Here is a 57290-nt window from a genome sequence, read left to right as displayed (position 1 = left end):
CTTAACATAATATTCACGCTGCGGACATACGTCCTTGGTCCGGCATTCGCCGGACACTCGACATGCGTCGAGTCGTGAATACAGGAACGTTAGCTGAAATCACTGCAAAACCAATATTTTGAAGGAGTTATTACATGGAGATAAACCAAGAAATAATAAAAATATTATCTAACATTCAGTGGTTTAATAAATGTGGAATGAGAGATTATCAGAGTAAAACTGTAATATATACTAATTCTTGGGTTGAAGCATCTGAACATTATAGTTCTCAAGAATGGGAAGAAACAACGTTGAAGGCTAGAAATCAATTAACTTTGTATTTATATAATCATTTTTTAAAAGAGTATTTAGATTGGAATACCTTAGTCAAAGAAGCAAAGATAATTATCAATAAGATGTTAAGTGAGCAGCTGAATAGAACTCAAAATGAGTTTCAATTAGATGATGTATTTAGTGAATGTGTGAGATGGGACATTTTAAATATAATTATGGAATACAGTTATTTAAGTAAGCTAGGGAAGAGTCATGATAAATTTTATTCGGATCAAATATTATACATATATTCTCTCGGTCATCTACCTTGTGGATGGAAAGGAAAATGGCCTTCAGGTAAGTTAGTGATTTTTTAAATATTGTTGAGGATTTATCAAGAAGGCAGTGACATCAGCTAACATAATATTCACGCTGCGGACATTCGTCCTTGATCCGGCATTCGCCGGATACTCGACGTGTGTCGAGTCGTGAATACAGGGACGTTAAAGGAAATCAGCGCGAAAATAAAAACAATAAGGAAACCTAAGTAATAATTATATACTATCACTTTAATAAGGAGAGTTTTTATGAACATGAACGATAATCACTGGGAACTATATGTATATGGGAATGCAGGGCTTTCATATATTGATTTGTATCCGCACTTTGATTTTTATCACGGTGATGTAGAAAAGGCTGATTTTAATGTTCGTTTTTCATCTAAACATGTGGCTTGTCTGGACTATTCAGAAAAAAACAGAGCTGCTGTAAGACTTAATACTTTGTTGAGATATATTAGTGGTTTACGATTATTGAGAAATTTAGAGTATATACATCCCGATTCTCGGTTGAATTACGTTTCAAGTGACCAAATAATTCAAGTTGAATCTTCCCCAGAGATAGGTTTGGAGTTGCTTTTGGATGAACTATTAAATCCATTTGATATAAACGGTTTTGATGGTTTCATTCCAAGAGACTCTGAAGTGGAACCAAATGCAGATTTAGACTTCATTCAAATCCTGATCGATGAACCACTTGCAAGAGAAAATATACTATTGTTCACCTTAGCCTACGAGAACAAATTAAACTTACTGGTTAATACCTATAAGATATATGAGAATGTAAAGGCTGATCTTCAAATTCAAACTAACAATGGGAAAGTAACTATTAGGGGAGAAAATATGTATTCTCAAGAACTAATTGATTCTTTTACTCATATCTATAAACTTGCTCAGTTTATTAATTCAAAAACTGCATCAGGATTGCTTTCAAGACATGGCACAGGCAATACGCCTGCACCTGATAAAATGCCTACAATTAATGAAGTATTTGAACATTTGAGGGATCTTGTTTATAACTGGATGAATTATCGATGCTCCCTGAGATTCGGTAGAACCTATATTTTAAAAGAACGAAGAGCGAAAAAGGAAGGCATTTTAACAGATAAAGATTTTTATAATTTAGAAAAATTAGCTGGAGTTACAAAAGATGAGTTTGGTGACCGAGAATAAGGACGTGTAAGTATTGCAAAGAAGGCGCTGACATCCAATAACACAATATCTATGCTGGGGGCATTCGCCCCTTGGTTGTCAGGAGCAGTTCATAGGTGTAAATTCAGACAACACAGAATCTAGCCTAAGATAAGAGCTATCTAAGGCTAGGTCGCGTCATAGATACACAGACGTTAGACGAAATTCAATATATTCAGGAGGTATAGCCATGCAAGAAACAATTGATTATGTAGAATTTACTGTAACTTTACCTATTTGTTTGCACCTTAATGAAACGGAGTTTTTCATAAAGTATAAAAGAGACACATCTATAAAAATTGTGAATAAAATTATTCATAGTGAAGAGTCGACTCCTCTAGGCACTGGAACGAATGTGGAAGTTCTTTCAGATTCTTTTAGTCATTTTAGATTTACACAATTGATAATAACTATACCAAATTTTGATACAGCTCTTTCAGAAGACTCTGAATTATTTACTGTATTTGAGAAGCCATTTTTTATGGCAGTCAACAAATTTATTGACTCCTGCAGGATAGCATTGAAAAGATACGGAATCAAAAATTATTACTCTTATAGTGAGTTCCATCAAGCAGTATATATTAAAACTCCCAAAAGTACGCTCGTAATGAATTTGATGCCTGGACAAGGAATAACCATGAGCCAACCATTTAGAACATTGGAAGAACATAATCAAGTTCAAACATTACTCTCTGACGGCGCGCCATTATTTAAAGTTTTTTTGGCTGAAGCAAGGAAAGAGTTATATCATTTTAATCTTTTGCACGCACATTTAAATGCAGTTATTGCTTTAGAAATAAAAGTTTCAGAGACTATCAGAAGGATTGGTGAAATTAAAGGGATTGAAACCTCTTCAATTTCTCAATTTATTAAAGATGTTGGACTTACAGGTAATATCAAAACGACTTTAAAACTTATTTCTCCAGATTCTACTGTTTATCCACAGGACGAAGTTTTTGAAAGATGTAAGAGTGCAATAACTTTTAGAAATAAAATAATGCATGAAGGGAAGCGAGATTTAAGCTTAGGGGAGGTAGAAAAATCTTTAGAGAATATCGAAATAATGGTAGATTTTTGCGGTGAAGTATTGAACATCGCCTAACATAATATTCACGCTGCGGGCATACGCCCTGGGTCCGGCAGTCGCCGGACACCCGACATGCGTCGGGTCGTGAATACAGGAACGTTATCCGAAACCATCCTTAAGCATTAAATACATGAGAGAATATGAATAACAATAAAAGGAGCTATGAAAATGATATGGGAATCAAGCTATTGGAAAGAGGATCTTTTAAAACTTTCGGAAAAGATTAATAGAGTTTATTTATCAACAGCGTACGACGAAGATATAGCAGTGGAATTTGAGAAGGACATAATGATCGCAATGTATTCAGTTAGAAAACTGGTAGAAGCAAAAAAAATATCTCCTAGCACTGAACTGATGGGAATAAAAATTAAAAAATTTGAAAACAAAAAAGAAGTAACAAGATTAAATTGGCATAGAATTAAAGAGCTATATGATTTAGAGAAACCAACAAATGAAAACGTGAAAATGAACTACTTATATAACCAGATCATACACAGCTACATTTTTCTTATTTCACTGAATGATGAAGAATTTATAGAAGGGTTTTATTTCAATTCTGATAAGACAAAGGATCAAAAACTATTTTACATGGATTTAAAGACGTTAAAGGAGTACATAAATGTAGTAGGAAATGATTATCCCATAGAAGAAAGGTATGAATACAATAAAATAATTGAAGATTATGCTGATATGGCGAGGAAATCGAAGAATACAGATGGCATCGGATAACATAATATTCACGCTGCGGACATGCGTCCTTGGTCCGGCGTTCGCCGGACACTCGACATGCGTCGAGTCGTGAATACAGGAACGTTATCAGGAATAATCTAGTGGAGGAAATTTAAATGAGATTAAAAATGAGTTTACTTGAGAACGCTTACGACTTTTTAGACTCTTCACTGCGTTATTATAGTTATGCTGAAGATAATTTTAAAACATGGAAAATTGCTTTTATAAATATCGTACAATCACTTGAATTGATGACTAAAGAAAAACTTAGACGCTCAAACAAGTTTCTTATTTATGAGAATATAGATAATCCGAAGAATACCATTTCATTTTCAATGGCATTGGATAGAATGATTAATGTTCTGGAATTGCCTCTTGATAAGAAGGATATTCAAAAAGTCAAAAAAGCTATAGCGCTCAGAAACCAAATGATGCATTTTGAAATAGATTTACCTGTACAAGAGTTAAAGGCGAAATACTCAATATTATTTGAATTTGCAACTTCCTTCCATTACAGATTTCTTGAAGGTGAATTACATGATTTTATCGATGAGGATCTATGGGAAATCGAAGCTGAATTAATGACTTACTTTAAGCAGAAGTTTTTGATCTATAATTCTGAAGAAGTACATCATTTATTTCCTAAAGACTTTATTGAAGCGAAGTATATCAAGGAATATTTAATAAAAGGCGAAGCCTACCCTAGAGTTAAATATGGTGAAGAAAAATATAAAGATGGGATAAGACATACAAGAGAGAGTTGTGCAGAATGTATGGTGAAACAAGGAGAATTTCATGTGCCTGGATGTGATTGGGAGCAGTGCCCAAGATGTTTCGGTCAAGCAATTTTCTGCCCATGCATTTCTGAGGAACAAGAAATTCTCTAGCAGTCATGAAGTGCGATTACATCTGATAACATAATATTCACGCTGCGGACATTCGTCCTTGATCCGGCATTCGCCGGACACCCGACATGCGTCGGGTCGTGAATACAGGAACGTTATCGGAAAATGCCTAACATGATTATTGGAGGAAGATTCATGGAAATGGAAGGCAAAAATAAGTTACCTCAGCACATTCAAAACCTAATCAGAAGTGATGATAAGGTTACTTTTGTTTGGGAGAATATCGCTCAAACATTTTATATTCAGAGTGTAGATCGACGTAATAAATATCTAAAGATACAATTAGCCGGTTTAGCAGAATCACTAAAAGAACAATCAGATAAATTAAAATGGTGTAAGAATAAGCTTCCGGTACCAGAAGTTATTGATCATGGAATATCAGGGGAGTATGAATATTTAATAACTCTGGAATTGTCTGGACTTGATGCTTCTAGTGAAACTGTAAAGAACAATCCAACTGAAATCGTTGAAATAGTAGCTCATGGGCTTCGCACAATTCATGAAATATCGATTGAAGATTGTCCATTTGATAAGTCAATGAAGCAACTAATGAAGATAATCAAAACGAAATATCAGCGAGGATTACTTAATAGCAGCTTGGATGAATCGAATGTGCATGGATTAATAGAGGAGTTGGAGGTTTACTTTAGTGATGGCCAAGAGGATCTCGTATTTACGCATGGTGACTTTAGCATGCCAAATGTAATAATTAATAATAAGAGGATTGAGGGATACTTGGATCTAGGGAATTGTGGAGTAGCGGATCGCTATTATGATTTAGCAGTAGCAGAGAACAGCATCATAAGGAATTATGGAATAACGTATATTGAGTTATTTCATAATAGTTATGGATTGAACAAGGTCGATAGACAAAGGATAGAGAATTATAAGTTGATAGAAAAGTTAGTGTGGGCATGATCGAGGATGAGGCAACATCTGATAACAACATATTCAAGCTGCGGCTACGCATTGGTCACAATGACGCGTTTGGCAGAGTAAGTTGACTCATGTGACAACTTGCTGCGCAAGTTCTTGAATATAGGAACGTTATACAAAACCTCTAAACCAAACAAAACAAAAAGATACAACACATTTGAAAGTTGAGGATGAGATTTATGGAGGATCGAGTAGGAGCTTTTTAAAGCCTTGGTTGGAGGGGGGGAATCTTAACAGACCAGTGAATTTGCTGTGACTGTGAGGATGGATGGGAAGCTGAGAGTTGGTCTTAGTATTGACACCGAAAGTTTATATCGGTGTTTTTTTATTTTTAATTCGATTGCCGCATTAAAGCAATCATAGTTTATCTTAGAATTTGGATTAGATGAAAATATTAATATTAGTATTCAACATCGGGTATAGATATTTGCATTAAAACTGACTGCTCACGTCCAGCATTAACAAGACATGACACAGTTTAGACCCATCAGAGAGGTGGATGTATGAGCCGGTTGCTTGACTTATTGGAAGAGGAACGGCGCAAGCTTAATCAGCTTGGTGAGGCATCCTTGAAGCAAGCGATTCCGTTGTGGGAGAACCCTGAGGTTCAGGAACAGAGCCGAAAGGTGGATGAACTGTTGGCACGAGTTAGTAAGATGAAGGCAAGATATAGCCGAGTTGTACGATGATGTGAGGTACATATAGGGGAGGAGAAGCAATGAATTTTCCACCGTGGATGCAACGAGCGATTCAAGCAAGGCTGGATGAGGTGACTGCCCGGATTGAACATGATCCTGAACTGAGTCGAGTACGTGGGGGAACAGACGAAGCATTTGAAGTTTTGTTTGCAGGTAAAGATGTCGAGCAAACACCTGAATATACCGAGTGGGAGAATCGTTATATTGTCAGCAAAGGCATAGAAAATGAGAGGTTGTATATGCAGGGACTACGAGATGGCATTCAGCTCACAGTATCCTTGTTAGGTCAGTCGATACCAGAGGAGACCGATACTGAAGCTTGATCCACTAAGGCGAACCCATAAGTCAGGGGAAGCTGCCTAAATCTTAACTTATAAACCGGAGCCGAAGCGTGAATCTATCGCTTCGGTTCCGGTTTTAATGCTCTACTTTTCCAAATTCTAAATTAAGGAAAGGAGGGCTTTGAGTATGTGTTAAGCTTAAACAAACAAAGGCAGAAGTGAGGTATGGTTATATGAAAAAAAAATCTAAATACTTAATCCTGCTTTTTATGTTTATTTTGATTGTGTTTATTCTGCTTTTTTTGAATACGGACAAAAATGAAGCCAATGAGCCAGTGGTTAATGGCAATATCATTCACGTCAAAAACTTTGATCTGGATGCCAAATCAACGAATTTAAAGACTATGACAGAAGGGTCGATATTTGTTGAGGGTGAGAAGGAGCATATTGATCATATCAAGATAGTAGCACATGTAGAGATTGACCCCACTGACTGGGGTGGTGTTGCATTTTATATCCCTGATCAATGGAGTGTCTCCAGCATCAACAGCAGTTATCCTGAACATCAATCGAAGTTAAAGCCTGCTGAGTATGTATCCACCTGGATGAATTCTTCGGATGACTCTTCATGGCGCACAATGGTTGAAGTTGGGAGAGAACGAAATTACATAGCAAATGGCGGAGGTACTGGAACGATTGTGATCGAATTAAGTCCCGATAAAAAGGGGATGTCCACCTCTGAGTCATTGAACATTGGTATTGAGGTTGGATCAGAAGAGAAAGATGGAAAGAGAGTTATGGGCACAGATTCTGTTGAAGTTCCTGTATTTTAAAGTGCTAGGTTACCTAGATATAGAAAAACAAGCCGAAGCGATGGCAATGCACGCTTCGGCTTGTTTTTTATACTTTTATTTTGACCCGTGTTACTTTTTCAATCCTTACTTCCCACTTACCGACTTAAACCATTCATTCACTTCTTGCGTGATCTGATCTCCGCCATTGGATTTCCAGTTGGCGACGAATTGGTCAAAGGCATCAATTGGCAGATTGCCATAGATGATTTTGTTGAAGGTTTCCATCTCGGACTGGCGGAGCAGGTTCCATTTGGATACCATGGTTGGTGTTGCAGCGCCAGTGAAGTAGTTTTGTTTACGGACATCGATCTGGGACATAACGACTTTACCTGCATACCAGTTTTCCGGTTTACGGAATTCGGCCATTTGTTTCTCGTAAGGTGTTTCAGGCTTCTCGCCGTTGGCCAGCTTCACGAGTGTTTTCATGTACAGATCCGGGATACGTGCTGGGCCGGTCAGGAAAGGGAATTCGTTGGAGAAGTCTTTGATCTTCTCTTTGTCACTGGTCGGTTGTCCGTCAATGATATCCCAGTCGTAACCTTTTGCGAAGCCGTATTCATACTCACTGCCCGCAGCCGGGTTAGCCAGGTTATCGAGCAAGTAGTTGTAGTACAGGAAGATGGCTTCTGGATGCTTGGCATCCTTGTTAATCATGATACTTGCGTTGACACCAGAGTTCTGCCACTTCGTACCGATCTTGCCGTCTGGGCCAGCAGGAACAGGGTAAGCTTTATATTTTGAGCCAGGTACGTTCTTCAGCAGGTCGGGTGCAGGCCAGTCCGGTACCCAGTTTGCGCCAGGCAGAATGCCCGCTTTGCCAGCTGTCCAGCTTTCAGCGGATTTGCCTTCGTCCCACAGAGCGGAGTCAGCGTGGATATAACCTTTATCCATCCATTCAGCCAGCTTGGCAAGGGCTTGTTTGGCACCCGGGTTAACGGAGCCGTACTCAAGGTTGCCGTTTGCGTCTTTGTTCCATTGCTCCTCGATTGTGCCGTATGCACCGAACAACCAGTCGAGCTGACCCATCCAGGTGTTGGTGTTATTTTTCAGCGAGATTGCCAGCGGGAATACTTTGTCTGGAGACAGACCGTCCGGGTTCTCGTTTTTGAATTTATCCATGATGTTCTCAAGGTCTGCAATAGTTTTCGGAGCTTCTAGGTTCAGCTTCTCCATCCAGTCCTCGCGGAGCCAGAGCAGTGTATCGTCGTTATCGGTGTACTCCATGATCGGCATATTGTATTTCTTGCCGTCCTTGGTGAACGGATACCACAGTTCAGGATGTGCTGCTGCGTGATCTTTCAGGGTCTGACTCGCGTACTTGTCGAACAACTCATCGATGGCGATGAATTGACCGGAGTCGATCAGCTGATTGGTCAGTACCGCATTGGTGGGTACGGTAACGAAATCAGGCAGTTTCTCGCCAGAGGCGATTGCCAGTTGCAGCTTTTGTCTGTATTGATCGTCATTGGCTGGATACCAGGTATCTTTATGTTTCATACCCAGCGTTTCGAGCATCCAGCGATCGTGCACGTTATTTTCTTTGGTATCTCCTTGCACGTATTTCTTCGGCATCAATACCGAACTGAACTCGATGGGTGGGTCATATTTTCCTTTGGCAAAAGCAGCTTCTGCTTCAGCTGAGCCGACTGTTCCCGGCGTATTATCGCTACCATTGTCACTGGCTGTCTCGCCACTGCCGCACGCAGTGATCGTGATGAGCGCGATAACCATGAGCAGTGACCACCATGTTTTTTTGAATTTGATCATTGTTCAATCCCCCTACGGTGTATGATCTTTACAGTGTAACTGTACCAATTTGTGCGGGAGTGCATCTATATGAGTTTTTTAGTTTTGATAGGACTCTATTAGTGAATGTTCAAATGAAGTTCAAAAAATTCGGTTTTCAGTACCGAGAAGATGGGATAAAGCTAGAAATGGAGTAGCGGAGCGTAGGAAAACTACGTGAGCAACTACAATGTTTCCAAAGGAAACATACTTCGTAAGCCTCCCGCTTATTTCGGCTGAATTCCATATTCGATGCTGATGATGCCGTGAGGCATCCTTCGTAATCAAAAGTGGATTTTTTGAACAACCTCTAAGATGTTATTTGTGCTGGTCTCTGTATTCTTGCGGCGTAACGCCGAATTGACGCTTGAACACTTTGATAAAATAAGCCGGGTCCATGTAGCCAATCTCCATGCTGATTTCATACACTTTTTTGGTGGTCGTGACCAGCTTGTGACAGGCCCGATCCATGCGCAGGCGCGAGATATAATCACTGATGCCTTCACCCGTTTCGATCTTATAGATCTTGGACAAATGCGTCGGGTGCAGATTGACATGGTCGGCCAGTACACGCAAAGACACATCCAGATGCAGGTTCTTATCTGTAAAATCCTGAATCTTCTTCACATACTCGGAACGGATGTCCTTGATCTCGTTGGACGTGCCTTCCTTGAGTTTGCCAAGCACACTGAGCGACCATTTCCGCAATTTGCTGATGGTGGCGAAAACTTCCCCACTTTGCAAATCCTCGACATCATTGCCCATTAAAGTGGTCAGAGTCAGCTTGTTCCGGTGGGCAATATTGGTGAACGAAGCCGTAATAAGAAAACCTGCCTCCATGCAGTGCTCCCAGGATTCCGACCATTTCTCATCCAGTTCCGCGCAGACCGCGAGGATTTTCTCTTCGGCGGCATCCCACTGTCCGCTCTCTAGCAAACTAATGAAGGTGGGCGGGGTATACAGCACGTCCAAGGGACCTTGGGCCGCAGGCGTTTCGACATCGCTGACACGCATGACGAATTCGCGTTCGTCTCCTACGATCTGCCGGAAATAGGCGGAAGCCTGACGGAAGCGATCGTAAAGCTGATCCGGGAAGGTGAACCACTCGGTGATAACGATGGAGAGGGAGCCTTTCAGAAACTGTTTTACTTTGGATTGAAGCTGAATGGACAGCTTCTCCAGAATGGTTTCTTTGCCAATATCGCCTTTCCGATCTTTCAACTGAAGCAAAAACACCAGATAACCGTGCTCCTCCTTCACGCCCCACACTTCCATAAACTCACCTATAATCTCTTCCGCCATGTTGATGATCGCATATTCGATCAGGGTCTGATCATTGCTGTCATAGTGTCCGAATTCTTCTTCCAAACGAACCAGCATTAATGCGGCATCCCCAGTGTGAAAGGGGAGATTGTAATTGGCCAGCTTCCGCTCCCATTCGGCAGCGGCGATTCGTTGTCCCTGCAAAGCCCCCAGGAGCAGTCGTCCCCGCAAATGGGGGAGATTCTCTCGCAAGGTGAACTGCGTTCGTGTCAGTGAACTGACAAGTTCCCATTCGTTGTTCAATTGATCGATGGCTTTCTGAACAGCACCCATTAATTCATCGTCTGTCGGGGGCTTGAGCAGATAGTCTACGGCCTCGAACTGGATGGCTTTTTTGGCGTAATCAAATTCGGAATATCCGGATAACAGAATACATTTTATTTTTTTGTCCCGGATGCGGATGCGTTCAATTAGTTCAATACCTGTCATTTCGGGCATCTGGATGTCCGAGATCACGATATCGATGGGGTGGGTGTCGATCATTTGTAGTGCTTCGTGTGCCGAGTATGCTTTATGCACATGTTCAATCCCCAGCGTGTGCCAGGGCTTGGTCATGGACAGGTTATCGACCCAGTGTGCTTCATCGTCTACGATCATCATGTGCATGTTTGTATTGTCTCCTTGGTGGTTGAACGCAGACATCTGTACACTTGCCACTCCGATGACAGAATAACCTTTCGATCGCTGTTATCCCCAGATTTATTGAATGAGCTTTATAATGTGTAAATCTGGTGATAAAGGCGAACGCTTTGCTTCTTCAGGTTTTTTCTGTCCTCTGCGTTATTGTGTACATGATCTTGTTCAAAATAAAATAGTCAACTTATCGTTAGTAGCGCATCAATTCGTATCGGTATTACCTTTATCGGAATCTGTGTTCTCTTTTGGTATCTCCCAGATAATCTCGGTTCGGAATCCGCCTAGTGGGGATGGGCCGAATAGGAGGTAGGAATGACTACCGAACAGGTGCGTGATTCGTTGGTGCGTATTCCAAAGGCCGCAGCCCATTTCTTCTTGTAGTGGTTCCTGCATTTTCAGGTTCAATGCTTCGTACTGTTCCGGGCTTAAGCCAGGACCATCGTCGTCGATGTATATTCTGCCAAAACCATTCAAACGCTCCCCGGTAATTCGGATTTCGCCGGAAGAATAGGACTTCGCCACGCCGTGTATGACGGAATTCTCGACCATCGGTTGAAGCATTAATCGTGGCACCGACTGGGCAAGCATGTCCTCAGGGATATCAATGTGATACTCAATTCGACCATTACGCAGCTTCTGGATATCCAGATAGTTGATCAACAGTTTAATCTCTTCTTGTAGCGACGACGTCTCCCGTTCCATACGGGTGGTGTAGCGATAATACGCACTAAGGTTATGCGCCATGGAGACCACGGCTTGCTCGTCCTTCATCTGGGCCATGTTGATGATATACCCGAGACAATTATATAAGAAATGCGGATTGATCTGCGCTTGTAATTGCTTCAGCGTAGCTTCCCTGGCTCTAATTTTCTCATGGAATACATTCTCGATCAGATCTTGAATCTGATGGGACATATCGTTGAATCGGCGGAACAGGAATGAGAACTCATTCTGGTTTTTGCTATGCAGTCGGACAGAATAATCCCCTTGCTCGACGCGGCGTAAGCCTTTGATCAGCTGTTTGATCGGATATTGCACATTCCGGTACAGCAGGATCGACGCAGAGATGCCCACCACCAGCAGCAAAATCATACAGGTGTAGAACAGATTCTGACTCAGCGAGATGGGTTTCAAAATCTGATACAGCGGGATCACGTCCACCAGATGCCAATCCAGATAAGTGGACTTCACCGAGCTAACCAGATATTTTTTCCCGTTCAGCTTCACGACATCTTGGGTGGTATCTTCTGGAGAGTGTGTATCCAGATACTGAATGAGTTCTGCGGATAATTGCTTGTCCGCGCTGCGATTGAGAATGGGTGAATTTCCTTTGTGATACAAGAAAGGATCGCCTTGTCCGCCCGCTTTATACGTATCCAGCATATTCTGAATGTTCTCATAGCTGAAGCTGGCTTCAATCACCAGATTACTTCCCGTGAGCATCCCCGGCTGTGCCAAGGAATCGGTATAAAACCAATAGAAGGAATTTAGTTCGTCCTGTGATGCGGCTCCCTGATCCCCATAGGTCCATCGTCCACTCATATTTTTTTTCAAATACGCCTCATCATATCCTGTCGTTTGGTTGTAGTTGGCTATGACATCCTTATTCTGCTGTGAATACACCGCATATCGGGTGGGCCATATATCCGTAACGCCGGTTTGCAGCGTCATCTTCTCTTGTATCACATAACGGGTCTGCATCCGGTCATATCGATCATCCCACATGTTAAGGCCGTTGAATGCTCTGACATTGGGGTCTCGGGAGAGAATCAGGCTGAAATCCATCATCTGATTGATGCGGGAGTCGATCTGACTGGACAGAAACGTGAGCTGTTTGGTGTTGGAGATCTGCAGTTCTTTGCTGACGACATCATAGGTGACGTTATTCGAGTAGGTGTACATGATCAGAATGGGGATGAACAAGACCACAATTAACAAGTTTATTTTGGCAAAAAGGCTGAATCGGGATCTGGTTTTACCTTGAAAAGGCATTAAGCGCTTCCATATATGCATGAAAAGTCTCCTTCTAATTCGTGTGTAAACAACCTCTTCTGATGATATCCCTAACAAAACACTATCAAGCCTAACAATGTTATATAGTCAGACCTCAGAATGGCTTGATACTATTTATATCAGAGAACCCGATCACACACAAAAACTTTTTTTGGGAACAGGAGAAGCGCTATGGAGGCTAAATTGGAGGGTAAGCGGATCCCGCAGGCAAACGTTGGGAACAAGCTGGATAAAAAGAGAAAAAAACGCTACAAACAGCCATGGATTCTGCACTTCATGGTGTTACCGGCGGCTATTATGGTCTTTATATTTTCATACATTCCGATGTCCGGGATTTTGATGGCATTTCAAGATTATAAACCTGCACTGGGATTTTTCAATTCCGAATGGGTAGGACTGAAGCACTTCAGGTATATGTGGGAAAATGATTATTTCCTGCAAATAACGTGGAACACGCTATTTTTTGCCTGTACGAAGATCGTCATGAATCTGATCATTCCGTTTATCTTTGCCTTATTGCTTAACGAGGTACGTAAGATGGCGCTGAAAAGAACGATTCAAACGCTCGTGTATCTTCCACACTTTCTGTCCTGGGTTACGTTGTCAGGTATTCTGATCGACATTCTGGCCCAGACGGGTATTGTCAATCAGTTCCTGGTATCCGTATTTGGCATCAAGCCGATCTTCTTCCTGGGGGATGGCAGCTGGTTCCGATTCACGATTATTGCGAGTGATGTCTGGAAAGAGTTTGGTTTCAACACAATTATCTTCCTCGCGGCACTGTCTGGCATTAACCCTGCACTTTATGAAGCAGCTGAAGTGGATGGAGCAGGACGCTGGAAGCAAACGATGTATATTACCATCCCGGCACTGATTCCCATTGGGATTGTAATCGCAACACTGGCACTGGGTAATGTGCTTAACGCCAACTTTGACCAGATCTTTAACTTGTATAGTCCGTTGATCTACCAACAAGGAGATATTATCGATACGTTTGTGTATAGAGAAGGTCTGCTAAGTGGGCAGTTCAGTTTCGCTACCGCCGTGAATCTGTTCAAATCGGTCATCAGCCTGATCCTGATTGTGATCTCGTACCGACTGGCTTACCGATTCGCCGGATATCGAATTTTCTAGAAAGGATGACAAACGAATGTACCATAAAACGATACCTTACCGCATATTCAGCATATTCAACAATGTGTTACTGACCATCCTTTCACTGCTCTGCTTGCTGCCTTTGTATCACTTGCTCATGGTATCACTTAGCGCATCTGCGCCTGCAAATGCTGGTCTCGTAACGTTCTGGCCGATTGGATTTACACTGGAGGCGTATGCGAAGACATTTGCCAATACAAACTTCCTCTCCTCCTTATGGGTGTCTGTGGAGCGGACGGTACTCGGTACTGGACTTGCGTTAATTGTTAATACGCTTGCAGCCTATGCGCTTTCCAAAGAGACGCGTGTGTTCCGCGCACGTAACATCTATCTGTGGTATTTTGTCATCACGATGCTGTTCAGCGGTGGCCTCATTCCGGGGTACATCCTGATTCTGAAGCTAGGACTGATGAACACATTGCTGGCCTTGATTCTGCCAGGATTGGTTGCGGTGTTTAACATCATTCTGCTGCTGAACTTCTTCCGTACCGTTCCGAAGGATTTGGAGGAAGCTGCATTTATCGATGGCGCAGGGCACTTGCAGACGTTTATCAAAATCTACCTGCCTGTCTCCGTACCTGTTATTGCAACGGTTTCTCTCTTCATGATGGTTGGGCATTGGAACGCATATTTTGACGGGATCATCTACATCCGTGATGCGGAGAAGCTGCCACTCGCGACATTCATGCAGACGATCATCGTGCAGGCCGATATGTCGAAGCTTGATCCAGAAGCGGTGAAGAACCTCTCCCAACGGACGATTCGGGCTTCGCAGATCTTTATCAGCGCACTGCCAATCCTGCTTGTGTACCCGTTCCTGCAACGTTATTTTGTAACGGGGATTGTTGTTGGAGCTGTTAAGGAGTAGTTGGATGTAGGGAATGAATAGGATTGTAAAATGGAGTCACTGAACTGGGGAAGGCCAGGGAGGTGGCTTCTTTTTTGTGTATGGAAAAAGAACGTTGCACATATGTAGTGTATTACCTTTATTTGAATAAAATGGTACGATGAGTTGATAAAAGAGTGATCCTCAATATTTGTCTCTTAAAGTGTGTACATCCCACAGAACGAATCAAATACCAGTTTCAAATGGGCGATTTTTACTCCTGCTTTTATTTAACTAGTGCAGTGAGATAGAGAAGAAAATAGTAATGATAATAAGTGCAGGAGGGAATTCAAAATGGAATTTAGAAGAATAACTTGGGATAATTTTATCGAATGTATTGAACTTAAAGTCACTCCAGACCAACAAAGATTCATATCCTCGAACCAACATGCACTTGCTGAAGCGTACGTTGCCTCAGATGAGGGGCAGATTATAATTACTTTTGCAGTCTATAAGGAAGACAATATGATAGGTTTTATTTCGATGTACTATGATGACGGGGATGGCAACTTTGATTATAGCAGTTATGGCATCTTCAAGATGATGATTGACCAGCGATACCAAGGTAAGGGATATGGTAAAGAAATGGTAGTAAAAGCAATTGAGTATGCGAGGACTTTTCCACGAGGAAAAGCCAAAGTTGTAGAACTCACCTACAAACCTGAAAATGTAGTTGCGAAGAAAATTTATGACTCTCTTGGTTTTATTCAAACCGGTGAAATATTGGCATGTGGCGAAGTACAGGCGGTTTTAAGTTTGTAATTGTCCGTTACAGCTCCAATCCTGCTCTTGCTTCATGAAATTTACACCTCGATTTGGGCTATTCAAATCAACTATTCCCGAATCGAGCTATTTCAAATTTAGAGAGGATGAAAACGATGATGGATCAAATCTTGAAACAAGCGATAGTCAGGGGAGAAACTTCGCTAGGCATTGAATTTGGATCCACACGAATCAAAGCTGTACTTATTGATCACCATTTTAATACCATCTGTTCCAGCAGTTATGAGTGGGAAAATCAATTGATTGGCGGTTACTGGACTTACCCTATGGATGAAATGATTCATGGGTTGCAACAAACCTATCATCAATTAAAGCAAGAGATTGAAACAAATTATGGTGTAACGATACAAAAAATTGGCTCGATCGGATGTTCTGCTATGATGCAGGGTTACATTGCACTTGATCAGACAGGGGAGTTATTGGTTCCGTTTCGTACATGGCGCAATGCCACAACGGGTAAGGCTGCATCAGAGCTAAACGAGAAATTTCAGTTTAAAATTCCAGAGCGCTGGAGCATCGCACATTTGTATCAAGCGATTTTGAACGGAGAAGAGCACGTAGCTAACATCAATTATATTACGACACTATCAGGTTACATACATCGGCTGTTAACTGGCAGTAAAGCTATAGGTATAGGGGATGCCTCAGGCATGTTCCCAATTGATGAATCCACCCTGGGATATCATGAAGAAATGTTGAAAAAGTTTGACGATTTAATTACCGACAAAGGCTACCCGTGGAATCTTAAAGATATTTTACCTAAAGTGTATACTGCCGGTGAACATGCCGGATATCTTAGTGAAGCTGGTGCTCGATTGTTAGATCCATCAGGTAACTTGGAATCCAATATACCACTGTGCCCTCCGGAAGGGGATGCTGGAACAGGGATGGTCGCTACAAATAGTGTCCAAAAACGTACGGGTAACATCTCCGTAGGTACATCGATTTTTGCCATGATTGTATTAGATAAAAACCTATCTAGGGTATACCCTGAGATTGATATCGTCACTACACCTGATGGCAATCCTGTGGCTATGGTTCTTGCGAATAACTGCTCCAGCGATATTAATGCCTGGGTCGACTTGTTCCGTAAGTTTTATGAGGCGATGGGACAGAAGCCCGATATGAACCAGTTATTCAGTGTGTTGTTCAATGAAGCACTGAAAGCTGACGCTGATGGCGGTGGCTTACTGAGCTATGGCTACTATTCAGGCGAGAACATTACAGGAATTGCAAAAGGTCGTCCGTTGTTCGTACGTTCTCCAGAGAGCCGCTTCAATCTGGCAAACTTCATGAGAGTCCATCTGTTTGCTGCGTTTGCTGCACTTAGGCTCGGGCTGGATATTCTTACACAGAAGGAGCACGTAACGATTGAGCACATTTGGGCGCATGGCGGATTGTTCAAAACCCCACTAGTCGCTCAAAAAATGTGCGCATCCGCACTGAATATTCCCGTGTCGGTCATGTCTACCGCTGGTGAAGGTGGCGCATGGGGAATAGCTATTTTGGCTTCCTACATGGTTAATAAGCAGCAACACGAGGGTTTGGCGGAGTACCTTACTACTAAGGTGTTTATTGATGCAGAAGGACAAGAGATTTCTCCAAATAGCGCGGATGTGAATGGATTTGCCTTGTTCATGGAGCGTTACACAGAAGGATTGGCCATTGAGCAGTCAGCGGTAGATCATTTCGTGGAAAATGGGAAGAAAGCCTAAGATGTAACTATATTTCTTGAACAGAGGAAATTGGAACGAAGCCCGTTGCCTACACTATGCTGCCCTGCTATAATTTCGATATATCTATCGTATTGGGGGTTATGACGTGGCAATATGGATGATGCCGGATTGCTCGTTCGCTAGAAAGCCTTATGCAAAGCCTGAATAGGGGCGGACTTTGTGTAGGGCGCGACAAAATGAGATTGTTTGCCCTGGAATCAACATCAACATAATGTTACATCCCGCAGGCTTTGCACCTTACTTTATTTTCTTAATAAATATAAGGGGCTGAAAGCCATGCAAACACCATTTATTCAGAATCATCAATTTAATTATATTCAAAAACAAGCTGATTTCCTGCTGAAAACGCTACGCTCAGTTGTGGATCCAAAAGTATTGGAAACCGTCCGTTATACGGTCGGCACCAATGCGGTGAGCATCTTCGATGAACTCACTATGGAGCAGAAGCAACTGCTGGAGCAGTTATCCACGTATGAGACGACACATGAATTGCAGACGTATCTGAACCAGCTCGAATCATATCTGATTCCATATCCACAAGTATCCGCGAAGCAGATTCAGAAGCTGTATCCGAAGGCGAAGAAGCTCAAATTGCCTGATCTCGAATCCATCGACTACGCACGTACAACCTACCTGAGATGGACCGACATTGCGACCAATCGCTTGTTCATCGTATACCCGCACGAGGGCAAATTCCTTGGTATTGAGGGACGGCTTACAGCTACGAACAAGAAAGGGTACTGCATGTTCTGTCATCGCCATCAGGAGCTCGGATTCTTCAACGTGAAGACCAAGAGCCATACGCCGGATAATATTTCTTCCGTTGCCCAGTATGTATGCATGGATAACACAGCTTGCAACCATAGCATCACTGATATCACCATGCTGGAGAAGTTTCTTCTCTCGACAGTAAAATAATGCAAGACACACAGACAGGGTCGCTCTTCGGAGCGACCTTTTTTGCCGTGTTCAAGCGTAGTGATTCACCATTGAACGTACCACAAAACTTCAGAATTCATATTCGGGTCATACCTTTTTTCTCATACGATCATGGAGTCGGAATATCGTTGGCATAGTTCAGTCCCAAGTGATGTGCATGGTTCAGCAGTGCCTCATAATGCTCAGGCTTGGATTCCAACGTTTCATATAAAAACTCAACCCTCGATTGGGACACGCCGCAGTAATCGGCAATACCCACATTGAGCAAATTGGCGATCGATTGACCATAGTTGCGCTTCTGCATCTGTTCTTCCGTCACACCCGAAAGAGAGATCCACAATATCTGCTGATGAGGAAGTTTGTTCGCGCCGTAGGCAAACCCGTTGTTCATGACACGATCCACATAACCTTTCAACATGGCTGGCAGATGCCACCACCAGAGAGGAAACACAAAAGCCGCAGCATCGTGTTTCTTCAACCGCTCCATCTCCGTCTCAACCTCAGGCGAGAATACCTGATTTTCTTGGGTATAGTCTGGTTCGTCTATCTCACGAAGAATCGGGTCGAATCCAATCCCATGCAAATCCAATATCTCATAACTGTGACCAGCCTCGGTAAGCCCCTGTGCAAAACGTTGAGCTACCTGAAAGGTCAAGGAATCTTTACGCGGGTGGGATACTACAACGAGTACGTTCATCTTATCTTTCACTACCTTTCTGGATTGCAGTCTTGTAGCCATAAATCAGTGGCTGATGCTATTATAAACAGGTATGAAAACATCTGGAAGTACGCACTTTGATGTTCTATAGGAAGAATGAAGTGCTATAGGAACATTAAAGTACCCTAAATGGATGCCTCGAAATAGGCTCAAATAATAGAAAAAAGAGCAATAAAAAGATTATGATTCACCTTGATATAGCCTGATTATGGAGGGGTTCAAAAATGACGGAACATGAAGACACAAACGCTACAAAGAAATATAAAGTTGGCGTGGAAGCGGCCTTGGAAGTGATGGGCGGAAAGTGGAAGCCTTTAATTATTTATCATTTGATGACAGGACGGAAACGCACGTCGGAGCTTCGAAGATTGATACCTGACATTACGCAGAAGATGCTGACAACACAGCTCAGAGGTCTGGAAAAGGATGAGATTGTGCAGCGCAAGGTATATTCGGAGGTTCCTCCCAAAGTGGAATATGAGTTAACGGACTACGGCTGGGGACTCAAGCCTGCCCTGGACCATTTATGTTATTGGGGAGAAGAGCATCTGGATAAAATCCACGGAGATAAGTTTAAAGTTTTGGAGGACTTCGATTCTGAAGAGAAGGGGGCGAGAAATTGAATGGTGCGGAGCACGTGAAACAGGTAGTCCCTATTCGTTGTGAAGGCGTGGCTGTAGTTCTGTTGAAGAAAAGCCTCGATCAATACCGTGTACTGATGCTGAAGCGGGCTGGTCGTATGTTGCATAACGAGTGGTGTTATGTTGGCGGCGGGATAGAAGAGGGCGAGAAGGCATGGGAAGCTGCGCTTAGAGAAGTTAACGAGGAAACAGGTATTACGGAAGTCCGGTTGTACTCTGCCAATCAATTCGAACAATATTATTCACCCATGGGGGAGTATATCTATACCGCTCCCGTATTCGTAGGATACGTGGATGAAGACCAGCCTGTCCGGTTAAATCATGAACATACCGAGTACCAATGGATGACGTTTGACGAAGCTAAAGAAAATGCGGCATTGCCTGGGATTGATAACATTTTGGATTTTGTTGAAAAGCATTTTGCCAGAAAAACCCCTTCCGAGTGGCTTCGGATTAATGAAGAGAATGATTAGGAGGTGGAACTCATCACGTACAAGACGATTTATCCAAGAGCATGGTTGAGCCTATTATGTATGTTGGTCATTGAAGCTATGTTTTTCAGAAATATTATTTATGATGAAAATGGTATTATGAAGTACTTCCTGATCATTATATTGACCTTTATTCTCGGTTATATCGTTTTTCTGCTCTGGCGTTTGTTTTTCACTAAACCCAGTATTACGCTGGAGAGCGATCATGTGATTTCTATGAAACATCAGAGATATGATGCATCTCAGATTGAGTGTATTTATATGAATTACAGACGGATTGGCATCAAACTCTATGGTAAATGGTTAGTGCCGATGGATCTATGTTTTTATTTTCAACGAGGTCAGGAATCCGCAGGCGTAGAAGCTGTTCATGAATGGGCCGCGCGAAACGACAAAGAAATAAAACACAAATTGTTTCAAACCTTGGGGTAGACCAGTACGTCTGTTGAGTATAAGGAATCGTTGAGGCTGAAGATTTTCGAGGAGTAGCGATGCAAACAATAAAGTCATTTCTAACGAGATCAGGTCTATGCTTCAATAGCAAAGTAGATTTAATTTCTAAAAATTAGCAGGAGAGATGCATATGAGATATCGAACGAAAGAATGGTATGAGCTGTGTCAGCGGACAGGGCTTCATTTTGGGATGAGGGTACATAGAGGAGCTTACGAATTGGACGAAGCACTTTTCCTGCGACGTTATAAAAGAAAAGAAAAAGAGTATATAGAGCTTCAGCGTGAGATGTACAATATAGATCCTCGTTTTTTACTGGAGCAAAATGGCCATGTTTTTGTATCTGCCGAAAAGTTTCTTAGTGGGAATGAAATATCGGAAGACGATAAAAGAGTATACCAGATGCCTGCTGAAGAAAGAGAGCGAATCGAAAAATTAATCGCGGATTATGATGTGAGGCCACCTTTTGACGAGCTACAGCATAGAATTGCATTTAAAGAGATGCAGGAATGGGATTACAAACACCAGAAAGAACGATTACCAAAGGAAATATATGAGCAAATTGCGGATATCCGTGTATTTACGTTGGGTTATTGCACGAGAGAAGTTATGCTCCAGCTGAAGAAACAGAGTGCAGAAAATAGGAGAGAGATGGAGCGTGTATCGAATGAATACAGGGAAGCCATTCTAGCGCAGGATATTCCCGATGAAATCCGTAGTCGGGTTCAATATCATGATTGTACAGTGACGGAACTGCTGACAGGGGATGAAGTGGTCATTCGTTTTGACACCCGTGGGGGCTTCACCAATATAAATAAACTTACACTGGTTGCACCCGAAATCATCAAGCAAGAGGGTGAGATTGTAGGCAGTTACTGGCTGTATCAAGAGCTGTATCGGATCGATAACGGATATGAACTTCATGTTTTATTTGATGGAGAGAATATGCCTGAGCTGATTGTTCGCTGTGCTGACATTCTGGTGGAGGAGGAGTGCGGCTGAAATAAAGGTGATTCCATAAAGTTGTAATAACTGTAGTTGAAACTAATGTTTTTTTATGGGCAGTTCAAAATGTTAGTCATCTTGAGATGCATGAAAAGTATTTCTCTGGTATTAACTTGCTTTAGGCTCCACTTCTGCAAGATGTACATTCACTTATGCGGAAATGGAGTCTACAAAGTATAGTGAAGGGGACGAGTGATTTATAATTTTCTTTAACTATTGCTAGTATTAGCCTCCAATTCTTTGAAGAAGTTAACCCAAGTTGAATCATTAATAGATAAGTTTTCATCTTTATTAAAACTAATTTCCCCATTTTCTTTAACTGAAAATAGTTCACTCTGTTCAATAACTTGTAGCCATTTAGAATTAGAAGCGTACTCTTTTTCCAAAACCGTCTTAATTTTTGAGTCGATTAGGCTGTTTTTTTCCATAACATCTTGTAAAAAATCCCTCATTTTAATAGTAGAACTTGATAAATTTTCAATATCCAATGAGGCAGATTCATTAAAATCTTGGAATTGATTATACATCGAAGAATAAGTGCCAGCTATGGAAGCTATTGATCTGTAATTATTATAGAGGACATTAAGCCCAATACGAATATCACTTGTTGATGTGTCTGTCTGTAATAGTTGTTCATATAACTTATTATTGGATTCAATAGCTTGTGCCAATGTTATGATATCATAGGATAAATTTTGCGATAAATAATCTTTATACGAGGTTTGAAGCTTGTATTGGTGAATAGAAAACACCGTTAATGCAATAAGACACAATGTTAGTAACACATTCATAATAATAGATATATTTATTTTTAGTCTCATCTTAGGCTCCTCTCACTTAAGTAATTTGTCAATTATAAACTTAAAACTTATGATAAGTGAATTGCAAGGAGAAGTAGCACATTAAAGATTACAAAATATAAAGGGTATGTCCACTTCTCCTTGCAAAGTCTATGCTACCTTAAACTTATATGCTTAATTATTCACTTTATACTGGAACTCAAGTGTTTTTTGACCCGAATTATATTTTGAACCATTAAAATAGGTATCCCAGCTAACGAACATCACACCATTGGCAGCAGAAGCAGATTGTCCCGGATTTCCATTAAACTGTACATCACTTTGAAGTGTCAAGTAGTGCCCAGTATTGCTACCAGTATTTTTATGGAGCGTATAATTGTCTGAAGAAATCCCAGATACTGCAGCAGGATTAGTACTTAATCTGACATTTGAGCTACCTAAAGTTACGTTTTTACTTGTAAGGGCTTGGTTTGAAGCAGTTATCCAGCTTTTTATGTTAGTTAATGAAGGGAGACCAACAACATTTATTTTTGACCAAACAGTTTCAGCGATTTTCATTGCTAAAGCTGATCCGGACCCCTTTCCGACCATACTCCCATCAATAAATGATCTATCAATAGAAGAATATGCACCTACCCCAGTTGTAAGTTTAACATTTTTGTATGTGAACAGGTTTTCAGCATTTGTTTTTTTTCCATTAACCGTAACGTGCTCGGCTATTTTAAAACTATTTACCCAAGTTGAGGACGGTGTAACGTTTAATGATTTCCAAGAGCCATAAGGAAGTGAGAAATTTTTGATTTCATCGCCTGCTACATAATAAGTGTTACTGTAGGTTGTGGGATGTACCCAATCTGTAAAACTACCTACTGCTGTTGGAGTAAAGAGATCATTTTCATTTTCAGCTATAATTCTAAGCATAGTATCATCTACTGGAATTTCCTTTTGTTCAGATGGACTCACAACATTGACAAACCAAAACAAATCGTGTTTTGGATCAGATGGAGTGAAGTTACTTGTCTCGATACTAGTTAGAGATTCAGGAATTTCTAATTCAAAAAGCAATATGTTTGATTCTCTATCAGTTAGATATAATTTTACATGTGGTTGAGTTTCAAGTTCCTTATTTATTAAATTTTTAGTGGGTTGAACATCATTATAGATTTCAAAAAGAAGAACATTGAATTCATTACTTTGATCAATTAGTTCTCCAACGGTACTGTTAATACCATCTTCATTTTTGTAACTACTACGTAAACTACCACTAGCATTTAATATCTTTTTAGAGTTGTTATACTCAATTTCAGCATTGAAGCTAATGTTCTCTTGATCAATTTTTATCTCATCAAGGAATAGTGATGCATCTGAACTTTGTAATTTGTTTACATGAGAATCACTGTTTTTACTACCATATACTATATCGAATTGTTTTATTGGCATTGAGGTCCCTAAGTACTTCGTGAGGGCATTATTAGAACCGTTTTCAGCATAAACAGGAATATTTAACATCAGAATCAATGCAAAGGACAAAAGAATACTCATGACTTTCTTCATACGTGTAAATCCTCCTCAGAAAAATAGTCTATTTAATTTCAATTCCTTCCCTCTCCTTAATAGGGAAAATAACCCATATTATACATTGTGTAAGCGTATAATTCAATAATAATGATGGATTTATTTGTAATTATTTTATAGAAATATCTAAAAGGGAGGGGGTTATCTAAATTCAAATATAAACTTGGAGGGATAGAAGCATAGTATTAGGCAGATTTTGTTAAGGAGAAAGCCGAAACGTTTAGTTGAACAGAGTTTGATGCATCTTTAGGAGAATTTCCATGCGGAAGTCAGTGTGGAGGGTTTTCAAAGCAATACCCTGTGGCTGGCATCGTATGAAGAGCAGTCTGAGGAAGTATAGAGTAAGCTTAAGCTTCGTGAGGAAAAGACTGAAATAGCGAATGTACACTATTTCCGAAATAGGGTCAGGACGAGATTTACCGAGGGTTTTACAGACTGACAGCCCACCAATTACTTGATTTTGCATTAGAAAGTAGAATACACAACTCGATCGATTCGCTGATCTATGGTTAAGAGGGTTTTTGAAGAATTAAAAAAGGACATTTCCTTTATGTTATTTTCAACAAGGTGGTACTATTAACTAATAAATATGTTTAAGTCAGCAAGGAGTTGGACACCATTTTGGAATTTATCTGGACTTTAGTGATCTCAATTATAAGTTTAATTGTCGTTCTTATCTTTGCTGCAATTGTACGTTATGCGATAGATTCATCCAAAACATCGAAAAAGCTGGATGTATTAATCAAAGAAGTACACTATCTGAAAACTGAAATTAAAAAATTGCAACACCATAAGCAGCAAGATGGTAGCAAGCATATTATTGACGAAAAAGTATAGATGAACGACTTGAAATTTTTCTGAGAAGGGAACAGACCATGATGAAACCACAGGGAAACGTACAAGCTGTTTTTATAGACAGAGATGGAACAATCGGTGGTACAGGTCATTTTATTCATCCGAGAGATTTCAGATTATACCCCAATGCTCAAGAAGCAATTATGCTTTTGAAACGAGAAGGAATTATGGTGCTGGCTTTTACGAATCAATATCGAATTTCTCGTGGAGAGGCAAGTGTTCAGGATTTTGAAGAGCAATTTCGCGAGTACGGATTCGATCACTCCTATATATGTCCGCATGAGCAAGAATGCAATTGCAGAAAGCCTAAACCCGGAATGTTATTACAGGCCTCAGAGGAACACGGTTTGGATTTATCCAAATGCATAGTTATTGGAGATGTAGGAGACACAGACATGCTTGCTGCCCATGCCGTAGGAGCGACCAAGATCATGGTGCGAACAGGCTGGGGGGAATCTTCATTAACCAAATTCAGAGACAAATGGACGGAGACCGAACCTGATTATATCGCAGAGGATATTTGGGATGCCGTACAATGGATCATTGATGGAAGGGAAATCAGATATTGAGGAGAACCATATGTTAATTAATCCAACGATTAATGAGATCAATAACTTATTCAAGATGCATCATATCAACGAAGAAATATCTGGAATTCAAAGTTTGTCAGGTACCACAGCTGGACGTGTTTATCGGTTGAGTACAAGTCTGAATAAGCACTATATTTTGAAATCAGATGAACCCGAACAGATTCACATCGCCCAGCAGTTTTTGGATACGTATAAGAATTCTTTGTTATTGCCTGAAGTTTTGTACACTGACCCGGCTAACACTTATTTTATTTATACGTATATGGAAGGTACGACCCATTTCAACCGGGGCCTGAAGAGAGAATGGTTAACTCGTCTGGTGAAAGAGTTATTCAATACATATGTGCGTTCTACAGATACGAAATCATGGGGCAGAATAGAGTTCCCGCAGAGGACATGGAAAGAATTCAATCAGATTAGTATTCAAGAAGCAAAGATGAATATCGGCAGTATTTTAACAACAGATGATTATAATCTGGTTCAATTCAAAGTGGATCGTCTTTTTCATGAGGAAGAAGAGAAGTTTCTTTTACATGGCGATACGGGGGTTCATAATTTTGTATTTGCTCAAAATGAACTCATAGGCGTCATTGATCCATCTCCAATGGTTGGACCTATCCTCTATGATTTTTTGTATGCGTTTAGCTCCTCGCCAGATAATATCAACACCGAAACATTATTTGCTACATTCGAACTTCTGGAACAGGTGGAAATGGAAAAATCCAGATTAATAGAGGAAGCTCTGGTTCATCTATATTGCCGAATTGGGCTGAGTAACAAGCATCATCCTGATGATCTGCCTGAATACTTGAAGGCATGGCAGGAATGGAAGCGATTATGTCAGGAACTTTGAACTAACAAAGTTTTCACACTATCGTGAATGCTCCAGTTCAGACTAAACAAGATAGGAGAGGTATCACAAGTTGGATAACAAAAATAGTTTGCATAGTCCGAATGGATGGACCTCCGATATGCTTCATGGCGACTTACTTGCCAGTAAAGAACTTATCTATGACAAGTGTGGTTTTGTATGCTCACAACCACATGAAGAAGCACAAAATGCTGAATATGGGGCATATGTGTTTACCTTAAATTCTCTCTCCATTCGATTCCGCGTCGCCAAAACGACGCCAACCAAGATCGGACAATTTGTTACCCTATGGCAGCGGAGTGAGGATGGAACGACACAGCCATATGATGTATCAGATCCAGCAGATATGTATGTCATTAGTACGCGCACAGGCAGCCACTTTGGTCAATTTGTGTTTCCAAAGCATGTATTGTTACAGCGAGATATCGTATCGGATCAAGGCAAAGGTGGCAAACGGGCCATACGTGTATATCCGCCTTGGGATAAGCCAACAAGTAAGCAGGCTGTAAAAACGCAGCAATGGCAGCTGGAATACTTCTTGAAAGTGTCTTTTACCGAACCGTTGAACTGTGATCAAGCTCGGGTACTTTATGATAAACCATTATAATCACCTATGATTTAGGAGTGTGGTCATGATCGTATTAACGTCAGCAATAGCATTTACCTTCCTGATCCTAATCGTGATTCTCTTTCAAGTTGCTTTAGCGGTAGGTGTGCCTTGGGGGGAGTACGCCATGGGTGGAAAGTTTCCCGGGAAATACCCTATCTCCAATAATCATTGCCATTTCATAAGAATGAGCAACAATGGAATATACTAAACTAGAGCCCTGGCATGTATGCCAAAGGGCTCTATTAATAACTGCCGTTCCTCATTTATACTAATGATAGTTTAACCCTACATAGAGAAGATCAACGGAGAGGAGCGGTTATATTATGCCGATCTACTACTACCTTGCAGCAGTTTTATTAGTTGTAACAGCCTATTTGGTTCGACGTAAGTTCAAGATTTTCCGTCCAGCAGCAGGAAGACGCAGAAAACAGATGAAAGTTACGTACAGACGAAAAAAAGCACCATTGAATCTTGGACTTCGAGAAGAAGTCTCCTATCAGCAAACCATTCTTCAATTGGAGAAGAGTTACAATAAGCATTTTGCCAACAAACTCAAGATCCGAATTCAAAAGGAATATCCTCACATGAAAACGCTGGAGTATCGGTGGAAATTGATAGAGCTTAAGCGATATTTCATTATGGCTTCATTACTTAAGCAGGTGCCCATGTTCAGTGATGAAGTTGATGATTTGTGGCATGAGATGCTGATGTTCACGAAATCTTACGCTGATTTTTGTGCAGAATTCATAGGTTCCACGGTGCACCATGAGCCGGCAATCACCCGCCGCGAAACGCCAGGAGCACGTGCATGGTTTGATTGGGTGTACTGTCAATTATTTGAGTTCACTCCCTACAGTGCTGCAATCTGGGGTGATTTTTTCACTTACCCATTAACCAGTGATGTACAGAAGCTGATCGCACAGGGAGATCAATCTGAACTGGTGAATGAACTGTTTCATGCCAGACGCAAGCAGGAAGATCCTGAAGCTGCTCAGGTGATTGCCTACTTGATTGATCAACTACGTAGATCCGCAACGCTAAGTGAAGAAGAGCTATCTCCAGCATTTTCCGGAAGTAGCGATGTAGCTCTCGTCATGGCTAGCGCCATGGTGTATTACTCCATGCATAGCGAGGCGACATATGGGCTACACATGGGGCGGCTAGAACAGGAAATTCTTCCACAGGAAAAGGCAGCCTATGGTTCCTCGTCAAGCAGTGGCTGCACGAGCAGTTCCAGCTGTTATGCTGATCAATGTACTGACAGTAGTAGTTCCTCGGGAGGATCTGGATCATCCTCGGGGTCATCTTCCGACTCTTCTTGCAGCTCATCCAGCTGTTCATCTTGTGGTGGTGGCGGAGATTAATGAAGTTGAGTATTTGGGCTACAGTGACTCTGTAATCTTGAATGAAACAGTCACAAGACCAATGGAGATTGCCGGAAAGGAAGATCATATGCGAAGCGACAAATTTACACCGTATTTAAGTTTTATAGGTTTTGGTTTAGTCATTCTGACCCTGAGTGTGCATATAAGTTTCAAATTAGGAATTGAGAAAGGTTTGGAAGAAGGTTCCCTTATGCTGTTGTCAGTTGCTAATGCAGTGTTGCTGGTATATCCATTGGCATGGGGAGTATTTGCTATACTTGAGTTCTACATGTTCTGGAAAGAAAAACAAAATATGAAGTCCAAGCTGGAACGCGGAAAAATGAACAAAGAAGACTACTTGGATCAGATCAAGAAAGTTAAGACCAGTTTGGGAATCAACATCAGTTATATTGTCATCCTGTTGTTTCAGCTTGGATACGTCATTATAAACTGGGACGAGGTTAATGTTTAGTCTTCTGACCGACCTTTCCTGAAGTTTGAATAGAACATACATAACATTTAGGAGGAATATTCATTGAAAGCATTATCAATCGTTAGCCTTATTGGGTTCTTACTCAATTTTTTATTAATCGTAGTTTTTATAGATGGTTCGCAAGAAAGTGCGGAGGTAGCGGCAGGTTTGGGGATTTTGGGTGTCCTGTATGGTCTGCTTTTCTCAATTCTAGCCTTGATCATATCAAGCAAGAGAAAAAAGACCCCTGTGAATGTTCATGAACAACTGCTGCAGTTGGGTGAATTAAAAGAGAAAAATATCATATCAGAATATGAATTCGATCAGAAGAAAGAGAAGTTACTCGCCAGATACAGGTAGTCCAAAGCCTGCTGCGATAAGGTAGAGGTCATTCCATTTTCTATTCATGCAAAAAATGAAATTCTCTAAACAAAAAAACAGGGCGTTCCCCTTAACGGGAATCTGCCCTGTTTTTGTTATAACTATATGTTGTTACCCATCTCAATGGTGATGATGCGCGTGGGCATCTGGTGCGTCGCCTTTGACGGTACATAGTACCGAGGTATCGTGCAGATGTTTTTCGGACTCTACTTGGAGCGTCACATGTTTGATTTCTTTATGTTCCAGCATATGCTCAATCTTCTGAACCAGGATCTCGGATGCATAAACATCCATCGTTCCATCGACTACGATATGTGCGGTCAGCGCATTCAGGTTACTGGTAATGGACCAGACATGCACATCATGAACGCCTTTGACGCCATCGACTTGTTTGATGGTCTGCACCAGTTCATTCACATCCACATTGGCTGGAGTGCCTTCCATCAAGATATGCAGGGATGATTTGGTGACATAGAACCCACTACGCAATACCAACGCCGCGACAATTACACTCGCCAGTGGATCGGCCCAACCCCAGCCAAAGAACATCATGAGCAGGGCTGCCGCAATGGCCCCAACCGATCCCAACATGTCACTGATGACATGGAGATAAGCCCCGCGCATATTCAGGTTATTCTCTGTATCGCTACCACGCATCATGATCCAGGCCACCAGAATATTGATGAGCAATCCAATGACGCTGATGATTAACATGCCTACGGTTGCGACTTCTGGCGGGTTGATGAAACGGCCAATGGCTTCGTAGAAAATGTAGAGCGCAATGGCGATTAACGTGATTCCGTTTAACGTGGCAGCTAAAATCTCGAATCTTCTATAGCCGTATGTTTTACCAGTATTCACTGCTTTTTCACCAAACGTGAACGCCAGTAAAGCGATCCCGAGCGCAATGGAATCGGACAGCATGTGTCCAGCATCCGAGATGAGTGCGAGACTGTTGGTGATGAATCCCCCAATAGCTTCAACGATCATATAGACGGTAATAATGATGAAGGAAAACAGCAGTACTTTCTTGTTATTGGTGGTGTGAGCGTGGTTGTGTCCATGATCGTGCCCGTGGCTATGATTGTGTTGATGTCCTGACATATTAAATCCTCTCCTTTGGAGCCTTGCTCCGTTATGTAATATGATTTCTAGTGTGGACTAGCAATGTTTGATCATCTACAAATGAATATATGAGCGTTCGTTCATATGTTATGGTTTTATTATAGTTGCGCCTCATAATAGTGTCAACCAGATTCATGGAAATGTAAACATGGCCACGGTGTTTCCGGGAATGTATGCTGGCGAATGAGATTGATTTTATGCTACCATCTGTGCAGGATCAAAGTGAGATGTACTCGTTACATAGAAGGGCGGACAACCTTATGAAACATCTGCTGCTGGCAGACGATGATGCCAATATTCGAGCACTCCTGCGGCATGTCATGACCAAGGAAGGGTATCGGGTTCATGAAGCGCAGGATGGACTGGAAGCGGTCAAACTAATGCAAGAAACGCCGATCGATCTGGCGATCCTTGATGTCATGATGCCAGGCATGGACGGACTGGAGTTATGTGATTACATTCGGCAGCATTACGACATTCCCATTATGTTGCTGACGGCACGAGATCAGCTATCCGACAAGCGAGACGGTTATCTGAAAGGAACAGATGAATATGTGACCAAGCCATTTGAACCGGAAGAATTAGTATACCGGGTAAAGGCGTTATTTCGTCGGTACCATCGCACATCCAGCGATATCATCCGTATGAACCGGATCGTCATTGACCGTAACAATGTGGAGGTTACGGACGGGCAATCCATTCTCTTTTTGCCGATGAAAGAATTCGAATTACTCTCACAGCTTGCCCAGTTTCCGGGGCGTTTGTTCTCGCGTGATGAGCTCATTCGGCTCGTATGGGGAGCAGATTACGAAGGAGATGATCGTACCGTTGATGTACATATCAAGCGGCTGCGTGATCGTTTTGCTGATTATACGGACGATTTCATCATCCAGACTGTGCGGGGCATTGGTTACAAGATGGAGGTGAAAGCACCTTGAGGACCTTGTACGTCCGGGTATTCCTCATTACGATTGCGGTGATTATGGTCAGCGGTATGCTCGGTTTTCTTTTGTCCAACATCTACTATCATGCAAAGCTCAAGGATTTTAATGATGAGAAGCTGGTGGGCATCGCGACGCAAATGAAACAGTTTGTGGAGCAGCAACCGGACACAATGGAGCAGTATTTGAACAATGCCGCCGATCTTGGATACGAAATCTATGTGACGGATGGAAAGGAAAGTGACCGATTCTACGGCCGCGAATTTCGAGAGAAAGATCTGGACAAACAAGCTGTAGAACTGGTGCTGAATGGTGAGGTATACCATGGCGTCGCCCAGTTTCCAAGCAAACCGTTCATCACTGGGTTCTTTGATAATCAATTAAGTAACACCGTGGGTGTTCATCTACAGTTGGGCAATGCGAATTACGCTCTCTTTATGCGCCCGGATGTAATTCTGCAATTCGGTGAGCTGCGAATCTTTTTTGCGCTGATTGGAGCATTTACGATAGGCATTAGTATTCTGATCTTTCTGATCAGTACCCGCTATCTGGTTCATCCGATTGAACGTCTGTCTGAGGCGACCAAACGGATTGCACAAGGAAAATATAATCTAAAACTGCCTACCGCCCGGCGGGACGAAATTGGACAGTTGGCCCAGCATTTCATGACCATGAGTCGTGAATTGGAGAGGGTAGATCAGGCGCGGCAGCAGTTTGTATCCAACGTATCGCATGAGATTCAATCACCGCTGACCTCGATTCAGGGTTTTGCCCAATTGGTTGCGGATCGGGATCTGCCTGAACAGGAGCGGGAGCACTATGCATCGATCATTGAGGAAGAGAGCCGTCATCTCTCCTTGCTCAGTAAACAACTACTTCTCCTGTCCTCCCTTGAACAAGGCAACGAGGATCTGTCCAAAGTAAAGTTCTCTTTGCGAGATCAATTCCGGCAAGCGGTTCAGGTGTTGCAATGGCAACTTGAAGAAAAAGAACTGCTGCTTCGGATATCGGTGCCCGAATCCATTCAGCTGGTCGGCAATGAAGTGCTGCTTATGCAGGTGTGGATGAATCTGCTGGGAAATGCAGTGAATCATCTGCCACAGGGAAGAAGCATCGAGATTCATGCCGAGCATACGGATAACCAGTGTGTGATTCAGATTCGGGATACAGGGGACGGCATTGCTGCCGAGCATCTGCCTTTCCTGTTCGATCGATTCTATCGGGTGGATCGTGCGCGGGAACGTTCTTCTGGACGAACCGGGCTTGGACTTGCCATTGTGCAGAAAATTATCCGAATTCATGACGGTACAATCGAGGTTTCCAGTTCGCCGGAGGGTACGGTCTTCACCGTGACACTTCCGCAGATGTAATCTGTTATTCATTTGCCGTTCATTTTCGCCTCCTATACTTGGGATATCAAGAGGGAGGTCACAGAACATGTACTTGGCTATTCGGGAAATGAGGTATGCCAAAGGGCGGTATGCCTTAATTGCTACAATTATGGTGCTGGTTTCATTTCTGGTACTGTTTGTTACAGGTCTTGCACAGGGGCTGGCTTATGATAACGCAGCTTCGGTCAAAAATATGGCAGCAACCCACTTTGTACTGGAACAGGATTCGAATCATCGGTTTACCCGGTCACAAGTGGATCAGGATCAGCTTAATCAAGCTCGCTCCGTGGTAGGGGAAGAGAACGCTGAGCCGCTGGGTGTGAAAATGACAACCGTCAGTCCAATCGGCGACACGAAGAAGATCGATGTCACGCTGTTCATGGTCAACCCGGAAGGTTGGCTTGCTCCAACCGTTACCGAAGGATCTCCGATTACAGATCAGACAAAAGGGCAGGTTGTGGTAGATCATAAGTTGTCTGAATCTGGCGTAACAATTGGCACAGTCCTCGTAGATCAAGCTTCGGGAATGGAGTGGACCGTTGGTGGATTTGTACAAAATGAGTCCTTCAGTCACTCCCCTGTGGTGTTCCTGAATGAACAGGAGTGGCTCGCACTTCAGGGAAGTTCACGAACTTCGCAAGGTTCAGCAGACACCAATGCCAATGCTCCGATATACAATGCTATTGCGATTAAGGATGGGGGCGATCAGGTAGACCGCCTGAGTGCTACAATGCCTAATACGGAAGTCATCACAAAGTCGGATGCCGTATCGGCCATTCCTGGATATAAGGAAGAACAGGGATCATTGCTCATGATGATTGCGTTTTTATATGTCATCTCGGCGTTTGTGCTTGCGGTATTCTTCTATGTCATCACGATTCAGAAAACGAGTCAGTTCGGCATTTTAAAAGCCATCGGAACGCGGAATGGTTATCTTGCCGGTAGCGTTTCTTTACAAGTCTTGGTCTTGTCGGTTGGCAGTTTGGTGATAAGTGTACTGTTGGTTCGACTGTTCGAGTCCATTTTGCCAGCATCAATGCCATTTCAATTAGGTTTTTCCACCCTCGCACTGACCTGCGTATTATTCATACTCATGTCTGTGGCGGGTTCAATGTTCTCGGTGTGGAAGGTTACCAAAATTGATGCACTTGATGCGATTGGGAGGACTGCTGCATGAGAAACCGATTGGTATTACAGGGAATTACACAGACCTTTGAAGATGGTGGCAGTAAACGGACGATTCTGGACAAGTTGGACCTTGAGGTTGCTGAAGGGGAACTTGTGGCTGTGATGGGGCCTTCCGGCTCGGGCAAAAGTACATTCCTGTCCATTGCTGGCGCACTTCTTGAACCTACGGAGGGGCAGGTTCTACTGGATGGGGCCTCTATTATGGGTAAAAGCAAACAGGATATATCTGATGTACGACTTCAGCAACTCGGCTTTATTTTTCAAAGTGCCAACCTCATTCCGTATCTGAAAGTAGAAGAACAACTCATGGTCGTAGCAAAGCTCGCCGGAACGGATAAAAACAAGGCGGAGAAACGAGTGGATGAGCTGTTGGATACGGTAGGGTTGACCCATCGGCGGAAGGCGTATGCGGAGAAGCTGTCTGGCGGAGAACGTCAGCGGGTCGCTATTGCACGAGCCTTGATGAACGATCCGGCTGTTCTACTCGCGGATGAACCAACAGCCAGCCTGGATGCGGAACGTGGGCTGGATATTGTCGGCATGATTGCACGGCTCGTGAAAGAGCAGGGCAAGAGTGCAGTGATGGTTACGCATGATGAGCGAGTTTTGCCGCTCTGTAGTCGGGTTCTTTTTTTGGAAAATGGAAAGCTGGTGCAGCATTAGAGGGAGAATGGCCTGAGAGTCTGGAGACAATATTGATCCAAGGCTTAAGGGCAGAGAGTGTAAGAAGAGGGTCACATATTCCCGTTGGGAAGGTGGCCTTCTTTCTTTGTTTGCGACTATAATTGGAAGAATAGTGGATTTTACATAGAGAGGAACAGATGTGGATGAGCAGCTTAAATGCAGAACAATTCCCGGCACTGAGTACGTCGATTCATTGGGGGATTATTGAGGCAGAGTTCAGATTAAACGACATCGTGGATGAAAAGTTGGTGAGTAATATTAGCATCATTCCATTTGTCGGGGATCAATGTGTCGTCTTTCAACTGGATAATGGAGACTGGGAGCTGCCCGGAGGCACGCTTGAAACAGGTGAGCATTACATGGATGGACTGAAGCGCGAACTGATGGAGGAACTTGGGGCAGAAATGCGGTCGTATCAGATTTTTGGCCAATTCCACTGTACATCCAGTGCGTTGGAACCGTATCGACCACATATCCCGCATCCCCATTTTGTACGAATCATCGGATATGGAGATGTTGAACTTGTCGGTGATCCGCTGAATCCGGAAGATGGCGAGCAGGTGGTTGCAGTTGAAGTGGTAGAGATTAATGAAGCGATCCGAAGATTCCAGGAACAGAACAGACATGACATTGCGGAGATGTACAAACTGGCTTATGTACTGCGAAATGAAGCTAAACAGTCAGGCAAGGACCAGGTATTCTAATTCCAGATAGCCTACGGAGGTAATGATGATTCGAGATAAAATTAACGAGTTGCTGGATGCTTTACCCGAATTCGAACTGAACCGAGCATATTGGGGGATTGAGCGTATCCATCAGGAATATATGTTCAAGAAGAATTTGCAGGACAAAGGGGTAGTCGTGTCCGAACTGTACGAGGAATCCGAAGGGATTGTACAGCAATGGGACAGCGTATTTGCCCATAATATCGATGATGTGGTCAAAGAATCTATCCATTATAGCCAGTACAAGTGGCATTTGTTCAGTTATGAACAACAGAAATGTCTGACACATGATGAAGCACGAGATGCTTTCAATGCCGAGCCGAAAGATGAAGTATATGTGATGTATGAAAGTGGTGGTTGGGTGCTTTTATACGAAAACGCGAATCGGATTATTGCAGCGGATTTTGATTCGGAGCAGGATATCTATATCTTCGACCGAGCGTTTACATGGACGTACGTGCATACGCACGAATCCATGTGTGGTCCTTATTTTTATAAAATAGAACAAGCATGATTTTGAACAAATGGGGAGTGATATCTTATGCAGGAACTTTTTAAGAAGATCATCAATACAGACGTCAAACCCTTATTTGCCAAACACGGCTATTCCAAGAAAAATCTGAATTTCTACAAAGCGGATGGAAACCTCACATATAAGTTCAACATTCAAAAAGCAAAGGTTAACACCAGTAGTCAAGTCCAGTTTTATGTTAATTGTGGTGTTCATTCCACCGAGCTTGCGGAGTTGCAGTCCGTTGAATTGAGTGGAACCATATTGGAGAACATATCTCATTTTACCTGCCGAATCGGAGAAATAGCCCCATCCGCTCCTGCCCACTATACCTTAACGCCTGATATCGATGCAGACGCTTTATCGAAAGAACTGGTGTCACATTTGGAAGAGGGCATTTCATTCTTACACTCGCTAACAGGGGCCAAAGATATAATCCATTATTATATGGCGAAGACAGCGCTACATTTAAGTGAAGAAACTTTCTGCTTTCTGCTACAAGCGGGTGATACGGAAGAAGCCAAGCAATATTTACAGCAACTACATGCCAAATACGGAGCCGAAAAGCGCTGGGCCATATTTGAAAAGAAATACGCAGCCGTTTTTGCCGAGTATGGATTGTAAGCTTTGCTCCAGACAAATAGCCAAAATGAGAGGGGATAACATATGAACGATACTCAATATAATTTAAATTTTGAGAAACTGTGTAATGAATTACAGCTTGGTGAATTGATCAGTACGCCCAAACCGATTTCAGGTGGACTTCTTCATCGAATGTACGCCATTGAAACGACACAAGCTAATTATGCAGTTAAGGCATTGAATCCCCAGATTATGATAAGGCCTGCTGCTGTGCAAAATTATATGGATTCAGAAAAAATCGCAAGCGTGGCAGCCGAACATATCCATGCTCAACCTGCAAAAAGGTTAAAGGGTGCTTCAGTGCATAACATTGATAATCAATTCTATCTAATATTTGATTGGATTGAAGGTCAACGTTTGGAACAAGATGAAGTTACTATCAATAACAGTTCTCTGATGGGAACGATCCTTGCAGATATCCATAAAACGGATTTTAGACAACTAGAATTGGATAGTTTACAGGCGACTAATTCTAAAAAAATAGATTGGATGTTTTATCTGAACAAAGGAAAAAATGAGAATTCGGAATGGATTAAGATTTTGGATTCCAATATCGATAAGCTGTATGAGTGGAGCATGAAGGCTAAGAATTCATCTTCAATGCTAGCATTCAATAAAGTGATTAGTCACAGAGATCTGGAGCCTAAGAATGTGATGTGGAGACAAGGCATACCTATTATTATAGATTGGGAATCGGCAGGTTATATTAATCCGATGCATGATCTGGTAGAAACAGCTGTGTATTGGTCAGTAGATAGCGCTGGTAGTATAAACAAGGAGAGGTTCTTGGCTTTTATAGCTGGATATGAGAAGAGAGTGGGTAGTCTAACAGCCAATTGGGAAGTGGTTCTGGATAATGGTTTTGCTGGAAAGTTGGACTGGCTCGAGTATAGTCTTAAACGGTCACTGTGGATTGAATGTACGGACGTAGAGGAACAGTTAGTAGGAACATCACAAGTCATTTGGACTTTAGAGGTTTTAAAACAATACGAAAATATGATTTCAGATATTAAGATCTGGTTGAATACTTAATTCAGGAGGAGACACCCACATGACAAACGATATAGAAACACTCAGAACATGCGAAAAAGGACATTCATATATTAAAAAAAGTGACTGCCCAACCTGTCCAACGTGCGAAGCTGAACGTAAGCCGACAGAGGGATTTCTAGCCTTGCTGTCAGCTCCCGCCAGACGTGCCTTGGAGAATGAAGGGATTACAACACTACAGCAACTTGCAGAGTACACGGAGAAAGAAATCCTGAAGCTGCATGGAATCGGGCCATCTGCCATGCCCAAACTGCGAAACGCATTGGAAGGAGAAGGATTATCTTTCAAGAAATAGCCCTCTTCACTCCTGTCATTTAATCCAAACCAGAAGCGGAAGTAATCTCCTCCATCGTTACCTGGTACAACAAGTTACCTTCACTAAGTAGCAGACGATGTTGGCGAAAATCTTGCCGTGCCTGCTTGAAGGGCTGATCATCTTCATTTAGCAAATCAATCTTCTGCCCCTTGCTCAATCTACCGGGTTTCTCCATTTTTTTAAGCACAAACGTCCCATGTTTACCGTACCCGGCATCAAACAAGAAATGATAACCATCCGTACTGAAGCCGGAGGAACCGGAGATGTTTGGATTCATAAATGTAACGTTAGGTTCACTGATGCCCCCTGAGATACAACCGAGTTCAAAATCGGTATAGAAGTAGAACCAGACCTGCTTCTCATTCACCACATTGAGTGCGTAACAATCTGCAATGTCAGCTGCGCGGTTTTCGTACACTTTATTACCGTGCTCATCCCAGGCCAACAGACCGTTTGATCCGATTGGATCGCTCCATCCGTAGTTACCAAATACCCCTTCATCGAAGTAACTGGTCCAGATCGTTCCCTTCTCTGTGACCTGTACACTTTGGATACCGTCTCCCAACAGAAACTCGCGAATTGTACTTCCGTCCAGATCACACACTTTGGCATTCAGATCAAACTTTTCATTTCCGTAATTCGCACATCGTGCTCCGACGAGCAGTAGATGATCATGCAATGGTTGTACGTAATGATAATTGAACGTCTGTCCCCAAATGACAACTTCCTCGATATTTTGATCTGTCACAATAAGCACTTTGTACGTATAGCTTTGCTTCAATTTACTTTGGACGAACATACCTCGTTCTTTATCGGGGATCTGATTCATCAACAACACATAGACAAGGCCATCACCGCCCCACTGGGTGGAAACGATATCGAAGCCTTCGACATAATTTGAAATATCGGCAAAAGGCAGAAGTTTTACTTTAGGATTGGGCATATCCATATCCTCCTTCGTAGTCCAATGCAGAGTCACCATCTGCATCTGTATAAGAGGATTATGACGTACGTGTACTTTGCTGAACATGGTGGAAGTATAGCGAAGGTCTTCTTTGGCTTTCACAGTGTATGAGTACGATGTTTTAAAATGGCTGCTTCGTACTTGACACTCGTAGTACAATAAGGAAGTTGTGTAAAATTCTATATAAAAGAAGGATGGAGAGGTACAATAACGAGTGTGTGAGAATACATACAACGCACGTAAAGTAGGGGAAAAGAATTACCCGTAGATTCAATTGGCAATATTACAAGGAAGACTCATCTCAGAAAGACAAAACTGATTAAGGAAGTGTTATTAAGTGGAACCACATATTCAAGAGCAAAAGACAGACTACCGTCCACTAGGCGTATCGGGCTTAGGTGGTTGGCTGATTCTCACCCAGATTGGATTATTTCTTACGGTGATTTTCCTGGCGATCCAATTGGTTCTGTATTGTTTGCCCATGCTTACAACAGAGACTTGGGGGCTGCTAACTTCGGAGCAATCTGAATATTATCACCCGCTATGGGGACCGGTCGTTATTTTTGAAACAGTATATAACACGCTCTTTTTAGTGTTTGGTATTTATACGATCATTGCTTTTTATAGTAAAAAATCGATCTTTCCTCGTCTTATGATCATGTTTTATAGTGTCAGTCTCGCCGTGAGTATCATTGATTATTTATTGTTGCTTCAGATTCCGATGGCCAGAGAACTTGAGGATGGAAGTTCGTTAAGAGATATTGGCAAGTCGGCACTTACTTGTGCCATCTGGATTCCTTATTTTATCAAATCCGAGCGAGTTCATAACACATTTGTAAGATAAATGGTAAGCAGGAAATGCCCGATCTTGGATAGAAGCTATCTGAGGTCGGGTTTATTTGATACATACGAAAGTCGTTATAGATGTAAAGTTAACCTGTTCAATGTGAAAAGGAGGAGAGATCTTGAAAATTTATCTGGTAAGGCATGGGATGGACGAGGAAGGGTATCGAGGCGGATGGAGTGAGCGTGGACTTACGGAACAGGGGATCAATCAATCCAGGAGACTGGGAGAGCATTTGCATCATCATGCTGAGGAGTACAACATACATACGATCATTAGCAGTGATCTTCCTCGTGCAGTGCAGACTACACGGGAAATTGAGAAGAAATTACATATGCAGGCTAGCTTAATGAAAGATTGGCGGGAGATGAATAACGGAGATATGGCAGGCATGCTCCATAAGGATGCTGAAGAACATTACCCGGGAGTTTATTTCAACACCCTTGAGATGGATTCACCTTTTCCAAGAGGAGAAAGTCCAAGGGATTTTTATAACCGGATAAGCACATCTTTCGAGAGTCTTCTTAGAGATATAGAGGAACAAACAGTCAAGTCTAATGTTCTGTTAATTACTCACGGCGGAGTGATTAATATTCTGTATTATCTGCTTGAAAATAGAGAGTGGAGCAATAAGTCCAGTTTTTATCCCATGGACAACACCAGTGTACATACCGTTGAAAAGGGAAGGCATGGTTGGAAACTTAGCAATGCAAATGTGTTGAGTCATCTAGATTAGTTGTTTGATATGTCTAACGGAATGGGTGAACCACGGATGCTCTTGGGTATTTATTTTGAAGAAGACAATGATCTGCTTACATGGGAAGCGGAGAGTAAAGGATAAAAATAAACGGATAGTTAAATAGAAGACGGAGGCGATGACATGACTGATCAACCCATTGAACTGTTACAACATTTGAAGTCTTTATCTGGACCATTTCCAACGTTGGATATGGGGCAGTTGCCGGAGCGGCCAGGGAAGCTATTCTTGGATTGGTTAAGATTGGCGGTTGAGAACGAAGTGAAAGAACCTCATGCCATGACGATCTCGACTGTGGATCACGACGGTTACCCTGATGCGCGGGTGTTGATTTTGAAAAACGTAATTGACGAAACGTTTTATTTTGCCTCCAGTTCGGAGAGCCGAAAAGGGCAGCAGTTGAAGGAGAACCATCATGTGGCTCTCACCTTCTACTGGCCTTCCCTTGGAAGACAGATTCGGATAAGGGGAATTGCCGAAGATTGTGGAGATGAAGCGGGCGCTAATGATTTCCGCAAACGTTCAGCTGGAGCGAGAGCAGTTGCCATGACAGGACATCAGAGTGAGGTTTTGGATAGCGAGGAAGTACTGGATCGTTCCATCGAAGCTCAGAAAGTAAAGATAAGTCGTGATCCCGGTGTCGTTACACCTAATTGGCGTTTATATGCCGTGAATGCACAAGAGGTGGAATTTTGGCAGGGAGATTCGGAGCGCAAGCATGTACGAGTCCGATATTCGATGCAAGATAGGCAGTGGAAAATACTCAGATTATGGCCTTGATTGTACAACAGATGAGTTAGGCAATATGGACCGAATTGCTGAGTGCTTCTTTGTCCTACTAATCTCAGGAGGGTAAGTCTATGAAAAGAATTGAAAGTTTCTTCGAACCATTTCCCGTGTTGGAAACCGAACGGACGTTACTCCGACCTCTTACCTCTGATGATCTGTATGACATGTATAGTTATTGCGTTGTACCTGCTGTATCGGAGTTCACCACTTGGGACGCGCATCAGAGCAAAGAAGACACCAAAGCTTTTTTGGATTTTGTCATGAGTCGCTATGAGACGGATCTAATAGGCCCATGGGGGATTGAAGATAAACACACCAAGAGGCTGATTGGTAGTTGTAACTATCTAGGGTGTGACAACGATAACAGGAGAGTTGAGCTGGGATATGTATTATCTGATCAATTTTGGAATCAAGGCTACATGACCGAGGTAGTGAAACGAATCATCCAATTTGGATTTGACGAAGTGGGGCTCGAGCGAATCCAGGCCAGATGTTTGGTAAAGAACACAGGTTCCGCCAAGGTCATGGAGAAGGCAGGCATGCAATTCGAAGGTGTGCTGAGGAAATACATGAAGGTGAAAAATGAGCTTCAGGATCTGAAGATGTATGCTATCGTAAAAGAAGACTTCTATACTCGTGTTGAATAAGAACGTGTTATTGAAAAGTCGTGTGTCATTTATCATGCTGGCGAGCCATGGATTTTCCTATAATCCTTAATTTATCAATTGTCTAATTCAATAATCATATGCCAAGCTCTGGCCCATTCCCGATCATTGAGGAGATGGGTTTTGTTTTTTTTCAGCAAGCAACGTACATAATGTCATATCGTGAAATTGGTGCCTTCCGCTATAATCTTCAAGTTATCCAAACGTGGATAGAATGAAGGAACCAGGAGGTACAACGAATTGATAGCCAAAAACAAATATAAATCACTTGAACTGGAAACCCCCGGCGTATATGAGCTGGAAGGGCTTGAAGTGGGAGTGACGTCGAACTGCAATTATAAATGTGACTACTGCTGTGCCTACAATCGGGATGATGGAGCATGTATTGATAGTCAGGAAGTTATCCGTATTATTAGTGAACTTCCTCGTCTCAAGCGAGTGCGATTGTCCGGAGGAGAAGTAACACTGAAATACCAGGATTGCCTGGAGATTGTGACGTACTGTGCAGCACATGGCATTGATACACAATTGAATAGTAATGCTAGTCTGCTGACCGAAGAAAGGATTCTCGCGTTGCGTGATGCAGGCTTGTCCAACATCCATATCTCGTTCAATTATACGGATGCGGAGTCCTATGCTGCGTACTACCGTGTGCATCCTCGCATGTATGAAAGACTGGAGCAGAATATCCGTTTGTGTACGGAAGCCGGTCTGGAGACGGTGCTAGAAACGTTACTGTTTGAAGGTAACCAAGCGAACATGCAGGCCATTAGCAATAAGGTGTATGATCTGGGTGTGCGCATCCATGAGATCCAGAATAGCATTAAGATGCCGCATACCGATTGGAGCCAGATTGTATCCAAAGAGTCCCTTGTTCGATCTGTGACGGAATTAATTAAACATAAAAAGCCAGATACAACGCTCTATTTTACCTGTATGGACCGGTTCGCTGAACAGTTGAATTTGCGTGAACAACCTGGTGTGTATTTCTCGAATTGTGTGGATGGCACGAAACAGCTGCACTTGCACGGCAACGGGGATATTCTCATCTGTGAGTTATGTCATCCTGTCGTGATTGGCAACATTTATAACGGAACGTCGTTGAAGGATATCTATGCTCAGCAGCCACCGGCGTTAACGGAATTTTTGGAAAAGCGCCCTTGTCCCGCATACGATGCTCTTTTTGCAGATGCATAACAGAATATGAAGACCAGTTGAAGATATGTGATATGAATGTTGAACGAAATATGTACACGATAACAGTGACATTTAGGGTTCTATAGATAAAAAATCAAGGTGATCTGATTTCCTTAATAGGAAAACGGATCACCTTTTTTGATTGAACTATTCGTTTACATAAAAACGGAGAGGACAGAAAAAACCTGAAAAAGCGAAGCGTTCGCCTGAAAGCTTTCTGAAAGAAAGCTGCATCGGAAGCATACGCTATCCCCGGATTTTCCCCTTTAGAAAAGGGAATCAAAAAAATCTGGGGGTAACAGCGATTGGAAGGTTGTTCTGTCCATGGTTTCAGATTCATTTAAGCTACCCGGCCTAATATGACCTTAAGACTTAGATGAAGAGGTGAGCTTTACATGATGAAGATCTATGAGAAACCAACCCGGAAAGACCCAAATAAAAGACCAATCTCCCCAAGAAAGCGCAGATGGCTCATCATCACACTGGTCATCGTGCTTGCGGTAGGTGGAATCCTGTACAGCTTGGCTGACCGTTACCTGATCCGGCATGTGCAGGTGGTTGTAGCGGATGGGAACACGGCAACTGCAGCATCTGGCAACGCCAATGATTACAGCAATACTTCGACCACTACGACGGAAGTCAATGCAACGTCAGATGATTGGAATTATTCGAGTGATGATATGAAAGTCAATATTGAAAAGGTACAGACTGGTTCTGGCTCGGATCAGATTACGTATTATGTTGCTGACGTTCAGCTAACAGATGCAAGCAGCCTGCGAACCGCGCTGGCGGACAACAGCTTTGGAACAAACATTACTGAGAATACGTCAGAGATTGCCGCTGCCAACAATGCGATCTTTGCCATTAACGGTGATTATTACGGATTCCGTGATGATGGTGTCATTATCCGCAATGGAACATTGTATCGGGACAGCCCCACGCGGGATGCACTTGCTCTGTTCAATGACGGAACGATGAAAACCTACAACGAGAACGAGATTTCTTCCTCGGAACTGCTGGCCGAAGGGGCAACCAATACGTTATCCTTTGGACCGATTCTGATTCAAGATGGCGAGATTGTCAGTGATTTTAGCAGTGTGAAAATCGATAACAACTTTGGCAACCGCTCCATCCAGGATGCGAATCCAAGAACTGCGATCGGCATGATTGCTCCGAATTATTATGTCTTCGTGGTGGTGGACGGACGGCAGGACGACAGCCGTGGCATGACCTTGGCAGAACTGGCTGATGTCATGAAAGGCCTTGGAGCAACCGAAGCCTACAATCTGGACGGCGGCGGTTCATCCACGATGTATTTTATGGGCAGAGTCGTTAATAACCCGCTGGGACGCAACCAGGAACGTGGCGTAAGTGACATTTTATATCTGACGGAGGGACAAGGATCATGACGATATTAATTCCATCATATGAACCCGATGTGCGTTTACTAAATCTTGTTCTGCAGTTACAGACATTTAAGCTTGGACCTATTGTGATTGTGGATGATGGTAGTGGACCCGGTTACCGTGGCATTTTTGAAACAGCAGAAGCCTATGGCTGTACGGTCCTGACACATCCCGTCAATCTGGGTAAGGGCAGGGCGTTGAAGACAGGCTTCCAGTACATTAAGGAATACGGACCTCAGGGTGGTGTCGTGTGCGCAGATAGTGACGGACAGCATCTGCCACATGATATTAAGCGTATCTTCGAAGTATTGCTTGCACAAACGACACCAGGAATTGTACTCGGCAGCCGTCGCTTCAGTGGTAAAATTCCAGCACGTAGCCGTTTTGGCAACACCGTCACACGGGCGGTCTTTTCCCTCACAACAGGTACCAAAGTATATGACACGCAGACGGGTCTACGCGGTTTTCCTTACTCCATGCTGGACTGGCTGAACCAGATTCCCGGGGATCGGTTTGAATACGAGATGAACATGCTGTTAACGGCACACAAGGAAGGGTATGAGATTACGGAGGAGTTTATTGATACGGTGTATCTGGATCACAATGAGTCTTCCCATTTCCGCCCGCTGGTTGATTCATTCCGGATCTATATGCCAATCCTGATGTTCAGCACATCTTCGGTGCTGTCCGCTCTGATTGATTTTGGACTATTATTTGTTATTCAGTATTTCACACACAATCTGTTTCTGTCGGTTGTCGCAGCAAGACTATGCAGCTCCATCTTCAACTATGCGATTAATCGGAAGTATGTATTTTCCGCTGGACGAACCTCGAAGGTTCGGCAGTCTTTGCCCAAATATTTCTCACTTGTCTTGCTGGTGCTGTTATTAAACTATGGTTTATTGTACTTTTATAATGAAAAACTGATTATTCCACTGCTCGCAGCCAAATTATTGACCGAGGTATCGATCTTTGTATTCAGCTATTGGGCGCAGCGCAGATTTGTCTATTAACCTGAAGAAAGAGTAAGCCTATGGCTTGCTCTTTTTTGGTTGAAACGGTTTCATATGTACCCCGAAATAGGTTACGATGGATTGGGAAATAAGGAGCCTTATTATAGGTGAAATGGATGTGGGTTGATGTTGAATCGTCTGCGCAAGGACTTGCGTTATTACCTTCAGGAACATCAGGATCGGAACAACCTCATTTTGCATTATTTTGCGTTTTTGTCGGCGTTTGTGGCATGGATTTTTTGGTTTATTGATATCAAAGTCACGTTGCTACTCGTTGTCATCCATTACGCTTTATCCTGGATTGGGCACTTCTATTATGAAGGCAATAAACCCGCAGCTTTTCGTTATCCTCATAATTGTAAATATTCTTTAGTTAAACTTATATAAAATAAATGTGGGAGGATGATTATGTATCTTCGAAGTGTGGAACTCATGTCGGCCAAGATTGAGAATCGGGACCAATATCCTTTTGACATCCCCGCGATACGGTCCTTGGAACGATTGGAGCTCACGAATAATATTACTTTTTTTGTAGGTGAAAATGGCTCAGGGAAATCTACGCTGCTGGAAGGCATCGCTCATCAATGTGGATTCAATACCGCAGGGGGCGGCAGGAATAATACCTATGAGACACATGCTTCGGAATCTTCGCTCGGGAATTATCTCAGGCTGGCATGGTTGCCCAAAATAACGAATGGTTTCTTTATGCGCTCTGAATCGTTCTATCAATTTGCATCACATGTGGATGAGATGCCGGAGTCGCTTCAATATTATGGCGGGCGTTCATTACATGAACAATCGCATGGAGAATCTTTTCTCAACCTATTCGTCAACCGCTTTAGTTCCAAAGGTATCTATCTGCTAGACGAGCCCGAAGCCGCTTTATCTCCAGCAAGACAGCTCTCCTTGTTGCGTATTCTCCACGATCTGTCAGGCACTTCGCAATTCATCATTGCGACGCACTCACCCATTTTGCTGGGATATCCGGGGGCAGAGATTTTAAGTTTTGACGATAGCCATATTCAAGAGGTAGCCTATGAGGATACCGATCATTATCAGATTACCCGCAGTTTTCTGGAGAACCGCGACCGGATGCTGAATGAATTATTTAAGGATTAAGTTCTCAGTTTAAACAAAGGAAGTTACTAAGCCATGAGACGTAAAATTTATTATTGAGGAGAGATAGGATGAAAGTAGGTTTGCTAATTGTTGATATGCAAGAGAGTATTGTGCGGAAAAAGATGGACCAGACTTCGATAGACCATGCCTGTGAGTACATTAACCATGTGGCTAACGTGCTGCGATTGAATGAACATGTGGTCGTTCACGTTCAGGATGTGGAGGGAATGGAGGAGGCCAAACCGGAAGAATATCGTATTATTCCCGAGGTAGATGTGAATGAGAAGGATATCACCGTTACCAAAGAAGCTTCCAATGCCTTCTGGCAGACTGATCTGGAGCAGGTGTTGAAGAGTCATGGAATTGAATTAGTGATCATCGCCGGGTTTGCTGCGGAGGAATGTGTTCTATTTACGTACAACGGAGCAATGGAGCGAGGATTCCGTCCGGTGATGTTGCAAAACGGAATTCTTAGCACACATCACGAAGCGGTGACTTCAACGTACAGAGATCGCAATGTGATCTCATATCCTGTGGTTGATTATCTAATTCATTAAATATTGGCTAAATGCTGATGGATACTTGGTGAAAAATAAAGATAAGACCAATAAACGGACTCTGTAGAGAGTCTTTTTTTTGTACAAATGTTCATGTCCACTGTGAAAGATAAGGTTACTCCATGATTTAAACCAAACTTTGCCTATATCTGCTGGGATTGAAACGATATATTGAGAACAGGGCACAGCAAGCTCGCTGTGGAGATCGGTAAAGTCATGTATGGATCACTAACCAACTCATTAACTAAGGGAGATGTGCAATGAAGATGAATGTACAAATTACGAGTATTTTGCCAGAGCAGAAGGAATTGTTTCTCAACCTGTACAACTTGTACTTATATGATCTGTCTGAATTTTCTGGCGAGGATCTACTTGAAGAGGGGAAATATGATCCAACTAACACCTATTTATATTTGGAACGTGATGAATTACATCCGTTTTTGATTCAGTATGAAGGGAAGGTTATTGGATTCGTACTGGTGTGCTCACCTCCATATGTGCCGGAAGAAGTGGATTATACCGTGCAAGAGCTGTTCCTGGTCAAAAAGTATCGCGGACAGGGACTGGCAGCACAAGCGGTCGACTTGGTTTTTGCTCAATTTGAGGGTACATTCCAAGTGGAACAGCTTGCTAACAATGCAGTGGCAGTTTCGTTCTGGAAAAGATATTATGAGCAACATCAGATTGAATATACCGAGTCTGAATATAGCATTGAAATTGACAACATCGCTGGTAGCCACCGGATTTTGTCCCAGACTTTTGTGCGTGAAAGAGAGAAATAATATTTAACTTAGAAGGTGATTGCTCTGTTCATTATCGCAGCAACCAAGGGGGATTTGAAGTGGATTTCGGGTGTATTTCAGGCAGAAGATGTAGCTAGACAGTACATGGATCTTATACCAGATGAGCTTAAGGGATACCAGAAATTCTTTCAGATAGAGAACCTCACATATCCTTTTTATATTATAGAGCGTCAGGAATCTCCATTTAGGTTTCTCGGCAAAGCTGAAGTGATTTCACTTTTCGATCATACGGATGTATCAGAAGACGAAGATGAGGTGCACTTTAATATCTACACGGTGGATTCAGATTATAGACCAAAGAAACCTGGAACAGATTATATGGGAATACTGAGGCATGATCATGTGACCAATGAATTTATAGAGATGTATCGAGAAGAAGGAACAGAATTTCTGAATAGACGAAGGGTTTTATGGATGTAAGGAAGTTTTATCCCGGTCCTATTTACTTCTCCTAATTAGGGGCTAGATAGGATCTTTTTCCATTTTCATTTACCAATACATGGGTTATGATGAATTAAGAGGAGTCCTATGGGAGTGAAGTGTAAGGGGGAAGTACGCAGGAATGCCAAAGCATCATTTTGTTATCGAAAACAAATCGCAAGTAGACGGGAATATTCATACCTCCTAATCATGGGATTCACAAGGGAGAATACATGGAAGTGGATTAACCACAGAGAATCATGCGACCTTGGAAGACGAATTCATTGCGTACATCTATGATTCCCTTTGTTGGTTGGATACATGGAATCCATCTACCTGCATGAGATGTAGTGGGCTGAACAACTATGGAATAACCGTTATTGAAGAACAGGATGTTTTGTTGAAGTTTCATCAACTCATTCGGGCCTGGATTGATCTATTTAACCATGCGACTGATCCGATTGTTCTAACAGGGAGTTACTGTGTTGATGGAGAAGAACGGAAGGGCTACTACGAGAAACTCGTGTACAACAAAGTTGAATTAATCAACGAATTAAACAAGCTTGCGAACATGGCAAAGTATGCTGAGGTAAATGGGAAATGTATTGTGCATTTTGGGATATAAATCGATAGAAAAGGTTCCTGATTAAAATCGTAAGCTGTTGAGAAGCAACTCAACAGAGAGGAGCAAGAGTAATGACTAGTCGTGTTGTAGTTACGGGTGGAGCTATTATTCGAGATCATATGGGGAGGGTTCTGCTCCAAAAGAGATCAGATTATGGAGATTGGGGATTACCTGGTGGTAGTATGGAGCCAGGTGAACGAATCGAAGAAACCATGATTAGAGAAGTGAAAGAGGAAACAGGGCTTGAGGTGAGTTCTTATGAATTGGCCTCCATTTACACGGGCGAGAGGATGCACTATACGTATCCGGATGGAAATGAAGTAGTATTTGTAATGTTTTTATTTGACGTTATTGCGGAGTTGGAAGGAAAACTCTGTGATGATCAGGTAACTCTTTTATTTGAAGATGAACAAAAGGAGTCATTACAGCTTGTTTTTAAAAGTGTGGATGAGATTGATATTTCCACAATTAACAAGGTGCAGAAGCCTATATTTGTAGACTTGAAGCAAGGAGAGTCTAAATTACTACGCAAGTGACAGCGTTAATAGAATAACTCAAAATGATTTGAGGTTAGATTATGATGAAAAACATGGAATTAATTCAACCTTTTATTCCAGCATTTTCTGTTCAAAATTTGGAGTGGCTTGCTGGGTTGAATCTGTATATAAAACAAGACAAATATTATGAAAATATTTTGATAGCAGATATTACATTTTTAACGAAATTCTCTAATGTTACATATGAATTACTTTTTAGATTCACTAATATTGAAAATTTTCATTATAAGCCTCATGGTGTTCTAGTTCAGATAAGTGGGTTTAATATTAAAGATCTGAAAGACCACGGATATCATCCAATGAAATATTACGTTGAGGACTATGAGGACGGAATATTAGGATTTTATTGTGAGGATATTGGATTGATACATGTACAAGAGAGTGAGCACTTAGCTTTGTAAATCATAGAACATCATAATTGAGCCTTTTAATAAAGAAAGGAGTATTTACATTGCCTTGGCCTATGGTTCATTTTGCAATTGCATCCGAGTTGATATCAGATCCATCCCCTGAATTATTATTGGGAAGTCTCGCTCCAGATTCCATTCACGTAAGAACTAATCTTCGTACTGAGAAGGCAAAAACCCACCTCATGCCAGAGGCAGGAAGATTCGCAACAGACGAAGAGCTTCAAGCCTTTTTTGAGTCCAACAAGAAGTTGGCTTATATTGATCCCAAATTCATGCAATATCTGTGCGGTTACATCGCCCATATCTATACGGACCGCGTGTGGACATTCGATATTTACCCTGCGTATGAAGCCAACCCCAATGGAAGAAGCTTGTATACGAAGGATGTCACGAAGCTGGAGTTTATGATTTTACGGAATTGGAACAAGGCCAACGATTGGTTAAGTGAGCTGAAAGTAGGGAGAGCATTTGATTTAGGTGGATTGCTGGAATCTGAGGTGTATCAGTATAGGGGAGAGAAACTGGCGTTTTTAGCTAACCCTGACAACCAACCTTTGGGTGACTTAAATATTTTATCTATGGAAGCTATGGACAAGTTCATACATAAAACGGCGTTAGCGCTAAAACAATTGTATACAAAATGGAATGTGTATGAAGATTTACGCAGCACTGTGTAAGCAAGGGAGGGATTTACCTGAAGGTATACAGGAAACAAGTCCGCAAAATTGTAGTGAATGATACACTTTTCCTGTACGTTGTGGATGAGCAAGCATACGATATTGTTATTCGGATCTATTCAAATACATTTAAATCTACATTTGTAGAGTTTGATGTGGCTTGGGAAGATACATGGGATATATTTGTGTATGAACCTAAACTGATATCCAACCTTATTCAATATGCAATAAAACGTGGGTGGGACTATCAACAGAAGAATAACAAAATGAAATTCAACAACGCGACCAGCATTGTAAGAGTTTTAATGGCTGATAAACAAACAGGACTATAAGGGACTTGGACACAAATTAAAAGGACGTCTACTATCCCAAATTCACCTAATTCTAAATTAGAAAGTATATGTAATGAAAGGTATGGTCTCCAGTTATTTTTGCATCAGAGAATCACATAAAGGAGGATTTAGGATGGCTATGGACATTGTTATGACGCTTGAACCGCATGGCTGGCTTGATATCCTGGTTAAACCCAATCAGGGAGAACAAATTGAGATCCCAGTTTCTTTTTTGTCGGATGCGGTTGATGAGATAGCACGTCAATTCGTTGCATTGCACAACGGAGCCACGGAGGTAACCATGACCATGCAGACCGAACCTGGAGAATATCGCTTCTGGATCAAGAAACGTTCACAGCTAATCGTTCAATTCATGGTGTATGAGATGAGTGATAATTTTAGTCCGAAAGCCGTTACAGAGGGGCGATTACTTATGTCGGAGGAATTAACCCTAGTCAAGTTGACCAAGCTGTTCTACAGAGAGCTAAGCAAATTGAAGGAAATGGGACTGGAGGAATATCACAAACGGTGGAGTTTTGATTTCCCACTGGATGCCTATGAGCGGATAGGAAGGGTCGTCCAGATCCGATGAAATCGAATGTTTTTGACGAGAAGGAGGAGTGACATGGCGAACATACATAAGGGAAGGTACTCAGCACAGATTGAGGGAGAATTTGTTGTTTTTATCATCGGAATGAGGATCAATCGTCTGTGGGCTATACATAAATGGCTGCCTGTCTTAAAGTCCATGGGCCCGATGATTAAAGAACTGTATATGAATCCGGAGACCGGATTTCTGAGTACAGAGTATTTTATAAGCTGGCGTGGGGTGACGCTACTCCAATACTGGCGCTCTTACGATGAGTTGGAGAAATACGCACGGGGCGGATTACACTTGGAAGCTTGGAAAAGATTCAACAGATCCATTGGTACTGACGGAACAGTAGGAATTTATCATGAGACATACAAGGCTCAGTCAGGTTCCTTTGAGAGCATATACGCCAACATGCCCAAATTCGGATTAGCTAAAGCGTCTGACCATGTGCCTTCGACAGGGAAAATGGAGACATCCAGACGCAGAATGGGCGGAGAGAGTGACCCGGCAGTGAAAGCACCAGAGAATCCTTAAAGTGGTGAATAGAGAGGAGCGTGTTATGAAGGCTAAACTTCGACCAGAAGATGTACATTCAAATCAGCTTAGCTGGTTGTGTATTGAACCGATGCTTGTTTCTGTACGGGGCAGAGATATGGCAGCCAAAACAGAGATATACCGACAGTTACACGAAGGGCAACAAGCTTTATTTCTGTTCTATTCCTATCATAATCACACGAAGAGTCTGGCAGAATTTTATTGGTTTTCGGCATATAACATCATTGAGATCAAGAGTTGGAATGGAATTAAAAAAGGGATGCACTTTTTTCATTTAGATGAAATGGTAACTGTACTGGACCAGATAGAAAGTCTGATCACGGACAAAAACAGAGTGGATGAAGTGTGGCGTGAGGTACTGCCAACGGATCTGGAGAAGGACCCGATCTTGCTCCAGAGAACAGAGGCATTATATGCTGCATATCAGACTGTGGCACAAGCAGCTATTGCACACATGAATGAGATAATCCTGCAAGATCAGGAGATGTATCTGGAGATTGAGTAAGGTTATATGAATGCATAGGGGCTACTCATGAGTGAGTAGTCTTTTTATCATGTCTGAGAACATTGGCTGCACATCATCGCTTTTTATTTTTATGCTAGAATGGATAGCAGGAAAAAAGCGGAAGAGTTAAATTTCTCAAGTAGGTAAGGAGAACAAGTATGAACGAGGAAGAACTGCTACAGTTATACGGATTGGAGCCTGATGACATCCATCGAGAGCCGATCCGAGAACTATTGAAACAGGAGATTGAGAACCGAAAGTCAGTCAGACTTTATTTTATCTGGAAAAAATGGACGGGGGGCAGGCCCATGAGGAGTTGCTTTACCTTAAATAGTGCGAGCCGTATGATTTTGTTGATTTTTCCAAAGCGGAATGGGTCTCAGACTATAAACAATATTACGGTGTTTGATATATGTGCACACTGGAAGGAGAGGTACTATGCCAAGTTTGCATGACAACATCATATTAAGCTACGAAGTCGATTTAGAGAACGAAAGGATAAGGATGTGTACTCGTTCGAGTCATGATGTGCCGAAAAATATGGATGTCTTATTCTCTGGTGTAATGGCCCATGCGTTTGATACACCGCTGCATGGCAGTATTATTTTGGATCTCGATGAGTGGGACGTAGAGCATTTTATCCCTCATAATCGAGAGTTGTTAGAGTTGGGGAAGGGCTACGGTTGGCCTGTCAGTTATGTTTCCTATGAGGAATTACAAACTCGGCTAATAGAAGAGAAATACAAGTACATGGTGATCTCATCCTCCTATGGATTGAGTGGTTGGGTTTTGGCGAAGAACATAGAAATATCGGTTAAAGAAACGGGGTGAATGGTATGGAGCGTGAGAACACGCAGCATGGTAGCAAGAGGGGCGCGGGACTAAGAGCGGGAATTGTTGTGCTTGTTGTTCTGTTCGTTATTCTAGTAATGACCAATCCAAACGAAGAAGATTTTGTTGCATGGCTCGCAACTGAACATAACATCCATTCTTCGTATAATGTGAATGAAGGCAGGACGTTTGTGCAGAAAATCGATGGTGAGGGAAGGAATCTTCATGTTAAAGGTGGACATATACAGCATATGGGGATCTTTTCAACATATAGTTACCTTTTCTCTGATCATGAAGAAAAAGAGATCCAGATTGAAGCGGTCGGCATAATGAATATGCTATTTAATAGATAGCTAGATTGATTGTTGACAGTTACAAAATTTAGAATAAGGTTCTACTGATAACCACGCGCTTTGCATGATGTAACTCTTGCAGAGAAGCGTGGTTTTTGCGTGAAAAGCGCTAGAAACAGAGATGTTTTACTTCGTTTATTCGCAAATTCCACATTATGGGTTATGATGTACCTTGAGAGAAAATTTTACATACATAGGATGTCTCTATTTAAATAAAAGGCATTGAAGATCTTTATTAGGGGAGTGTTATTCATGATTAAATGGAGTGTTGATGATGAAAAAGTTAACTGTAATTTCATTATTATTTCTACTTCTGGTGGCCTGTCAGAACCAGGAATACACTGAAGATGCACAATCGATAGATTCCTCGGCACGAAGTGTCACAGAAAAAGAGGCACAACAGGATGAAGAAATATCGACATCCCAAGAGAATGAAGACATCCCACCAGAGTATCTCGATGAAACAAACTATACAGGGGACAAATTGGAAATCGTCAAACTTATGAATGCCCGTATGCGTTATTTATACGAAGAGGATGAAAAAGCATATATGAGTTTGATTGATCCTAAATCTCCTATATCAGGCATGGGAAGATACAAAGTTCTCAAGGTTACTTCCATGAGTGACATAACTATACAGGAGCAAAGGAAACTCTATCAGGCAGTGGTGATAGTTAACGAGTTAAATGAGAACAACGAAGAGTATAGCAATACCATGGTGTTTTGGAAAAAGAAAGAAGATGGCGATTCTGCGCAATGGGTTATTGCAGATATCGATTAATAACCTAGTGTCTGACACATGGAAGATCCATATCTTCACACAAACTAAAGGATGATGTAATGATGACAAGGCGATTAATACTGATTGAAGGATTACCGGGTTCAGGCAAGTCAACGGTTGCCCAAATGGTATCCGAAATTTTAAAGGGAAGAGGCAAGGAGGTACAACTATTTCAAGAAGGCAACCTGGATCACCCTGCTGATTACGAGGGCGTATCTTTTTATTATGCTGGAGACTTCGAAGCTTTATTGAAAACGCATGAAGATTACAGAGAGATTCTGGAAAGCAATGCGACTGCCCATGATCAAGGTTTCCTAATTCCATACCGTAAGATGAAAGAACAATGGGGAATAGAGCTTCCCGATCACCTTCTACAGGATATTTTCAGCCGAGATATTTACGAAATTCCTTTTGAACAAAATGTTAAACTGATCACCGAGAAGTGGCAAGATTTCGCCCAAAACGTGTTAAACACGAATGATGATTGCATCACGATATTTGAGTGTTGTTTTATCCAGAATCCACTAACCATGGGTCTCGTAAAATGCAATCAACCCAAAGAGCAGAACGTGCAGTATGTATTGGAACTGGGTCGTATCATTCATGCTCTGAATCCACTTCTCATCTATATCGACCAGAAGGATATATCCTATACCTTTGATAAGGCAGTTAGTGAAAGACCAAAAGAATGGTCAGAGGGATTCATTAATTATTATACGAACCAGGGTTTGGGGCAGGCACAGGGTTATCAGGGTGTTAAAGGTACGGTACAGGTTTTGCAGGAAAGAAAGAAGCTGGAGTCCGAAATCTATGGGTTACTTCAGATGGATAAGGTATGGCTGGATAATTCGGATTATGACCGCGAGGCTTGTAGGCACAAGCTAGAAAAGATTCTGGACTAACCTTAATGAAATACGAATACATACCGGAGGACAGTTTGATGACATTTTATGAAGTAGCCTTAATTGCAACAACCGCAATCTTAATTATTATAGGTGTTCGAAGCAAATGGAAAGTAATTCTTAGATGGGGCATAGCCAGTTTAATTTTATTGCTCGTACTCATTATTCCCTCATTCATCATGGGATTCATGGACGGATTTGCTGATGGATGGTCAGCGAGATGACCACTGCAGATAACAATAATATATCGTATGAACAAAATAACAACAAATTCAACTTCCGTGTGGCAGGTATTGTTATGGATGCGGGAAGAGTTCTTTTGCATACGACTGAACAGGATGATTTCTGGAATCTGCCCGGAGGGCGGGTGGAATTGAACGAAACAACAGAAGCGGCTATTGTGCGAGAGATGATGTAGGAACTGGGTGTTCATGTAGAAGCGCAAAGGCTCGCATATGTTAGTGAAGATTTCTTTGAATATGATGGCCTGAAGTATCATGAAGTTGGTTTTTATTATGTCATCACATTGCCGGAAGCCCATAAGCTTTATAGTGAAATAGAATTCAAAGGTCTAGAGGATAACGGTAAGTTAATCTTCCGATGGTTTTCCTTGGACGAACTGGAGCGAATGGAAGTCTATCCTGTGTTTTTGAAAAAGGAACTGAGTAACCTTCTTGATGCAAAAGGCATCAAACACTTCATTCAGAAATAGAGGAATAGGTGCCTATGGACATTACATTTATTCGTCATGGTCATGGCGAACACTTGATGGATTACCCAAACCAATTAAATTGCCTGCATCCTGGTCTCACTGAATTGGGAAAAAGTCAGGTCATAGCGTTGCGAAAACAAATGGTTTTTGCACCTGAAGACGTCATTTTGGTCAGTCCAACAAAACGTACTATTGAAACAGCACAACTTCTGATCCCTAACAAAAATCTTGTGTTCTTAAGCCCGCTGGTTGGCCCAAGAATGTTTCCTCAGAATCCAGAGTTTGTACCTTTCGTCTGCGATCAGACCTACTCCAAGGAAGAACTCAGCCATCAGTATACTGACTTAAAAATGGTTGAGTTAGGATTGGATTGTTGGGAAGAGAGTATTAATCAGATGGATGCACGTCGATTCAAGATATTAGCTGAGCAGCTTCTTGAATGGTGCAGGCAACAGAGCGGCAATACGTTTATCATTTCCCATGATGGTACGATATCGAACTACAGGATGGTACTCGGAGAAGAAGGGTTAACCAAAAGTGATTTTCTTGGTGAAGCAGGGCAGTACACGATCAAGAACTTTTAACTTTTAAAGGAGATCCCGACAATCTCTTTTACTACACATTAGACAAGGATCTGCTTTATAAGCGACTATAACTGCACTTAGGGGGATTTTCAATGAAGTTATCGGATTATGAGTATCTAACTTTGGCTCTGGAAGAAGCAGAACAATCATTTACTGAAGGAACGTATCCGATTGGTGCGATAATCGTGGATGTGGATGGGATTGTCGTGAGTAAAGGCCGGAACCGAGTCTTCTCGGATTGCGACCCCACCGCACATGCTGAGGTGGATGCCATTCGTCGGGCAGGAAAACATTTGCTGGATGTAGAGAAGAAGAAATTCTCGAAGAAGAAAGACTTGACGCTTTATACTACCTGTGAGCCTTGTCCCATGTGTTCATGCACCATATTAATGTCGGGGATTAAGAAGATTGTA

69 protein-coding genes (1 of these 69 only partly in view) are annotated in these 57290 nt (G+C 42.2%); 61 read left to right on the top strand and 8 right to left on the bottom strand.

All coding sequences use genetic code 11. The annotated features are described in order from the left end of the window. Positions 1 to 134: 134 nt before the first annotated feature. The 9 genes from MKX68_RS03180 to MKX68_RS03140 all read left to right on the top strand — a co-directional run bounded on the left by MKX68_RS03180 (position 135) and on the right by MKX68_RS03140 (position 7250). Positions 135 to 629, top strand: a complete 495-nt coding sequence (locus MKX68_RS03180) for a hypothetical protein (protein ID WP_340909053.1) — start codon at positions 135 to 137, stop codon at positions 627 to 629. 210 nt (positions 630 to 839) lie between these two features. Further along, on the top strand, positions 840 to 1763 hold the full coding sequence (locus MKX68_RS03175; protein ID WP_340909051.1) for a hypothetical protein: 924 nt from the start codon (positions 840 to 842) through the stop codon (positions 1761 to 1763). 208 nt (positions 1764 to 1971) lie between these two features. After that, the gene (locus MKX68_RS03170; protein WP_340909048.1) at positions 1972 to 2883 is read left to right on the top strand and encodes a hypothetical protein; all 912 of its coding nucleotides are present in this window, start codon (positions 1972 to 1974) and stop codon (positions 2881 to 2883) included. Between the two features lie 153 nt (positions 2884 to 3036). Then, on the top strand, positions 3037 to 3597 hold the full coding sequence (locus MKX68_RS03165; protein ID WP_340909046.1) for a hypothetical protein: 561 nt from the start codon (positions 3037 to 3039) through the stop codon (positions 3595 to 3597). 116 nt (positions 3598 to 3713) lie between these two features. Further along, positions 3714 to 4484 (top strand): hypothetical protein, encoded by a 771-nt coding sequence (locus MKX68_RS03160; RefSeq protein ID WP_340909044.1) that lies wholly within the window; start codon positions 3714 to 3716, stop codon positions 4482 to 4484. A gap of 153 nt (positions 4485 to 4637) precedes the next feature. Then, positions 4638 to 5420, top strand: a complete 783-nt coding sequence (locus MKX68_RS03155) for an aminoglycoside 3'-phosphotransferase (protein WP_340909041.1) — start codon at positions 4638 to 4640, stop codon at positions 5418 to 5420. Between the two features lie 521 nt (positions 5421 to 5941). Next, entirely contained in the window at positions 5942 to 6127 is a 186-nt protein-coding gene (locus MKX68_RS03150; RefSeq protein WP_340909039.1) for an aspartyl-phosphate phosphatase Spo0E family protein, read from the top strand. 29 nt (positions 6128 to 6156) lie between these two features. Further along, on the top strand, positions 6157 to 6459 hold the full coding sequence (locus MKX68_RS03145) for a hypothetical protein (RefSeq protein ID WP_340909037.1): 303 nt from the start codon (positions 6157 to 6159) through the stop codon (positions 6457 to 6459). 191 nt (positions 6460 to 6650) lie between these two features. Then, positions 6651 to 7250 carry a hypothetical protein gene (locus MKX68_RS03140; protein ID WP_340909035.1) on the top strand — a complete coding sequence of 200 codons (600 nt, stop codon included), beginning with the start codon at positions 6651 to 6653 and terminating at the stop codon, positions 7248 to 7250. Positions 7251 to 7355: 105 nt separating this feature from the next. Here the strand turns inward: MKX68_RS03140 and MKX68_RS03135 are convergent, their stop codons facing one another. The 3 genes from MKX68_RS03135 to MKX68_RS03125 all read right to left on the bottom strand — a co-directional run bounded on the left by MKX68_RS03135 (position 7356) and on the right by MKX68_RS03125 (position 13028). Next, a complete protein-coding gene (locus MKX68_RS03135) occupies positions 7356 to 9038 on the bottom strand; it encodes an ABC transporter substrate-binding protein (RefSeq protein ID WP_340909033.1) in 1683 nt (560 codons plus the stop codon). A gap of 336 nt (positions 9039 to 9374) precedes the next feature. Then, positions 9375 to 10985, bottom strand: a complete 1611-nt coding sequence (locus tag MKX68_RS03130; protein WP_340909030.1) for a response regulator transcription factor — start codon at positions 10983 to 10985, stop codon at positions 9375 to 9377. Between the two features lie 231 nt (positions 10986 to 11216). Then, positions 11217 to 13028 (bottom strand): sensor histidine kinase, encoded by a 1812-nt coding sequence (locus MKX68_RS03125; protein ID WP_340909028.1) that lies wholly within the window; start codon positions 13026 to 13028, stop codon positions 11217 to 11219. Positions 13029 to 13199: 171 nt separating this feature from the next. On the opposite strand from MKX68_RS03125, the gene MKX68_RS03120 reads away from it, so the two are divergent. The 5 genes from MKX68_RS03120 (at position 13200) to MKX68_RS03100 (ending at position 18506) form a co-directional block, all read left to right on the top strand. After that, positions 13200 to 14162 carry an ABC transporter permease gene (locus tag MKX68_RS03120; RefSeq protein WP_370511435.1) on the top strand — a complete coding sequence of 321 codons (963 nt, stop codon included), beginning with the start codon at positions 13200 to 13202 and terminating at the stop codon, positions 14160 to 14162. A 16-nt stretch (positions 14163 to 14178) separates the two neighbouring features. Continuing rightward, positions 14179 to 15051: a carbohydrate ABC transporter permease gene (locus MKX68_RS03115; RefSeq protein WP_340909026.1), complete on the top strand. Its 873-nt coding sequence runs from the start codon at positions 14179 to 14181 to the stop codon at positions 15049 to 15051. A 312-nt stretch (positions 15052 to 15363) separates the two neighbouring features. Beyond that, positions 15364 to 15831 carry a GNAT family N-acetyltransferase gene (locus MKX68_RS03110; RefSeq protein ID WP_340909023.1) on the top strand — a complete coding sequence of 156 codons (468 nt, stop codon included), beginning with the start codon at positions 15364 to 15366 and terminating at the stop codon, positions 15829 to 15831. 119 nt (positions 15832 to 15950) lie between these two features. Then, positions 15951 to 17567 (top strand): xylulokinase, encoded by a 1617-nt coding sequence (locus tag MKX68_RS03105; RefSeq protein ID WP_340915257.1) that lies wholly within the window; start codon positions 15951 to 15953, stop codon positions 17565 to 17567. A gap of 297 nt (positions 17568 to 17864) precedes the next feature. Next, positions 17865 to 18506, top strand: a complete 642-nt coding sequence (locus tag MKX68_RS03100) for a FusB/FusC family EF-G-binding protein (protein WP_340909020.1) — start codon at positions 17865 to 17867, stop codon at positions 18504 to 18506. Between the two features lie 130 nt (positions 18507 to 18636). Here the strand turns inward: MKX68_RS03100 and MKX68_RS03095 are convergent, their stop codons facing one another. After that, positions 18637 to 19224: an NAD(P)H oxidoreductase gene (locus MKX68_RS03095; RefSeq protein WP_340909017.1), complete on the bottom strand. Its 588-nt coding sequence runs from the start codon at positions 19222 to 19224 to the stop codon at positions 18637 to 18639. 245 nt (positions 19225 to 19469) lie between these two features. On the opposite strand from MKX68_RS03095, the gene MKX68_RS03090 reads away from it, so the two are divergent. The 4 genes from MKX68_RS03090 to MKX68_RS03075 all read left to right on the top strand — a co-directional run bounded on the left by MKX68_RS03090 (position 19470) and on the right by MKX68_RS03075 (position 21830). Beyond that, a complete protein-coding gene (locus tag MKX68_RS03090; RefSeq protein WP_047842123.1) occupies positions 19470 to 19868 on the top strand; it encodes a winged helix-turn-helix transcriptional regulator in 399 nt (132 codons plus the stop codon). Positions 19869 to 19882: 14 nt separating this feature from the next. Next, positions 19883 to 20359: an NUDIX hydrolase gene (locus tag MKX68_RS03085; RefSeq protein ID WP_340909012.1), complete on the top strand. Its 477-nt coding sequence runs from the start codon at positions 19883 to 19885 to the stop codon at positions 20357 to 20359. Between the two features lie 60 nt (positions 20360 to 20419). Beyond that, entirely contained in the window at positions 20420 to 20809 is a 390-nt protein-coding gene (locus MKX68_RS03080) for a hypothetical protein (protein WP_340909009.1), read from the top strand. A 151-nt stretch (positions 20810 to 20960) separates the two neighbouring features. Then, complete coding sequence (locus tag MKX68_RS03075; RefSeq protein ID WP_340909006.1) at positions 20961 to 21830, top strand: DUF4085 family protein; 870 nt, start codon at positions 20961 to 20963, stop codon at positions 21828 to 21830. Between the two features lie 212 nt (positions 21831 to 22042). Here the strand turns inward: MKX68_RS03075 and MKX68_RS03070 are convergent, their stop codons facing one another. After that, positions 22043 to 22654: a hypothetical protein gene (locus MKX68_RS03070; RefSeq protein WP_340909005.1), complete on the bottom strand. Its 612-nt coding sequence runs from the start codon at positions 22652 to 22654 to the stop codon at positions 22043 to 22045. A gap of 153 nt (positions 22655 to 22807) precedes the next feature. Next, positions 22808 to 24187, bottom strand: a complete 1380-nt coding sequence (locus MKX68_RS03065; RefSeq protein WP_340909002.1) for a hypothetical protein — start codon at positions 24185 to 24187, stop codon at positions 22808 to 22810. Positions 24188 to 24829: 642 nt separating this feature from the next. On the opposite strand from MKX68_RS03065, the gene MKX68_RS03060 reads away from it, so the two are divergent. The 7 genes from MKX68_RS03060 to MKX68_RS03030 all read left to right on the top strand — a co-directional run bounded on the left by MKX68_RS03060 (position 24830) and on the right by MKX68_RS03030 (position 29330). After that, positions 24830 to 25045, top strand: coding sequence for a hypothetical protein (locus MKX68_RS03060; protein ID WP_152683026.1), 216 nt, complete (start codon positions 24830 to 24832; stop codon positions 25043 to 25045). 38 nt (positions 25046 to 25083) lie between these two features. Continuing rightward, positions 25084 to 25632: an HAD-IIIA family hydrolase gene (locus MKX68_RS03055; RefSeq protein ID WP_340909000.1), complete on the top strand. Its 549-nt coding sequence runs from the start codon at positions 25084 to 25086 to the stop codon at positions 25630 to 25632. A 10-nt stretch (positions 25633 to 25642) separates the two neighbouring features. Then, on the top strand, positions 25643 to 26506 hold the full coding sequence (locus MKX68_RS03050; protein ID WP_340908998.1) for a phosphotransferase: 864 nt from the start codon (positions 25643 to 25645) through the stop codon (positions 26504 to 26506). 70 nt (positions 26507 to 26576) lie between these two features. Continuing rightward, the gene (locus MKX68_RS03045) at positions 26577 to 27131 is read left to right on the top strand and encodes a MepB family protein (protein ID WP_036610484.1); all 555 of its coding nucleotides are present in this window, start codon (positions 26577 to 26579) and stop codon (positions 27129 to 27131) included. 326 nt (positions 27132 to 27457) lie between these two features. After that, positions 27458 to 28498, top strand: a complete 1041-nt coding sequence (locus MKX68_RS03040) for a hypothetical protein (RefSeq protein WP_340908995.1) — start codon at positions 27458 to 27460, stop codon at positions 28496 to 28498. 61 nt (positions 28499 to 28559) lie between these two features. Then, complete coding sequence (locus MKX68_RS03035) at positions 28560 to 28970, top strand: hypothetical protein (RefSeq protein ID WP_340908993.1); 411 nt, start codon at positions 28560 to 28562, stop codon at positions 28968 to 28970. A 63-nt stretch (positions 28971 to 29033) separates the two neighbouring features. Next, positions 29034 to 29330: an SHOCT domain-containing protein gene (locus MKX68_RS03030; protein ID WP_340027062.1), complete on the top strand. Its 297-nt coding sequence runs from the start codon at positions 29034 to 29036 to the stop codon at positions 29328 to 29330. Between the two features lie 141 nt (positions 29331 to 29471). Here MKX68_RS03030 and MKX68_RS03025 read toward each other — a convergent pair whose 3' ends face one another. Beyond that, positions 29472 to 30455 carry a cation diffusion facilitator family transporter gene (locus MKX68_RS03025; RefSeq protein WP_340908990.1) on the bottom strand — a complete coding sequence of 328 codons (984 nt, stop codon included), beginning with the start codon at positions 30453 to 30455 and terminating at the stop codon, positions 29472 to 29474. Between the two features lie 281 nt (positions 30456 to 30736). Between MKX68_RS03025 and MKX68_RS03020 the strand changes: the two genes are divergently transcribed. The 9 genes from MKX68_RS03020 to MKX68_RS02980 all read left to right on the top strand — a co-directional run bounded on the left by MKX68_RS03020 (position 30737) and on the right by MKX68_RS02980 (position 37903). Then, positions 30737 to 31414: a response regulator transcription factor gene (locus tag MKX68_RS03020; protein ID WP_076252748.1), complete on the top strand. Its 678-nt coding sequence runs from the start codon at positions 30737 to 30739 to the stop codon at positions 31412 to 31414. Beyond that, the gene (locus MKX68_RS03015; protein ID WP_340908988.1) at positions 31411 to 32787 is read left to right on the top strand and encodes a sensor histidine kinase; all 1377 of its coding nucleotides are present in this window, start codon (positions 31411 to 31413) and stop codon (positions 32785 to 32787) included. The genes MKX68_RS03020 and MKX68_RS03015 overlap by 4 nt, the downstream gene beginning before the upstream one ends. A 67-nt stretch (positions 32788 to 32854) precedes the next feature. Further along, entirely contained in the window at positions 32855 to 33985 is a 1131-nt protein-coding gene (locus MKX68_RS03010; protein ID WP_340908984.1) for an ABC transporter permease, read from the top strand. Continuing rightward, positions 33982 to 34659, top strand: coding sequence for an ABC transporter ATP-binding protein (locus tag MKX68_RS03005; RefSeq protein ID WP_340908981.1), 678 nt, complete (start codon positions 33982 to 33984; stop codon positions 34657 to 34659). Before MKX68_RS03010 ends, MKX68_RS03005 begins: the two co-directional genes overlap by 4 nt. Before the next feature lie 164 nt (positions 34660 to 34823). Next, positions 34824 to 35384 carry an NUDIX hydrolase gene (locus MKX68_RS03000; protein ID WP_340908978.1) on the top strand — a complete coding sequence of 187 codons (561 nt, stop codon included), beginning with the start codon at positions 34824 to 34826 and terminating at the stop codon, positions 35382 to 35384. 25 nt (positions 35385 to 35409) lie between these two features. Next, a complete protein-coding gene (locus MKX68_RS02995; RefSeq protein WP_340908975.1) occupies positions 35410 to 35919 on the top strand; it encodes a DUF4275 family protein in 510 nt (169 codons plus the stop codon). Positions 35920 to 35946: 27 nt separating this feature from the next. Further along, the gene (locus MKX68_RS02990) at positions 35947 to 36540 is read left to right on the top strand and encodes a DUF4304 domain-containing protein (protein WP_340908972.1); all 594 of its coding nucleotides are present in this window, start codon (positions 35947 to 35949) and stop codon (positions 36538 to 36540) included. Between the two features lie 42 nt (positions 36541 to 36582). Then, positions 36583 to 37590, top strand: coding sequence for a phosphotransferase (locus MKX68_RS02985; protein ID WP_340908968.1), 1008 nt, complete (start codon positions 36583 to 36585; stop codon positions 37588 to 37590). A 31-nt stretch (positions 37591 to 37621) separates the two neighbouring features. After that, the gene (locus MKX68_RS02980) at positions 37622 to 37903 is read left to right on the top strand and encodes an RNA polymerase alpha subunit C-terminal domain-containing protein (protein ID WP_445671101.1); all 282 of its coding nucleotides are present in this window, start codon (positions 37622 to 37624) and stop codon (positions 37901 to 37903) included. A 19-nt stretch (positions 37904 to 37922) separates the two neighbouring features. On the opposite strand, the gene MKX68_RS02975 is transcribed toward MKX68_RS02980, so the two are convergent. Continuing rightward, entirely contained in the window at positions 37923 to 38867 is a 945-nt protein-coding gene (locus MKX68_RS02975; protein WP_340908964.1) for a hypothetical protein, read from the bottom strand. 358 nt (positions 38868 to 39225) lie between these two features. Between MKX68_RS02975 and MKX68_RS02970 the strand changes: the two genes are divergently transcribed. The 27 genes from MKX68_RS02970 to MKX68_RS02840 all read left to right on the top strand — a co-directional run. Next, a complete protein-coding gene (locus tag MKX68_RS02970) occupies positions 39226 to 39732 on the top strand; it encodes a DUF2569 domain-containing protein (protein WP_340908962.1) in 507 nt (168 codons plus the stop codon). 121 nt (positions 39733 to 39853) lie between these two features. Beyond that, positions 39854 to 40468: a histidine phosphatase family protein gene (locus MKX68_RS02965; protein ID WP_340908961.1), complete on the top strand. Its 615-nt coding sequence runs from the start codon at positions 39854 to 39856 to the stop codon at positions 40466 to 40468. Between the two features lie 144 nt (positions 40469 to 40612). After that, entirely contained in the window at positions 40613 to 41269 is a 657-nt protein-coding gene (locus MKX68_RS02960) for a pyridoxine/pyridoxamine 5'-phosphate oxidase (protein WP_340908959.1), read from the top strand. Between the two features lie 80 nt (positions 41270 to 41349). Continuing rightward, a complete protein-coding gene (locus MKX68_RS02955; RefSeq protein WP_340908957.1) occupies positions 41350 to 41925 on the top strand; it encodes a GNAT family N-acetyltransferase in 576 nt (191 codons plus the stop codon). A gap of 258 nt (positions 41926 to 42183) precedes the next feature. Next, the gene (locus MKX68_RS02950; RefSeq protein WP_340908955.1) at positions 42184 to 43140 is read left to right on the top strand and encodes a radical SAM protein; all 957 of its coding nucleotides are present in this window, start codon (positions 42184 to 42186) and stop codon (positions 43138 to 43140) included. 395 nt (positions 43141 to 43535) lie between these two features. Further along, on the top strand, positions 43536 to 44549 hold the full coding sequence (locus tag MKX68_RS02945) for a phosphodiester glycosidase family protein (RefSeq protein ID WP_340908953.1): 1014 nt from the start codon (positions 43536 to 43538) through the stop codon (positions 44547 to 44549). Then, a complete protein-coding gene (locus MKX68_RS02940; RefSeq protein ID WP_338592607.1) occupies positions 44546 to 45559 on the top strand; it encodes a bifunctional glycosyltransferase family 2/GtrA family protein in 1014 nt (337 codons plus the stop codon). Before MKX68_RS02945 ends, MKX68_RS02940 begins: the two co-directional genes overlap by 4 nt. A gap of 126 nt (positions 45560 to 45685) precedes the next feature. Continuing rightward, a complete protein-coding gene (locus MKX68_RS02935; protein WP_338592610.1) occupies positions 45686 to 45946 on the top strand; it encodes a DUF962 domain-containing protein in 261 nt (86 codons plus the stop codon). 21 nt (positions 45947 to 45967) lie between these two features. Then, the gene (locus MKX68_RS02930; RefSeq protein ID WP_338592613.1) at positions 45968 to 46678 is read left to right on the top strand and encodes an AAA family ATPase; all 711 of its coding nucleotides are present in this window, start codon (positions 45968 to 45970) and stop codon (positions 46676 to 46678) included. A 68-nt stretch (positions 46679 to 46746) separates the two neighbouring features. After that, positions 46747 to 47235 (top strand): cysteine hydrolase family protein, encoded by a 489-nt coding sequence (locus MKX68_RS02925; RefSeq protein ID WP_340908948.1) that lies wholly within the window; start codon positions 46747 to 46749, stop codon positions 47233 to 47235. 260 nt (positions 47236 to 47495) lie between these two features. Beyond that, on the top strand, positions 47496 to 48017 hold the full coding sequence (locus MKX68_RS02920) for a GNAT family N-acetyltransferase (RefSeq protein WP_340908946.1): 522 nt from the start codon (positions 47496 to 47498) through the stop codon (positions 48015 to 48017). Positions 48018 to 48032: 15 nt separating this feature from the next. Then, complete coding sequence (locus tag MKX68_RS02915; protein WP_340908943.1) at positions 48033 to 48458, top strand: hypothetical protein; 426 nt, start codon at positions 48033 to 48035, stop codon at positions 48456 to 48458. Positions 48459 to 48726: 268 nt separating this feature from the next. Beyond that, complete coding sequence (locus MKX68_RS02910) at positions 48727 to 49083, top strand: hypothetical protein (protein ID WP_340908941.1); 357 nt, start codon at positions 48727 to 48729, stop codon at positions 49081 to 49083. A 71-nt stretch (positions 49084 to 49154) separates the two neighbouring features. Continuing rightward, on the top strand, positions 49155 to 49619 hold the full coding sequence (locus MKX68_RS02905; protein ID WP_340908938.1) for an NUDIX domain-containing protein: 465 nt from the start codon (positions 49155 to 49157) through the stop codon (positions 49617 to 49619). A 53-nt stretch (positions 49620 to 49672) separates the two neighbouring features. Then, the gene (locus MKX68_RS02900; protein WP_340908937.1) at positions 49673 to 50041 is read left to right on the top strand and encodes a hypothetical protein; all 369 of its coding nucleotides are present in this window, start codon (positions 49673 to 49675) and stop codon (positions 50039 to 50041) included. A 50-nt stretch (positions 50042 to 50091) separates the two neighbouring features. Further along, positions 50092 to 50727, top strand: coding sequence for a hypothetical protein (locus tag MKX68_RS02895; RefSeq protein WP_340908934.1), 636 nt, complete (start codon positions 50092 to 50094; stop codon positions 50725 to 50727). 80 nt (positions 50728 to 50807) lie between these two features. Beyond that, on the top strand, positions 50808 to 51059 hold the full coding sequence (locus MKX68_RS02890) for a hypothetical protein (protein WP_340908932.1): 252 nt from the start codon (positions 50808 to 50810) through the stop codon (positions 51057 to 51059). Between the two features lie 133 nt (positions 51060 to 51192). Beyond that, complete coding sequence (locus tag MKX68_RS02885; protein WP_340908930.1) at positions 51193 to 51651, top strand: hypothetical protein; 459 nt, start codon at positions 51193 to 51195, stop codon at positions 51649 to 51651. Positions 51652 to 51684: 33 nt separating this feature from the next. Next, positions 51685 to 52188, top strand: coding sequence for a DUF4188 domain-containing protein (locus MKX68_RS02880; RefSeq protein ID WP_340908928.1), 504 nt, complete (start codon positions 51685 to 51687; stop codon positions 52186 to 52188). A 25-nt stretch (positions 52189 to 52213) separates the two neighbouring features. Then, positions 52214 to 52714 carry a hypothetical protein gene (locus MKX68_RS02875; protein WP_340908925.1) on the top strand — a complete coding sequence of 167 codons (501 nt, stop codon included), beginning with the start codon at positions 52214 to 52216 and terminating at the stop codon, positions 52712 to 52714. 438 nt (positions 52715 to 53152) lie between these two features. Continuing rightward, positions 53153 to 53545: a hypothetical protein gene (locus MKX68_RS02870; RefSeq protein ID WP_340908923.1), complete on the top strand. Its 393-nt coding sequence runs from the start codon at positions 53153 to 53155 to the stop codon at positions 53543 to 53545. Between the two features lie 5 nt (positions 53546 to 53550). Next, positions 53551 to 53898 carry a hypothetical protein gene (locus MKX68_RS02865; RefSeq protein ID WP_340908921.1) on the top strand — a complete coding sequence of 116 codons (348 nt, stop codon included), beginning with the start codon at positions 53551 to 53553 and terminating at the stop codon, positions 53896 to 53898. A 274-nt stretch (positions 53899 to 54172) separates the two neighbouring features. Beyond that, positions 54173 to 54679 carry a hypothetical protein gene (locus MKX68_RS02860; protein ID WP_340908919.1) on the top strand — a complete coding sequence of 169 codons (507 nt, stop codon included), beginning with the start codon at positions 54173 to 54175 and terminating at the stop codon, positions 54677 to 54679. A gap of 62 nt (positions 54680 to 54741) precedes the next feature. Further along, positions 54742 to 55581 (top strand): hypothetical protein, encoded by an 840-nt coding sequence (locus MKX68_RS02855; RefSeq protein WP_340908916.1) that lies wholly within the window; start codon positions 54742 to 54744, stop codon positions 55579 to 55581. Positions 55582 to 55801: 220 nt separating this feature from the next. Beyond that, positions 55802 to 55999 (top strand): NUDIX domain-containing protein, encoded by a 198-nt coding sequence (locus tag MKX68_RS02850; protein ID WP_340908914.1) that lies wholly within the window; start codon positions 55802 to 55804, stop codon positions 55997 to 55999. Positions 56000 to 56307: 308 nt separating this feature from the next. Further along, entirely contained in the window at positions 56308 to 56877 is a 570-nt protein-coding gene (locus tag MKX68_RS02845; protein ID WP_340908911.1) for a phosphoglycerate mutase family protein, read from the top strand. 92 nt (positions 56878 to 56969) lie between these two features. Then, a protein-coding gene (locus tag MKX68_RS02840) for a nucleoside deaminase (protein WP_091033118.1) crosses the window boundary here: on the top strand, positions 56970 to 57290 show its 5' portion. Its footprint extends 195 nt past the window's final position; only the first 321 of its 516 coding nucleotides appear in the window; the start codon lies at positions 56970 to 56972; its stop codon lies beyond the right edge, outside the window.

The organism is Paenibacillus sp. FSL M8-0212 (assembly GCF_038004645.1).
In the GTDB taxonomy this organism is placed as follows: Bacteria; Bacillota; Bacilli; order Paenibacillales; family Paenibacillaceae; genus Paenibacillus.
Note: the sequence above shows the minus strand (reverse complement) of the source record. Positions and strands in the feature narration are given on the sequence as shown.

Bases quoted from the DNA above. Each gene is read 5' to 3' on its own strand.
- MKX68_RS03180 (WP_340909053.1), top strand. From the start codon at position 135: ATGGAGATAAACCAAGAAATAATAAAAATATTATCTAACATTCAGTGG.
- MKX68_RS03175 (WP_340909051.1), top strand. From the start codon at position 840: ATGAACATGAACGATAATCACTGGGAACTATATGTATATGGGAATGCA.
- MKX68_RS03170 (WP_340909048.1), top strand. From the start codon at position 1,972: ATGCAAGAAACAATTGATTATGTAGAATTTACTGTAACTTTACCTATT.
- MKX68_RS03165 (WP_340909046.1), top strand. From the start codon at position 3,037: ATGATATGGGAATCAAGCTATTGGAAAGAGGATCTTTTAAAACTTTCG.
- MKX68_RS03160 (WP_340909044.1), top strand. From the start codon at position 3,714: ATGAGATTAAAAATGAGTTTACTTGAGAACGCTTACGACTTTTTAGAC.
- MKX68_RS03155 (WP_340909041.1), top strand. From the start codon at position 4,638: ATGGAAATGGAAGGCAAAAATAAGTTACCTCAGCACATTCAAAACCTA.
- MKX68_RS03150 (WP_340909039.1), top strand. From the start codon at position 5,942: ATGAGCCGGTTGCTTGACTTATTGGAAGAGGAACGGCGCAAGCTTAAT.
- MKX68_RS03145 (WP_340909037.1), top strand. From the start codon at position 6,157: ATGAATTTTCCACCGTGGATGCAACGAGCGATTCAAGCAAGGCTGGAT.
- MKX68_RS03140 (WP_340909035.1), top strand. From the start codon at position 6,651: ATGAAAAAAAAATCTAAATACTTAATCCTGCTTTTTATGTTTATTTTG.
- MKX68_RS03135 (WP_340909033.1), bottom strand. From the start codon at position 9,038: ATGATCAAATTCAAAAAAACATGGTGGTCACTGCTCATGGTTATCGCG.
- MKX68_RS03130 (WP_340909030.1), bottom strand. From the start codon at position 10,985: ATGCACATGATGATCGTAGACGATGAAGCACACTGGGTCGATAACCTG.
- MKX68_RS03125 (WP_340909028.1), bottom strand. From the start codon at position 13,028: ATGCATATATGGAAGCGCTTAATGCCTTTTCAAGGTAAAACCAGATCC.
- MKX68_RS03120 (WP_370511435.1), top strand. From the start codon at position 13,200: ATGGAGGCTAAATTGGAGGGTAAGCGGATCCCGCAGGCAAACGTTGGG.
- MKX68_RS03115 (WP_340909026.1), top strand. From the start codon at position 14,179: ATGTACCATAAAACGATACCTTACCGCATATTCAGCATATTCAACAAT.
- MKX68_RS03110 (WP_340909023.1), top strand. From the start codon at position 15,364: ATGGAATTTAGAAGAATAACTTGGGATAATTTTATCGAATGTATTGAA.
- MKX68_RS03105 (WP_340915257.1), top strand. From the start codon at position 15,951: ATGGATCAAATCTTGAAACAAGCGATAGTCAGGGGAGAAACTTCGCTA.
- MKX68_RS03100 (WP_340909020.1), top strand. From the start codon at position 17,865: ATGCAAACACCATTTATTCAGAATCATCAATTTAATTATATTCAAAAA.
- MKX68_RS03095 (WP_340909017.1), bottom strand. From the start codon at position 19,224: ATGAACGTACTCGTTGTAGTATCCCACCCGCGTAAAGATTCCTTGACC.
- MKX68_RS03090 (WP_047842123.1), top strand. From the start codon at position 19,470: ATGACGGAACATGAAGACACAAACGCTACAAAGAAATATAAAGTTGGC.
- MKX68_RS03080 (WP_340909009.1), top strand. From the start codon at position 20,420: ATGTTGGTCATTGAAGCTATGTTTTTCAGAAATATTATTTATGATGAA.
- MKX68_RS03075 (WP_340909006.1), top strand. From the start codon at position 20,961: ATGAGATATCGAACGAAAGAATGGTATGAGCTGTGTCAGCGGACAGGG.
- MKX68_RS03070 (WP_340909005.1), bottom strand. From the start codon at position 22,654: ATGAGACTAAAAATAAATATATCTATTATTATGAATGTGTTACTAACA.
- MKX68_RS03065 (WP_340909002.1), bottom strand. From the start codon at position 24,187: ATGAAGAAAGTCATGAGTATTCTTTTGTCCTTTGCATTGATTCTGATG.
- MKX68_RS03055 (WP_340909000.1), top strand. From the start codon at position 25,084: ATGATGAAACCACAGGGAAACGTACAAGCTGTTTTTATAGACAGAGAT.
- MKX68_RS03050 (WP_340908998.1), top strand. From the start codon at position 25,643: ATGTTAATTAATCCAACGATTAATGAGATCAATAACTTATTCAAGATG.
- MKX68_RS03040 (WP_340908995.1), top strand. From the start codon at position 27,458: ATGCCGATCTACTACTACCTTGCAGCAGTTTTATTAGTTGTAACAGCC.
- MKX68_RS03035 (WP_340908993.1), top strand. From the start codon at position 28,560: ATGGAGATTGCCGGAAAGGAAGATCATATGCGAAGCGACAAATTTACA.
- MKX68_RS03025 (WP_340908990.1), bottom strand. From the start codon at position 30,455: ATGTCAGGACATCAACACAATCATAGCCACGGGCACGATCATGGACAC.
- MKX68_RS03020 (WP_076252748.1), top strand. From the start codon at position 30,737: ATGAAACATCTGCTGCTGGCAGACGATGATGCCAATATTCGAGCACTC.
- MKX68_RS03010 (WP_340908984.1), top strand. From the start codon at position 32,855: ATGTACTTGGCTATTCGGGAAATGAGGTATGCCAAAGGGCGGTATGCC.
- MKX68_RS03005 (WP_340908981.1), top strand. From the start codon at position 33,982: ATGAGAAACCGATTGGTATTACAGGGAATTACACAGACCTTTGAAGAT.
- MKX68_RS03000 (WP_340908978.1), top strand. From the start codon at position 34,824: ATGAGCAGCTTAAATGCAGAACAATTCCCGGCACTGAGTACGTCGATT.
- MKX68_RS02995 (WP_340908975.1), top strand. From the start codon at position 35,410: ATGATTCGAGATAAAATTAACGAGTTGCTGGATGCTTTACCCGAATTC.
- MKX68_RS02990 (WP_340908972.1), top strand. From the start codon at position 35,947: ATGCAGGAACTTTTTAAGAAGATCATCAATACAGACGTCAAACCCTTA.
- MKX68_RS02985 (WP_340908968.1), top strand. From the start codon at position 36,583: ATGAACGATACTCAATATAATTTAAATTTTGAGAAACTGTGTAATGAA.
- MKX68_RS02975 (WP_340908964.1), bottom strand. From the start codon at position 38,867: ATGCCCAATCCTAAAGTAAAACTTCTGCCTTTTGCCGATATTTCAAAT.
- MKX68_RS02960 (WP_340908959.1), top strand. From the start codon at position 40,613: ATGACTGATCAACCCATTGAACTGTTACAACATTTGAAGTCTTTATCT.
- MKX68_RS02955 (WP_340908957.1), top strand. From the start codon at position 41,350: ATGAAAAGAATTGAAAGTTTCTTCGAACCATTTCCCGTGTTGGAAACC.
- MKX68_RS02945 (WP_340908953.1), top strand. From the start codon at position 43,536: ATGATGAAGATCTATGAGAAACCAACCCGGAAAGACCCAAATAAAAGA.
- MKX68_RS02940 (WP_338592607.1), top strand. From the start codon at position 44,546: ATGACGATATTAATTCCATCATATGAACCCGATGTGCGTTTACTAAAT.
- MKX68_RS02935 (WP_338592610.1), top strand. From the start codon at position 45,686: ATGTTGAATCGTCTGCGCAAGGACTTGCGTTATTACCTTCAGGAACAT.
- MKX68_RS02930 (WP_338592613.1), top strand. From the start codon at position 45,968: ATGTATCTTCGAAGTGTGGAACTCATGTCGGCCAAGATTGAGAATCGG.
- MKX68_RS02925 (WP_340908948.1), top strand. From the start codon at position 46,747: ATGAAAGTAGGTTTGCTAATTGTTGATATGCAAGAGAGTATTGTGCGG.
- MKX68_RS02920 (WP_340908946.1), top strand. From the start codon at position 47,496: ATGAAGATGAATGTACAAATTACGAGTATTTTGCCAGAGCAGAAGGAA.
- MKX68_RS02905 (WP_340908938.1), top strand. From the start codon at position 49,155: ATGACTAGTCGTGTTGTAGTTACGGGTGGAGCTATTATTCGAGATCAT.
- MKX68_RS02900 (WP_340908937.1), top strand. From the start codon at position 49,673: ATGGAATTAATTCAACCTTTTATTCCAGCATTTTCTGTTCAAAATTTG.
- MKX68_RS02885 (WP_340908930.1), top strand. From the start codon at position 51,193: ATGGCTATGGACATTGTTATGACGCTTGAACCGCATGGCTGGCTTGAT.
- MKX68_RS02880 (WP_340908928.1), top strand. From the start codon at position 51,685: ATGGCGAACATACATAAGGGAAGGTACTCAGCACAGATTGAGGGAGAA.
- MKX68_RS02875 (WP_340908925.1), top strand. From the start codon at position 52,214: ATGAAGGCTAAACTTCGACCAGAAGATGTACATTCAAATCAGCTTAGC.
- MKX68_RS02870 (WP_340908923.1), top strand. From the start codon at position 53,153: ATGCCAAGTTTGCATGACAACATCATATTAAGCTACGAAGTCGATTTA.
- MKX68_RS02865 (WP_340908921.1), top strand. From the start codon at position 53,551: ATGGAGCGTGAGAACACGCAGCATGGTAGCAAGAGGGGCGCGGGACTA.
- MKX68_RS02860 (WP_340908919.1), top strand. From the start codon at position 54,173: ATGAAAAAGTTAACTGTAATTTCATTATTATTTCTACTTCTGGTGGCC.
- MKX68_RS02855 (WP_340908916.1), top strand. From the start codon at position 54,742: ATGACAAGGCGATTAATACTGATTGAAGGATTACCGGGTTCAGGCAAG.
- MKX68_RS02850 (WP_340908914.1), top strand. From the start codon at position 55,802: ATGACCACTGCAGATAACAATAATATATCGTATGAACAAAATAACAAC.
- MKX68_RS02845 (WP_340908911.1), top strand. From the start codon at position 56,308: ATGGACATTACATTTATTCGTCATGGTCATGGCGAACACTTGATGGAT.